This window comes from Arthrobacter sp. 9MFCol3.1 (genome assembly GCF_000620385.1).
Classification (GTDB): domain Bacteria; phylum Actinomycetota; class Actinomycetes; order Actinomycetales; family Micrococcaceae; genus Arthrobacter.
In genome coordinates this window covers 1-57671 of the sequence record NZ_JIBJ01000018.1, presented here as the reverse complement: position 1 = coordinate 57671, position 57671 = coordinate 1, and the positions used below count along the sequence as shown (strand labels likewise).

The window sequence follows — 57671 nt, the reverse complement described above, 5'->3', positions numbered from 1 at the left end:
GCGTTGAGCCACTGCACCTGGGCATCGAGCGTCACCAGGGTGGCCAGCGCGGGGGTGTTGTAGGTCTGGTTCAGCCGGGAATTGTCGATCGCCGTCTGAAGGTCCAGGAAATCAGGGATCCAGCGGCCGCCGGCCTTGATCCGGGCCGCCCGCTCAAGGGCCGCCGGGGAGAACAGGCCCAGCCACAGGCCGCCGTCGGACGCGAAGTTCTTCTGCGGCGCAAAGTAGTACACGTCCGCCTCCGCCACGTCCACGTCCAGCCCGCCCGCGGCCGAGGTCGCGTCCACCAGCACCAGCGAGCCCTCGTCGGCGCCGGCCACGCGCTGGACGGGTGCGGCAACGCCGGTTGAGGTCTCGTTCTGCGGCCACGCGTAGACGTCGACGCCGGCCTCCGCCCGGGCGGTGGGGCGGGTGCCGGGTTCTGCCTTGATGATGGAGGACTCGGCAAGGAAAGGTGCCTTGTTGGTGGCGGAGGCGAACTTTGAGCCGAACTCGCCGAAGGACAGGTGCTGCGCCTTGTTCTCCACGAGCCCGAAGCTGGCAATGTCCCAGAACGCGGTGGATCCGCCGACGCCCAGCACCACTTCATAGCCTTCCGGTGCCCGGAAAAATTCGCTGAGGCCGTTGCGGACCGAGCCGACCAGGTTCTTCACGGGTGCCTGGCGGTGCGAGGTCCCCAACAGCGTCGACGAGGCCGCGGCCAGGGCGTCCATCTGCTCCGGCCGGACTTTCGACGGGCCGGCGCCGAACCGTCCGTCCTTGGGCAGGAGGTTGGCGGGGATCGTGATGCTGGTGTCGCTCACAGTGGCTCCAATTTTCGGCTGGTTCGTAGCGTGGCTGGGAGGTGGCGGGCAGGGATGGCTACCACGGACCCCCCTTTTCATACTGCCTGTCCTATTTTGCCTGACAGCTCCCGGCGATACGGAAAAAGGCCTGTCATAGTCCGGTCATTGAGACACCAGGGGACGGCTGGCCGGCTGGGGCTGAGGCAATAGCTGCAGGCCGATCGAAAGATTATCCGGAGTAATTCAAAATAGGCTAGGCTGGCATGCGAACGTACGGCGGTTCCCGCCAGGGCGCATCCTGCATGCAGCCCGCACGCGGTACGGTGGGAATGACGCTAGGACTGCGCTCGAGGAGCTGAGCTGAATGACGGATCTGATCGATACCACGGAGATGTATCTTCGGACCATTCTGGAACTTGAAGAAGAAAACATCGTTGCCCTCCGCGCCCGCATCGCCGAACGGCTCCGCCACTCCGGCCCCACTGTGTCCCAGACCATCGGCCGGATGGAGCGCGACGGGCTGGTGGTTGTTTCCGGCGACCGGCACCTTGAGCTGACGGAAACCGGACGGAAACGCGCAATCGGCGTCATGCGCAAGCACCGTCTGGCCGAACGCCTCCTCGCGGACGTGATCGGGCTCGACTGGGCCTACGTCCATGAGGAAGCGTGCCGCTGGGAGCATGTCATGAGCGAACGCGTCGAGCGCAGAATCTTCGAGATGCTCAACCACCCGACAGTCTCACCCTACGGAAACCCGATTCCAGGGCTTGCGGATCTTGGCGGCGTGCCCAACGGCGCCCCCGTGGACAGGGCCGTGAACCTGCTGGAGGCCATGGCCGGCTACGGTGTGAGCTCCCGGGTTACGGTCAACCGGCTCGCGGAGCCGATCCAGGTGGAGCCGGAGCTTCTGGCCCAGCTCGACGAGGGCGGAATCAGGCCAGGCGCGCTGGTCTCGCTGGAGCGGGTGGGGGAGTACATCTCGGTCCGCGTCCCCGATATCGAAGGTGCCCTGGAGCTGCCGCCCGAGGTAGCCGCGCACGTCTTTGTAACAGTCGCCTGACCAGCCACTCCGCGCCGGTCATGGGACGACCCATGAGTTGTGCACAATTGCGATTACGGATTTATTACCGGGCGGCTTAATCACCTATAGTTAGTGGCCAGTACCGATACCAAAGCGTTACCTGATCCGAAGCCGAGCCCTGCCAGCGGATCAGTCGCAGAACCACCTCCTGGCAGGGGCGGGGGAACCACTTTCGGCTGCTACTTCGGCAGCCTTGGGGTGAAGTCCGTCAGCGGCAAGCAGCTTCCACCGAAGGATCCCATGGGATCCTCTGTGCCTGGTGCTTGCAACGGCGGACCGGGTCTTTGATCTCTCTGACCCGAATCCGACAGCTAACTCCGCAGGCCATCCAGAGAGGAACCGTTCTTGACCACCCAGACCGCCAGGGGCCGTCGCCGCGCGACCGGTCCCGCTCCGGAGCCGCGGCCCGTCGTGGCTCACACGGCCGAACGCCCGCGTGACGTGCACCGCGATGAACGGCGTCACCGGCGCAGCCCGTTCCGCCAGGTCACGGACTTTGCCGCGGCTAGCGGAGTCGGGCAGAAGGCCGGGATCGCGCTGGCCGCAACTGGTCTGGTTCTCACCGTGACGGTTCCCGTCACGAGCCCGGTGATGGCTTCGAATCCGGGCGGGTCCGGCGCGCTCACCGCTGCCGTGCAGCCGGATGTCACGGCCGCCGCCGCCGCAAAGGTTGATTTCAACCGCACGGCCGTCACCACGAAGGGTGATCCAGACGGGAAGCTCAAGCAGTTGCTGAGCGCCCAGTCTGTGGGCACCATCACCCGCGCGGCATCGGCGGGCACCCTTGGTGCGCCGCTGGACCAGCTGGTCACGGCCTCACCCTTCGGCTACCGCGTCAGCCCCATCACTGGGGGTGCGGGGGAGTTCCACCGCGGCCAGGATTTCGCCGCCCAGTGCGGCACGGCGGTCCACGCGGCCGCCAGCGGCACCGTGACCTTCAACGGTTGGCATCCCTTCGGCGGCGGAAACCGCGTGGTCATCGATCACGGCAACGGCCTGGAGACCACGTACAACCACCTGTCCTCGGCCTCGGTCCAGGTCGGCCAGAAGGTTTCCCGCGGTGACGTCGTCGCCATGAGCGGGACCACCGGCGCCTCCACGGGCTGCCACCTTCACTTTGAAGTGATGGTCAACGGCGACGTCGTTGATCCGCTCGGCTGGCTCTAAACAAGACGATGGGCTGCTCTCAACTCCCCGTGACACGCCGTGATCTGAATGTGACATTGGCTCCGGACTGCTGTAGGGTTTGAAGCACGCCAACTTTTCCGAAGTTGGCGCTCTTGAGTGGATTGCCTAGCTCTGCCACCGCTCAAGGTCCGTTCGCATTACATCGTCTGGCAGGGGCGGGGGAACCAATTTTGGCCTTCGAAAGAAGGCCTTGGGGTTAAGTCGCAAAGCTTCCCAGGAAGCAGCGCGGCCGGGTGACTCCCATCCGAATCCGACAGCTCACCTCGTAGGCATTGGGAGAGGCTACTTTCGTGTCTTCACGCCACAATTCTGCGCGCATGCGCACCGGCGAGGCTCTGTCGAGCCCGCTGGAATCCACATCACGTGCCGCCCTTGCCGGCGCCCGGATTGGATCACGTTCCGCAGGCTCAATCTCTACCGAGCCCGGACAGCATGCAGTTTCCGCTTTTGGCGCGTCTTCGCAGTACACCCTTCGCTAAGTAACCCATTTCGGGGCGATCCGGCGTACCCCCAAGATGCCGGAGCGTCCTCAGTCCGTGCCCGAAAGCGCGCGGTCCAAGGATCACGAAAGAGAGAACTTAATGACTACTCGTGCAAACGTTGCACGGCACCGCGCCGAGGTCACCAAGACCAACTCGCTGGCTGTTATTGCTAAGGCTGTCGGCGACAACGCCGGCGGCGTGGGCCGTCAGGCAGCGGTCATCGCCGCAGCTTCCGGTCTGGTCCTGACCAGCGGAATCGCAGCCAACGCTGCTGAAACCAATGTTCAGCGCGAATCCACCTCCGCTTCGGCCCTGGAAGTCCAGTCCGCAGCTCCGGCCACCATCTCGGCCGCTTCCACCATCGCGATCTCCTACGAGAAGCCCGCCGTGACCACCACGCCGGCTCCCGTCGTCGAGGCTCCCAAGCCCGTCGTGAAGGTCCAGGACGCTACGGCCTCCCGCGCCGGCGGCACCGAGCTTGGCGTCAGCGGCGGCGTCGCTGCCCAGGCTCCGGCCGGCATCGGAAGCGGCGCTGGCGCGACCATCGCCGCCGCTGCCTACGCACAGATCGGCGTGGCGCAGGACTGCACCGCCCTCGCCACCAACGCACTGGCCGCGGCCGGCATCCACTACCACGGCTGGCCGGCAGGTTACCTGTCCCTCGGCCGCACCGTGAGCGCCGGCGAGGCACGCCCGGGCGACCTCGCCTACTACCAGAACGGCGGCGTGGGCATGGCTCACATCGCGGTCTACGTCGGCAACGGCATGGCAGTGCACGGCGGCTGGAACGGCGGCACCACCGCGCTGTACAGCGTAAACGTCGGCTCCGGCCCGGTCTTCATCCGCGTCGGCGCCTAAGCACGAACCCCAGCTTTTCGAAAGACCCCCGCCTGCAGGCGGGGGTCTTTTGCGTTGCCGCGCAGTGAACTTTCCGCGCCGGGGACTGCGCCGGTGAAAAAATATTCGGCGATCCGGCACTTGAGTGTTTACTCTTGTGTTGTCGATCCATAGCCCGACCATGCAGAGGGCAGCCGGCCCTCGTGCCGCTGGCGGGTGCGGCCGTGAAGAGGTATGCGGATGCGCACTCTCGTTCTGAATGCTGGATATGAACCGCTGGCGGTCATCACCTTCCGCCGGGCGCTCGTCCTTGTCCTGACCGGAAAGGCCAGCGTAGTGGCCGAAGGGGACGACCCCGTTGTCGGCCCCCAGGACATTTTGGGCCGCCCGTCCGTGATCCTGCTGAACCGCTACATCCGGCCCAGGTACAACACGATGACTGCGGTGAGCCGCCGCGGCGTGCTGCGCCGGGATGCCCACCGCTGCGCATACTGCGGCAAGGCTGCCCACACCATCGACCACATCCAGCCCAAGTCGCGGGGCGGAGCCGACTCCTGGGAGAACCTGGTGGCGGCCTGCCTGCGGTGCAACAACGCCAAGAGCGACCATACGCCGGCGGAGATGGGCTGGAAGATCGGTTTTGTCCCGGGCCCGCCAAAGGGCGCCATCTGGCAGATCAAGGAACTCGAGAAGCCGACGCCGGCCTGGGATCCATTCCTGCTGCCTGAATCGGCTGCCTGACCCGCCTCCTGGCCTGCTGCCTGATCAGCTGGTGGGATTGATGCCGGCGCACCTCACGGCTTGGTCGGCGGCGGCCGGCGCCGCGCTACGCTGAAGCGATGGAGTTCGATGCCATCATTCTCGCCGGGGGACGGGCCTCCCGCCTCGGCGGCGTGCCCAAATCCGGGCTGATCTTCGACGGCGCCACCCTCCTGGAGCGGTCACTGGGGGCAGCGGGCGCGGCGGCGCGCACCGTCGTCGTCGGCCCCGACCCCGGGGGTCTGCCCGGCGGCGTCCTGACCTGCCGTGAGGACCCGCCCTTCGCGGGGCCGGCCGCAGCCATCGCCGCGGGCCTGGCTGCCCTGGCCGCCGACCGCGCAGGCCGGCGCGCAGCCGCCGCGCCGTTTACCCTGGTTCTGGCGTGCGACATGCCGCGGTCCGCCGACGCGGTCCGCGCGCTGGCCGACGCGCTGGCCGCAGGTACGCCGGAACGGGACGGGCCCGACGGAGTCATGGCAGTCTCGGCCGACGGCCGGAAGCAGCCGCTCGCGGGCTTTTATGGCACGGCCGTGCTACAACGTTCCGTCGCCGACGCCGCATCCCGGAACAGGCTGGAAAACGCGTCGGTCTTCGCCCTTCTTGCTAGGCTGGACGTGCGGGAAGTTCGCGTTCCCCCGGGTTCCACCGACGACGTCGACACCTGGGATGACGCGTCCGCACTAGGGGTATCCGGCAGGATTCCCGACGGCGGTCCGGGCTCCGGCCCGGCTCTGCGCAGCTGAACTCGACCATGGAGGCAAACGGTGAAAAGCCAGGATGAAACGCTGGAAGACTGGTGCCGTGCCCTGCTCCAGGCCCTGGAGCTGGACGACGTTGAGATTGACGTGAATGAGGTCCTCGCACTGGCCGGCGTGGCCGCCCATTCCGTGGTGCGCCCGGCGGCGCCCCTGACCACCTTCATTGCCGGCTTTGCCGCCGGTCTGGCCTCGGGCTCCGGGCAGGCCACGGACTCCGTGTCCATGGAGGCGGCGATGGCCGTGGCCCGCCGGCTCGCCAAGGACTACGCAGCCGCCGAAACTTCCGGGGCATGACGGCTGCGGCCCCGGACGGCAGGGGACCCGCTGCCCCTGGCAGAGATGGCGGTGGAGACGGAGTCAGAAACGGCGGTGGAGACGCAGTCGGCGATGGCGGTGGAGGCGGACCCCGCATCACTGCGGGCGGGGATGCAGTGGGCAAGGACACCACTGACCAGGATGCAGCGGACGAGGACACCGCTGACCGGAATGCAGCGGACCAGGACACCGAGGGCCAGGATGCAGCGGACGAGGACACCTCGGCGGAGCCGCACAGGCACCTGGCCCACACGTGGCAGGAGGCCCGGCAACTCGCGTTCGACTGCGCCGTTCCCATCCCGGCCGCCCCTGTCCCGCTGCGGCAGGCGCTGGGCCGGACCCTCGCGGCGGACGTCGTTGCCCAGCAGGACATGCCCCATTACGCTTCTTCCGCCATGGACGGCTGGGCCGTCAACGGCAGCGGCCCCTGGATCCTGGCCGAACCCGGCCAGCGGCTGGCACCGCATCAGGCCAGCCCGATTGCCACCGGCGGCCTCATCCCGCCCGGGGCCAGAGCGGTATTGCGCAGCGAAAGCGGCATCATCGGTGCCGACGAAGACGGCCTGCCCGTCCTGAAGCTGGGCGGCACCGCGAAACCAGGGGACCCGCGCAACGGCGAGCACATCAGAAGGGCCGGAGAGGAAGCCGCCGCCGGGGACGTCCTGATCATGCGCGGCACCGTCCTGAACCCTGCCCATCTTGCCCTCGCCGCGCTGGCTGGAAGCGATACCCTTCCCGTGCTCGGCAAGGCCGTGGTGCGCCTCGTCTTCACTGGCTCCGAGGTCGTGACGAGCGGGATGCCGGCACCAGGGCAGGTCCGCGACACCTTCGGACCCCAACTGGCCGCCGTGGTGGGAATGCTCGGCGGGATCTGCACCGAAGAAGTGAAAGTCGGCGACACCTACGCCGAATGGCTCGCGGCGCTGGAGGATACCGATCCTGCCGGTGAAAACCTGCCCGCCGACGTCGTGATCACCACCGGCGGCACGGGACGCTCCGGAACGGACCACCTCCGGCGCTCGGTCGCCGAACTCGGCGGCCGCCTGCTGATCGACGGAATCGCCATGCGGCCGGGCCACCCCGCCGTGCTGGCCGAGCTGCCGGACGGCCGTTACATCCTGGGCCTGCCTGGAAACCCGCTCGCGGCCATGATGGCGCTGTCCACGATCGGGGCCCCACTCCTCGCAGCCCTGGGGCACGGCGCGGTCCCCCCGCTGAGCGAGCTGCCCTGCGGCTCGACCATTGACGCCGATCCGGGCCGGACCCGGCTCATGCCCTTCCGGCTGCTCTATGGCATGGCATCGCCGGCGCAGCATACCGGCCCGGGAATGATGCGGGGCCTGGCTGCCGCCGACGGTGTGCTGGTGGTCCCGCCCCATGGCGTACAGCTGGGGGAATTGGTCCCTGCCTTCGCTCTCCCGTGGGGTGCGCCGCTGCCTGACGCTTCGGCAGCGGCCGCCGCGCAGAAGCCCGCGGCGAAACGGACCGCCAGGAAGACCGCGGCCAGCGACGGGCCGGTGGACTGGAGTGCCCTTTTGGGCTGAGTCCTGGCCCGCTGCGCCGGCGTCAGGGCGGGACGCGCCTTCAGAATCAGACACTTACAATGATGGAACCAGCCAAAGATTCAAACAGCCGCAAGATTCAAACAGCGGCACAACATGTTGCTTAGGAGCACCGGATGGGCCGTGTGACACAGCGCCGCAAGGTGCACAAGATCGTCCTGGACGGGTCCCCGCAGGCCCTCGAATTCCCGGTCCGGCACCGGGAGGACGTCCTTGCCGTCGAGGAACCGCTGGAAATCAGGCTCGGCAACATGTCGTTCTCCGTGACCATGCGAACGCCGGGCAATGACTTCGACCTCGTCGCTGGCTTCCTCGTCTCGGAGGGGATCATCTGGGCTCCCGAACAACTGGTCTCGCTCAGGTTCTGCGCCGGCGAAGACGCCGACGGCATGCAGACGTTCAACGTGGTGGAGGCGCAGCTCCGGCCCGACGTCGTACGGCCCGAGACGGGACGCAACGTCTTCACCTCCAGTTCCTGCGGCATCTGCGGGACGGACTCGATCGATGCCGTGCGGAAGTCCTCGCACTACAGCCCGGCACAAGATCCGCTGACCGTCCCCGTGGAAACGCTGGCGGCCCTCCCGGATGCCCTCCGGTCCGCCCAGGAGGTCTTCGAGGTCACCGGCGGCGTGCACGCCGCCGGACTCTTCAGGATCTCCGACGACGGCTCGGCCGAGTTGCTGTGCCTGCGCGAAGACGTGGGCCGGCACAACGCGGTGGACAAGGTGGTGGGCTGGGCGCTCCGCGAAGGCCTGCTCCCGCTCCGGGGCACCGTGTTGCAGGTGTCCGGCAGGGCATCGTTCGAGCTGGTCCAAAAGGCTGCCCTCGCCGGAATCCCGGTCCTCGCCGCGGTCAGTGCCCCCTCCAGCCTGGCCGTCGAGCTCGCCGGGGCCAGCGGGATGACCCTGGCCGGGTTCAGCCGCGGGACCAGCCTGAACGTGTACGCTGGCCAGCAGCGCGTCGCGGTTCCGGCGCCCGCGGCCGGCTAGCGGCAACAGTTGGCCAACAGGTTCTCCGCGGCGTAAGTTTTATCCATCGATTGGAAATCGATCGGACCCCCAGCGCTGAAGAGGATCACATTGCACGACGACCGCCGTCTTACGGAAGTCCGGCTGGACCGCTTTCTGCGTGACCGGGTCGGCCCGGCCGTCTACTCGCGCAGCATGCCGCTGACACTGAGCAGCTGGGATGCGCCGGACGAACCCGTGCCGGTGTTCGAGGCCCTGCGGCAGGAGTTCGCACCCCAAGAACACGGCGCGGCCTGGGGCCGGCCCTGGAGCACCAAGTGGCTCCGGCTCCGGGGTGAAGTGCCGGACGCCTGGGGAACCTCGGCCGGCACCTCGGTGGAGATCCTCGTGGACCTCGGCTTCAGCGGCGACCTCCCGGGCTTCCAGTGCGAAGGCATTGCCTGGCGGTCCGACGGGACCATCATCAAGGCGATCTCGCCACGGAACCAATACATCCCGCTCAAGCTCCTGGGCAGTGGCATGGCCGTCGACTTCTACGTCGAAGCCGCGGCCAACCCCGACTTGTCCCAGAACTGGACATTCGCCGCCACCCCCTACGGCGACAAAGCGACGTCGGGCAGCGAGCCGAAGTACCGCCTCGGCAGGATCGCCATTGCCGAACGCAACCAGGCCGTCTGGGAACTGCAGCAGGACATCCTCACGCTCAGCGGGCTCATGCACGAGCTGCCCATGGACCTGCCGCGCCGCCACGACATCCTGCGGGCGCTCGAACGCATGCTGGACATCATGGACCCCGACGACGTTGCCGGGACCGCGGAGGCCGGACGGGCCGCCCTTGCCGATGTCCTGTCCCGGCCGGCCTATGCCTCGGCGCACCAGCTCGTGGCCACGGGCCACGCCCACATCGATTCGGCCTGGTTGTGGCCGGTCCGGGAAACCATCCGCAAGTGCGCCCGGACGTTCTCCAACGTCGTCGCGCTGATGGACGAGAATCCAGATTTCGTCTTTTCGTGCTCCTCCGCCCAGCAGCTCGCGTGGATGAAGGAGTACTATCCGGAGCTCTTCGGGCGCATCAGGGACAAGGTCCGGGCCGGCAGGTTCGTTCCCGTCGGCGGGATGTGGGTCGAATCCGACTCCAACATGCCCGGCGGCGAGGCCATGGCACGGCAGTTCCTCGAGGGCAAGAGCTTCTTCCTGGCCGAATTCGGCGTCGACTGCCAGGAGGCGTGGCTGCCGGACACCTTCGGGTATTCCGCGGCCCTGCCGCAGATCATCAAGGCCGCAGGCAGCCGCTGGTTCCTGACCCAGAAGATCTCCTGGAACCAGGTCAACAGGATGCCCCACCACACCTTCAACTGGGAGGGAATCGACGGCACCAGGGTGTTCACCCATTTCCCGCCGGTGGACAGCTACAACTCCGACCTCAGCGCCCGAGACCTGGCGCACGCAGAACGGAACTACCGGGACCACGGACGCGGAGGCACGTCGCTGGTTCCGTTCGGGTATGGCGACGGCGGCGGCGGCCCAACCCGCGAGATGCTGGCCGCAGCGCAGCGCACGGCGGACCTGGAAGGATCCCCGAAGGTGCGCATCGGCTCGGCTGCCAGCTTCTTTAGCCAGGCCCAGGCCGAGTATGAGCCCCTGCCGGTCTGGGTGGGGGAGATGTACCTGGAACTGCACCGCGGGACCTACACCAGCCAGGCCAAGACCAAGCTTGGGAACAGGCGCAGCGAGCACCTGCTCCGGGAAGCCGAGCTCTGGAGTGCCACCGCGGCTGTGCGGACCGGGCACAGCTACCCGGCTGCAGAGCTCAAACGCCTGTGGCGGCTGGTCCTGCTGCAGCAGTTTCACGACATCCTGCCGGGGAGCTCCATCGCGTGGGTCCACCAGGACGCCGAACGGAACTACGCCGCCGTCGAACGGGGGCTGGAAGCGATCATCACGAACGCCGCGGCGGCGGCCCTCGGCGCCGGCAGCCGGGAATTCCTGCTCAACGCGGCCCCGCACGAGCGCCTGGGCGTGCCTGCGCTGGCCGCTGCCGAACCGGTCCGGCCCGGGCGGCCGGTAGAGGTCACCGGGGCCGGCGGCGGCTACATCCTGGACAATGGCATCATCCGGGCCGTGGTGGATGCCAACGGACTGCTGGTCTCCCTCGCGGACCGCGCCACCGGACGCGAGGCGATTGCTCCCGGCGAGGCCGGCAACCTCCTGGAGCTGCACCGGGACACGCCCAATGAGTGGGACGCGTGGGACATCGACGCCTTCTACCGCAGGAACGTCGTCCGTCTGATTGAGGCGCGTTCGGTGACACTGGAGCGCGGCCTCCGGGGCGAAAGCCCGGACGCCGTCGTGGTGGTGGAGCGGATGGCCGGGTCCTCTGCCGTGACCCAAAGGATTACGCTCGCGGCGGGTGCAGACTCGCTCGCGATCACCACAGTCGTGGACTGGCAGGAGAGCGAGAAGCTGCTCAAGCTGGGCTTTGCCCTGGATGTCAGGGCGGACCGGTCGGCGGCGGAGACTCAGTTCGGGCACGTGTTCCGCCCCACCCATGTCAACACGTCCTGGGAGGCCGCGAAATTCGAAATCTGCGCCCACCGCTGGATCCACGTCGCCGAACCGGGCTACGGGGTGGCGATCTCCAACGCTTCCAGCTACGGCCACGACGTCACCCGCAACGTCCGGGAGGACGACGGCGGCACCACCACCACAGTGCGGCTCTCACTCCTGCGGGCACCGAAGTTTCCGGATCCCGGCGCGGACCAGGGCAGGCACGAGCTGCACGTCACGGTCCGTCCGGGCGCCACCATTGCGGACGCCGTCGAAGAGGGCTACCGCACCAACCTGGCGCCGCGGGTGGTGCACGGGGCGCACGGGGTGGAACCGCTGGTCACAGTCGTCAACCAGGCCCTTGTCATTGAAGCGGTCAAACTCGCTGAAGACGGCTCCGGAGATGTGATTGTCCGGCTGTACGAAGCGCTGGGGGAGCGGTCCACCGGCGCGGTGAAGGCCAATTTCCCGGTCCGCGGGCTGCACGCCGTGGATCTGTTGGAACGGCCCGTCGACGCCCCGGGAGTGACGGCAGGCCGCGATTCGGCCGAGCTTACCCTGCGGCCCTTCCAGCTGGTCACGCTGAGGTTTGTGCGCTGAAAGACAGGGCCGCCTGACACGCCCTTCCCGCGAGGCATCCGGACGACACTGTCGGGGCATCCGGACGACACTGTCCGGAGCAACCGGAAATACCCTTAAACAGGCTGAGTGGGAGCGGTCCTTCCGGACCGCTACCACTCATCCCCCCAATGGCGCTTGGACGACTGCCTCTGCTTCGCACGGCTGACTTCCGTACACGAAGCGGTTGCCGCTTTCACACATTCATGATTCTTTCACGATCTAATGATTTTGTGAATGCCCTAGGTTTCGTTCTTACGGAATGTTGCGCGAGTGTTACCAGATTTCTTCGCAACAAGCCCCGACGCCCAGAACAGGCCCAGGCCCAGGACGTAGCCCACGACGGCCAGATAGTTGACCGTCTGCTGCGCGAGGAGCCAGTCTTCCGGGGCGAAGGAGGCGGGCACGGTGAACGCGGTGGCGAGGGCGCCGAGGCAGGTCAGGAGGGCCCCCGCACGCACGAGCCGCGGCAATTGGCTCCTGGCGGTGGCCAGCAACGCGGGCAGCAGGGCGAGGGAGATAAAGGCAGGATAGGTGCGGCCGGCCGCGGCGTAGAACGGCGCCAGGACTGCATTGGGCCCGCCCTTGTCCGCGATGCCCAGCAGGCCCGAGGAGGATCCGCGGGTGTCCATGAGGAAGAAGGTCACCGCCACGACGACGGCGCTGAGAGCCAGGGCGCAGCGGCCGGCCGGGCCCGCAATGAAGCGGTAGCAGCGCTCATCCTCCAGGCCCGTCGCCACGCGCAGACCTACCAGCAGGACGGCCGCGAAGACGAGGAACCGCAGGAGGAGGTGGGTGAGGTTCCATCCCCCCAGCGCCCCGTCGATCGCCTCGTAGGGGCCGGTCACGGAGAGCAGGCTGCACAGGGTTGCGAGCACCAGGATCCAGAAAACGGCCCTGTTCCGGCCCCGGATCGCATCCGGAACGCGGAGAAGGAGCACCACGGTGCAAGTGATCAGCGTGCCCCACTGGAGGATTGCAATCATTCCGGGTTCCCCCACGTCGCTTTCCTGCCCATCCCCAAGATGGTCAGGCCATGCCAGCATGCTTCTTCGGCGCCCGCTTCGCAAGTATCTTGGCCAGCCAGATCAGGGACAGTCCCAGGACCAGGCACAGGACCGCCGAGTAGTTGAAGATGAACCTCATGAATCCGAGGGACGAAGGAATGACCGGGGAAAGCAGGCTGAGGCAGATGGCCACGGTGCCCAGGGCCAGCAACGCGGCGCTGGAGCGCACAAGGGCCGGGAGTCCGCTGCGCAGGGTCCGCAGCATGGCCGGAAACAGGGCCGCGGTGATGAATGCCGGGTACAGGCGGCCGGCAGCCCCGTAATACTCCACCAGGGCGGCATTGCGGCCGTCCTTGGCGAACACGGCGACCAGCCCCGCCGAGGAACCGGCCGTGTCCATCATGAGGAAGACCGCCACCACCGCAAGGGAGGCGGCTGCGGCGATCGCGATTCCAATGGGGCCGGTGATGAGCTTCAGGGCGTCGCACGCGCTGAAGCCCCGGGCCAACCGGATTCCCAGAAAGAAGATGCCGCCGAAGATGACGAAGCGCAGCACCAGGTTGGCGAAGTTCATGCCTCCCAGGACCTGGTCCACGGCCAGATAAGGGGCATCGATGCTGAGCAGGATCGCCAGGGTCATGAGCGCCAAGATCCAGAACAGGGACCGGTTTTCACCGCGGAGAACGCTGGGCACACGGACAAGCGTGACGGCGCAGCACAGCGCCAGCGTGGTCCACTGCAGGATCGCGATCATCCGAGGTTCTCCCAAATCTTTTCTGTTTGTGCCTGCTCCTGCTCGTGGCGCCGTAGCGATTTCCCGAGCGCCTGAAGCCGCTCCCCGGCCAGGGAACTAAGTTCACCGTCGGAAAGGGCATCCAAGGCTGCCTGCTTCGCCCCTGGCGTCCAGCCGGCCTCGGCCTCGGTGAGCAGGCCCGTGGCGACGAGCCCGCCCGTGAAGCCTACGCCCGCCGCGCGGGCGGTCGCGACCGCCAGCTCCGGGGAGAGCCGGTTGGCCGTGAGCTGGGCCGAATAATTTTGCGGGGCCACGCCGGTGGCAGCCGAAACCCGGTGACGCAACTCACCGTCGTCAATCGCATCCACCCAGTTCCGGACAGACGTGGCGTGCGGGGCGGGGCTCAACGCCGGAGTCATTGAGCTGCCCTGGTCGCCATAGCCGCCGTAGGCAGGGGAGGACCGGGAAATGACTGCCCGCAACAGGTCCATGGTGGCAACCTGGCTGACGAGTTCGGCCGGCGTGGGCGGCTGCGGCGGGGCGGCCAGCTCCACGTAGTGCTCGAAGGATGCGAGCTCCGCCAGCGGGCTCAAGCCCAGGGCCCGGCTGATGCTGACCAGAGTGGTTTCGGCTACCTTTCCGCGCACCAGCTGCTGCGCGAAGGTGGTGCGCTTGATCCCCGAGATTCTGCAGAGATCGGCCGTGCTCGCGGACGGGGCAACGCGGTGAAGCCAGAGTTGGAACGCCTTTGCGGGTAGTGGCATCTAGGGCTTCCTGCGGAGTCGGCGGGCAGTATGGCTACTGGCATGCGGTCGGGCAGCGGCGATCGGGGCGGGCGGTGACGGGGGCGTCACGGAGGGGGCTGGGATTTTACGTGAGGTGCTAATTCAACTATGCTAAATGGTCGAACCCGCTGGTCCGTACACCCCCCAAGTCCGGACCGGCGGGTTCTTCTATGCCCGGCTGGTTTTGGTCCCGTCGGGACGCGCAGTTACTCCCAGTCGGGACGGTCCGTTTTGGGCCGCAGTGAGAGGATGAAGTAATGACTGCAACCCTTGTTGCCAAGGACCTGTCCGGTGGACACGATCACCGCACACTCTTCTCGAAGCTGTCCCTGACCGTAGCGCCCGGTGACGTCGTCGGCGTGGTCGGCGCCAATGGTGCCGGCAAATCAACCCTGCTGCGGCTGCTGGCCGGCGTCGACGGTCCGCAGGAAGGCACAGTGCGCCTGGCCCCCGCCGACGCCTTTGTCGGCTGGCTGCCGCAGGAGCACGAACGGATTGCCGGCGAAACGGTCGCGGGCTATATCGCCCGGCGCACCGGCTGCGCCCAGGCGACCCTGGAGATGGAATCCACCGCGGAGGCGCTGGGCTCCGGCGCTCCGGGCTCCGACGACGCCTACTCCCTGGCCTTCGACCGTTGGATGGCCTCCGGTGCCGCCGACCTGGAGGACCGCATCCCGTCCGTCCTGGCGGACCTTGGCCTCGATGTGGGCACGGACGCCGGAATGACTGGCCTGTCCGGTGGCCAGGCGGCCCGCGTGGCGCTCGCCGCCCTGCTGCTGAGCCGGTTCGACATCGTGCTCCTGGACGAACCCACCAACGACCTGGACCTCAACGGCCTGGCCAAGCTCGAGGCCTTCGTGCAGGGCCTGCGCGGCGGCGCCGTCCTGGTCTCGCATGACCGCGAGTTCCTGGCGCGCTGCGTCACCACCATCGTGGAACTGGATCTGGCCCAGAACTCGGTGGCGGTGTACGACGGCGGCTACGAGGCCTACCTGGAGGAACGCGCCGTCGCCCGCCGGCACGCCCGGGAACGTTTCGAGGAGTACGCGAACACCAAGGCGGACCTCGTCTCCCGCGCCCGCACCCAGCGCGAGTGGAGCTCCCAGGGTGTCCGCAACGCCATGAAGAAGAACCCGGACAATGACAAGATCCGCCGGGCGGCCAGCACCGAGTCCTCCGAGAAGCAGGGCCAGAAGGTCCGGCAGATGGAGTCCCGCATTGCCCGGCTCGAAGAAGTTGAAGAGCCGCGCAAGGAATGGCAGCTGCAGTTCAGCATCGGAGCGGCACCCCGCTCCAGCGCCGTCGTCGCCACCCTGCGCGACGCCGTCGCGGTGCAGGGCGACTTCACCCTGGGCCCGGTGAATCTTCAGCTGAACGCGGGCGAACGGATCGGGATCACGGGTCCCAACGGCGCCGGCAAGTCCACCCTGCTCCGGCTCCTGCTCGGCGTCCAGCAGCCCGACTCCGGTGACGCCTCCATGGGAGCGTCCGTGGCTGTCGGGGAGATCGACCAGGCGCGCGGCCTCCTGGCCGGCGACATGTTGCTCGCAGACGCCGTCGAGGCCGTCCTGACGGACCAGACCCCGGCTGAGGTGCGCACCCTGCTGGCCAAATTCGGCCTCAAAGCCGATCACACCAACCGGGCCGTGGACTCCCTTTCCCCGGGGGAACGGACCCGGGCCGCCCTGGCGCTGCTGCAGGCCCGCGGCGTGAACCTGCTGGTGCTGGACGAACCCACCAACCACCTTGACCTGCCCGCCATCGAACAGCTCGAGGAAGCCCTCGACAGCTATGACGGCGCGCTGCTGCTGGTCACCCACGACCGCCGGCTGCTGGAAAACGTCCGCCTGGACGTGCGCTGGAACGTCGAGAACGGCGTCGTCACCGAACTGCACGTCGATGCCCCGAAAGGCAACACCACATGAGCATGGACCGGGTCGCCTGGAGCTCCCTCTACAACATCACCCGCGCCTCCAGCGGGTCCAAGCCGTTCTCGAAAGAGACCCTGAAGCGCGTGTTCAGCTTTGCCCGCCCCCACCGCGGCAAGCTGATCGCCTTCGTGCTGCTGTCCATCGTGATGGCCTTCCTGGCTGTCGCCACCCCGGTCCTCGCCGGGCAGGTGGTTGACGAGATCATCGCCCACGCGGAGGCCTCAACCGTGATCTGGCTGGCCGTCCTGATCGCCATTGTCGCGGTGGCGGAGGCGGGCCTGGGCCTCGTGACGCGCTGGCTGTCCTCGACGATCGGCGAAGGAGTGATCGTGGACCTGCGCACGAAAGTCTTCGACCACGTCCAGAAAATGCCGATCGCCTTCTTCACCCGGACCCGGACCGGGGCCCTGGTCAGCCGGCTGAACAATGATGTCATTGGCGCGCAGTCGGCCTTCGCCGGCACGCTCTCCGGCGTGGTCAGCAATGTCGTGGCCCTGGCGCTGACGCTCGCGGTGATGCTGAACAAATCGTGGCTTGTGACGGTGCTCGCCATGATCCTGCTGCCGATCTTCCTGATCCCGGCCCGCCGGATGGGCTCCAAACTGGCCGATCTGCGGCGCGAAGCCGCCGAACACAACGCCACCATGGGCACCCAGATGACCGAGCGCTTCTCCGCGCCCGGTGCCACGCTGGTCAAGCTCTTCGGCCGCCCCGACGAGGAATCCCGCGAGTTCGCCCTCCGGGCCGGCCGCGTCCGGGACATCGGGGTCCGCACCGCCATGCTGCAGTTCACCTTCGTCACGGCGCTGACGCTGGTCTCTGCCTTGGCCCTGGCACTGGTCTACGGCCTGGGCGGCTGGCTCGCGCTTGAGGGGCAGCTGGCCGCGGGCGACGTCGTGGTGCTCGCGCTGCTGCTCACCCGCCTGTACGCGCCGCTCACGGCACTTTCGAGCGCGCGGGTGGAGGTCATGAGCGCCCTGGTCAGCTTCGAGCGCGTCTTTGAGATCCTGGACCTCAAGCCGCTCATCCAGCAGAAGCCGGATGCGGTGGCCTCCCCGCCGGGTCCGCTCTCGGTGGAGTTCGACGACGTCCGCTTCGCCTACCCCTCGGCGGAGAAGGTCTCCTTGGCCTCCCTGGAGGACGTGCTGACCCTGGACACCCGCGGCGGCGAGGAAGTGCTGCACGGCATCAGCTTCCGGGTGGAACCGGGCCAGACGGTGGCCCTCGTCGGCTCCTCCGGAGCGGGCAAGTCCACCATTGCGCAGCTCCTGTCGCGTCTGTACGACGTCGACTCCGGCGCCATCCGCTTCGGCGGCACCACACCCGGCACCGGCGTGGACGTCCGCGACCTCACGTTCGACTCGATGCGCGCGACCCTCGGCATGGTGACGCAGGACGGTCACCTGTTCCACGAGAGCATCGCCTCCAACCTGCGCCTGGCCCGCCCGGAGGCCACCGAAGAGCAGATGTGGGATGCGCTGCGGCGTGCCCGGCTCGAAGACATGATCCGGTCCCTGCCCGATGGGCTGGACACCGTGGTGGGGGAGCGCGGCTACCGGCTCTCCGGCGGCGAGCGGCAACGCCTGACCATCGCCCGCCTGCTGATCGCGCAGCCGCGGGTGGTCATCCTCGACGAAGCCACCGCAGCGCTGGATTCGACCAACGAGGCCGCCGTCCAGGAGGCGCTGGGCGCCGCGCTCGAAGGCCGCACCGCCGTCGTGATCGCCCACCGTCTCTCGACGATCCGTGCGGCGGACGCGATCCTGGTGGTGGAGGACGGCTCGATCGTGGAGCGCGGTACCCACCGGGAGCTCCTGGCCGCCGAGGGCCGCTACGCGGAGCTGTACCGGACGCAGTTCTCTGAGGCCAGCGCGGTCGCCCAGGAGGCCGTGCCCGGCTACTGAGCCGGCGTTGAAGGCCGGTGTCGGAGGCTGGTGTTGGAGGCTGGTGTTGGAGGCTGGTGTTGGAGGCCTCTCGCCGGTACGGTCCTAGCCCGCGGACGGCTTGGCGGACAGGGCCGGCAGCACATGGTCCGTCAGCAGCGGGGCGAGGTCGCCGGGCAGCTCGGCGGACAGGTCCAGCCAGCGGATCTCGGCGATTTCCGCCGACGGCCGGGCGCTCCACACCCCGGGCGCGGTGAAGACCGTGGCCTCGATCTGGGTGGCCGCCTCGTTGGCGGCATCCGCCAGCCAGCAGCCCAGCAGATCCAGCCGGTCCGGGGCCAGCACGATCCCCACTTCTTCCTGGAGCTCGCGCGCCGCCGCCTGGGCCGCCGTTTCGCCGGCCTCGGGTTTGCCGCCGGGGTGCATGAACTTGTCCGTGCCCCGTTTCCGGACGGTCAGGAGGCGCCCGGAGCGATCGAAAACGCAGACCGCGGAGACGACGATGCGCGGGTTCATCCGGCGCGCCCTGCATCGGGCGCGGCATCAGGGGCCGCGTCCGGCGTTACGCCTGGCCTTGGAACCGGAACTGGGCCTGGCCCTGCCCCAGGTCCTGCTCCTGGTGTTGCTTCTGGTTTTGCTTTCAGCCGTCGCAGGACGGACTCCAGCAGCTGGTCCTTGGCGGGGCCGGTGACATCCCAGCGGTAGCCGCATTGGTCCGGTCCGTGGAACGTGTACGTCACGCGGTAGGTGTCTGGGTCGCACCAGTGCTCGTCCTGGTTGGCCTGCCCGGCGAAGCCCATGCGGTGGAAGGGGCGGCCGTCCGGGAAGTACACGTCCAGGACCTCGGGGGTGTCCGCGGGCCGCAGCAGATATTCCCGGCTCGCCGGGCCGGTGAACGGTGCGCCGTCCAGGGGTGCCCAGCGCACGGTGCCTTCTTCACGCCACCACAGGCCGTCGTCGTGGGGGGTGAAGCGTACGACGCCGGTGAAGGTTCCACTGATCCCGGTGCTGCGGTCCAGCAGGGTGCGGTCGACGGACCAGGAACCGCGCAGGTAGGCGCGGAGGTCAAAGTCCGGACCCGTGTCCGGGGTTTCGTCCGGGGCAGGAATGTTCAAGTGCCCTCGATTGGAATCGAACCAACGACACCGGCTTTAGGAGAGCCGTGCTCTATCCACTGAGCTACGAGGGCGGGTATCCGCGGGCGGCCGGGGCCGGTCCGGTCGGACACGGATATAAGCATACAAGGTGAGCGCGCGTACTACGCTCTTGGCATGACTGCAGGAACCGCCGAGCTGTCCGCCGGAGCCCTCTACTACCCCGATGTGGCCGCGACCAGGTTTTACGTCGGGGCCCTGGCGAAGCTGAGCGTGTTGCAGTATTTCGTGGCCGAGGCGGCTGTGATCGGCGCCTGGGCGGGAGCGGAGCCATACAGCCGCCGCACGGGCTACATCAGCGACCTCGGCGCCGTGGCGTGTGGAGAGTTCTCCGGCCGGGACGTCTGCTCGCCGGCGCACCTGCTGATGAACGCGTCGTTTGTGGTCCAAGGCCTTGGCATGATGGTCGGCGCGCTGCTGCTCGGCTCGGCCCTCCTGTGCTGTGCCGCGCGGACCGGAGTGCCCCTCAGACGCGGCCGGGTGCCGGGGCGGGCGCACGGCCGCGCGCGCTGGGGCGCGGGGGTGGTGGCGGCGGTCGCCGCCCGGCTGCTGACCGGCACGGCCGGGGCAGGAACGGTCATCGTGGGGCTGGTGCCCGAGGACGCGGGATCGGCCTGGCACGTGGCCGGTGCCCTGATGTACTTCGCCGCCGGGGCATTGGCGCTCGTGGTCCTCGGTTGGCTTTGGCTCCGGCAGACGCCGCTCGGGTGGTTCATTCTGGGCTGCGGGGTTGTGTCCCTGGCGGCGCTCATTGCGGGCGGGCTGACGGACATGCACGTGCCGGAACCCGGCACCCTGGAGCGGCTCATGGGCTATCCCATCACCGTCGGCGTCGCCGCGGCCGGTCTTGTCATCGCCCAGCGGGTCCAGCACGAACGCACGGTGCGCAAGCAGGCCCGGGCCCGGGCCAGCTGAGGCGGGCCGGCTGAGGCAGGCCGGCTGTGGCTGTCCGGCTGGGGCGGGCCGGCTGGGGCAGGCCCCCAGGGCCGCGCGAGAGGGGCCGGGCCAGAGGGCCCGGGCCCTCTGGCCCGTCGGGGAGGGCCCTTAGGGCGCCGGCGCCGTCGCGCTGGGAGCCGGGGCGGCGGTCGCCGTCGCCTGGGCCATGATCTTCATCAGTTCCTCGTCCCGCAGCTTTGACCACGGCGACTCCGGCGATCCCTGCAGTGCAGCTTCGGGGCTGTCGGTCTGGGTCCACCATTTTGCTTCGAACACCCGGCCTTCGAAGAGCACCCGGGCGCCCTTGCGGTAGACGGTGGCCGGCTGCCAGGCCGGGGCAGTCCCGGCCGGTGCCGTCAACTGCGGCGTCGGCCGGTCAGCGGCCAGGACCGGACCGATAATGCGCCAGGGGGTCGCGGTGCCCTGCAGGACGGGGTTGTCCGGGGTGTCGGCGCGGGTCCACCATTTGGCCTCGTAAACGTTCGAATGCCACACGATCCGCTCCCCGGCGGTGTAGGCCGTGGCCTCGGACCACACCGGGTACGGGCTGGTGGAGGGGTTGTCGCTGACGGCAGGGACGGGCGTCTGCGCCGCCGCGGCAGACGGCGCAGCCGACGGGCTGGCCATGACACCCGCGCCAAGGATCGTGGCGAACGATGAGCTTCCCTGGTCCACGCCGCTGCAGCCATCGGAAACCTTCGTGACGTCCGGGAAATTCTGGCTGCAGGTGCGGTCACGGTTCAGGGACCACATGGAAAGCCGGCCGATGCCGCGGGCACTGGCGTAGGCGCTGAGTTCCTGCGCGTCCTTGAGCGTGAAGATCTCGCCGGCGACGTCGTTCTGGCCGATCATCGGCGTCAGCCCGACCTTGCGCCACACCGTTCCGCTGCCGAGTTCGGTGCCGGCGGCCCGGTACAGGCCGGTCAGTTGCTGATGGGTGGCTTCCGCGGCGGACACAGCGTTCTCGTACATGGACCGGCCCGGCAGCATGCTCCCGCCGTAGTCCATGGTCATGGCGTTCACCCCGGCAAGGTCGACGCCCGCGGTGATCATCTTCTGGACGGCGTCGCTGCCCGCCGCCGTGATGCCGTTGGGGTCCGCCGGCAGTGTCAGCCAGACGCTCAGGGACTTGCCCTCGCGCTGGCGGTCCTGCTGGAGCGCGGCGATGGCCACCGAGCGCCGCTGAAGGGCCGCGGGGTCGGACAGGGCCTCGCCTTCCACGTCGAGGTCGATGCTGTTGACCTGATAGCGGTCGACGACGGTCCGGTAGGCCGACTTGAGCTGGGCGGGATCGGTGCACGCAACGGCCAGCTCCTGGTTGGCCAGCCCGCCGAAGGACACCGCCACGGTGCCGCCGAGCTGCTGAAGCCGGGCCACCCGCCGGTCCAGGTCCAGCGAGGCGGCGGCGTCCGAGAGGGAGTAGGCGGCCCCCCAGGAAGGCGAGCACGGATCCTTGGGGTCAGCCACCACGAAGGACAGCACGACCTTTTCGGCTTCCTTGGACGCCGGGTCCTCGAATGCGTACCGGGGCGTGGCGGTGACATCGACGTATCCCGAGAAAACGGACGGGATGGCCTCGGCCGCCCGGACGTCCTGGAAGTTGCCCCATGCGGCAACGCCGCCGGCGGCGGCCGCCACCACGGCGCCGATGAGTACACCCAGCCGGACCACTGATAGTTTGCGGCCTGGGAATCGTTCGGACACGGGGTCCCCCTTGTGCGTCTTTCGTTGGGCAGCCGGGCACGCGCCGGCAGCCGGCATCAGCTCGTGAAATTTCCGGGGTGTCTGATGTCCGGCAAGCCTCTGACCTTGCATTATCATAAGGGCACTCACCGGAACATTCCGGTGCGGCGTGCGGGTTTTGCCGTAGGCGCGCGCCAATATGCCGACTTTGCAGTCTTATGGGGACTAATGCCAGATCAGCTTGTCTTGCCGCGCTTGGATTCGGAAAGCGCGACCACCGAACAAAAAGGTGCGGTCCGGCGCCGTCAATGGGGGGCAGAGCGGCGTTCCGAACCGCTGTCAATTGTTCATCCGAGACCATCCCGGCGCAAAATAATCCTTGGCCGCCTGGGAATTCTCACGACGCTGGCGGCTTGGGTAACGTACGTCATTTCGACCATTCTGAAAGAGCTCGCTGACAATCCCAATGCGGGTTTCAGGTTTCAGTTTGAGACGGTTTCCTACCTCATTGTCGTAACATTTCTGACGTTTTCCGCCCTCATGTACCTGATGGCCCGGCAGGGCGCCCTGTACCGGTTCCGCGACCATGCCAGGGTGCCGCGCGGCGAGCTGGACCGGCACTTCGCCGAGTACTCCGAGGGCGTCACCGTGCTGGTGCCCTCCTATGCCGAAGAGCCCCAGGTGGTGCGGGCGACGCTGTGGTCCGCGGCGCTGCAGGAGTTCCCGGATCTCAACGTGGTGCTGCTGCTCGATGACCCGCCTCATCCCTCGGACCTGGGTGACCGGGTCCGGCTGGACAAGACCCGAGCGCTGACCGCCGAGATCGCCGCAGAGCTCAGCGTCCCGGCCGCGCGCTTCAACACTGCCCTGGCCGAATTCCGCAGCCGGGAAAAGGCGCACGGGCGCGGTACTGCGGCCGAGGTGGCCCTGCTGATCGCCGAATATGAGGCAGCCGCCGAATGGCTCGAAGCGATGGCTGCTGCCGAAACAGTGGAGGACCACGTTGACGAGTTCTTCGTCGACCTCGTCCTGATGGGCCTGGCCCGCGAGCTGAGGCTCGTGCTCCTGGGACTGAACGCTGCGCTGGCCCAGCAGACCTCGCCGCCGCGCACGCGGATCGAAGAGCTGTACCTCCGGCTGACCTGGATCTTCAACGTCTCCACCGAAACGTTCGAACGCAAAAAGTACGCGAGCCTTTCCCACGAGGCGAACAAGGCCATGAACCTCAACGCCTACATTTCGCTGATGGGCCACACCTGGCAGAAGGAAACCACCGCCGACGGCGTGGTCCTGCGCAAGGTGGGCGCCGGCGTCGTTCCTGACCTGGACGGCGAGATCATGGACGTCCCGGACACGACCTATCTGTTGACGCTCGATGCCGACTCGCTGCTTTTGCGCGACTACTGCCTCCGGCTGGTCTACTTCCTGGAATCGGCCGGCAACGAGCGCGTCGCGGTCACCCAGACACCGTACTCCTCCTTCCGTGGGGCCCCCACCCGCATCGAGCGGGTCGCCGGAGCCACTACTGACCTCCAGCACATCCTCCACCAGGGCATGACCTACTACGGTGCGACCTTCTGGGTGGGCGCCAACGCCGTCATCCGCAAACGCGCCCTGGAGGACATCGTCGAGGTGGAGACCTCCGGCGGTTTCGAGGTCCGGACTTACATCCAGGACCGAACCGTCATCGAAGATACCGAATCCAGCATCGATCTCGGCCAGCACGGCTGGACCCTGGTGAACTATCCGGAACGGCTCAGCTACAGCGCCACACCCCCGGATTTCGGCTCCCTCGTGGTCCAGCGCCGGCGCTGGGCGAACGGCGGCCTGCTGATCCTGCCCAAACTGTGGGTCCAGCTCCGCCAGCACCGGTCCGAGCGCCGCGCGATCCTGTTCCGGGAGGTGCTGTTGCGGGTGAACTACATGGCGTCCATCGCGTGGGCCAGCTTTGGCCTCGTCTTCCTCCTGGCGTACCCCTACGACAGCCGGCTGCTGAGCCCGATCGTGTTCATCGCCGCCCTGCCGTATTTCCTGGCCATGGGCAGCGACCTGCGCGACTGCGGGCACCGCTTCAGTGACATCCTCCGGATCTACGGCTTCAACCTTGTGCTGCTGCCGGTCAACCTGGCGGGCGTGCTGAAATCGCTGCAGCAGGCCGTCACAGGCGACAAGATTCCCTTCGCCCGCACGCCCAAGGTCAAGGACCGCACCGCCGCCCCGGCGATCTACGTCCTGACGCCGTACGCGATCGTCGCCTTCTCGCTGCTGACCGTATGGCGGGACGCGCAAGTGGGGAACTGGGGCAACGTGGCCTTCGCCTCCGTCAACGCCATCCTGGCTGCGGGCGCGATCCGCGCTTACATCGGAGTCTTCAACTCCGCCGTGGATGTCTTCCTCGGGGTGGTTAACTGGCTGTATGTCAGTCCCAGGCCCAAGAAAGAGAAGGAGAGCCCCGTGATAGCCAAGACAGCTGAGGAAGTCGACTGGGAAACGATTCTCTATCACGGCGACCGACGGCTGAACCGTGACCTCCGGGGCTCCGCCGACCGCCGCCGTCGAATTGCGGTCCGATGACACTCGAGGCCCTGGCCGGGCCCGAAGGACGGCTTCCGGAGGGGCTGCCGGACACGGCAGCGGCAGCCGGCGCCCTCCTGGGGGCGGCGGCGGTGGCCGCGGCACGGGCAACCGACGGGGCGCCTGCCGACGGCGGTGCCGCCCGGAGCATCGGCGTGCGGATGATCGACGGCGGAATCATCGAGGTCCAGCTGCCCGCCAACCAGGAGATCGAGGGTCCGGAGGCACGCATCGCCGGTGACATCGTCCGCACGCTCGCCGCGGGTCGGCGGATGCCGGTGCTCCTGGTGATCACCGGCGTCGTCGGTGTCAGCATGGAGGCCCGCCAGGTCTACAGCGGTTCCATAGCGGCGACGGCGTTCGCCCTGGTGGGCGAGAGCCCGGTGGACCGGGTCATTGCCCACTACCTCCTGCGGTCCCGAAGCGAGACGATCCCGGCGCAGTTCTTCACCTCAGAATCCGCGGCCGTCGAGTGGCTAAGGCAGTACACCCGTGAAGAATGAAGCACCGGACCCCAGGCTGCACGCCCTCGTGGAGGGCATCGTGCGGATCGCCGGAGGCGATCTGAGCACCCGGATCCCGCATTCGGGAGCCCGCGACGACGTCGCCGCCGTCATCGCTGGCATCAACCTGATGGCCGATGACCTGCAGACCATTTACCAGGAGCTGGAGGAGCGGGTCGAAAGCCGCACGGCCATGCTGCGCGAGGCGCAGGTGGAGCTCGAACGCATGGCGCTGACCGACCCCCTGACCCAGCTCGCCAACCGGACGGCACTGAACTCGGTCCTGAGCCATGCCCTGGCGGAATCCTCGCGCGGCGAGATGCCGCCGGCCCTCCTGATTCTGGATCTCGATTCCTTCAAGGGCATTAACGACACCCTGGGGCACAGCGCCGGCGACGACGTCCTGCGGGCCATCGCACGCCGGCTCCAGGACGCCGTCCGCGAAACGGATACCGTGGCGCGCCTTGGCGGCGACGAGTTCGCCGTCATGCTGCCGAAGTCCAATCTGGTCCGGGCACGCCGGGTGGCGAACAGGATCCTCAAGGCACTCAGTGAGAGCCTCGACGTCGGGGACCTGAAAGTCACGTGCGGAACGAGCATCGGCCTGCGGATCGCGGAACCCGGCCAGTCCGTCGATGACCTGGTCATGGAGGCCGACACGGCCATGTACGCCGCCAAGGCGCAGCAGCACAGCAGCATCAAAGTCTTCGAGCCGGCCCTCCTGTACGCGCGCCGGCTGCAGAGCGTCATGATTACGGAAATGCGCGAGGCCATCCGGCAGGACCAGCTGACCCTGCACTACCAGCCGGTGGTGGACCTCGCGACCGGCAGGATCGAGGGCGTGGAGGCGCTGGTCCGGTGGAACCACCCGGAGCGCGGTCTGCTCATGCCGGACCAGTTCATTCCCCTGGCCGAGGAAACCGGCATGATCGTGGACCTGGGCCACTGGGTGCTGCGCAACGCCGTGCGCCAATTGCGGAAATGGCAGCAGGACCTGCAGGTGGACAGCACTTTTAACGTCCGCGTCAACATCTCCACCACCGAACTGCAAAACCTCGAGCTGATCGAACATGTGCGGGACATCCTCAGGGAGACCGGCGTGGATGCATCAAACCTGATCGTGGAGCTGACCGAGTCCATGGCGGTCAACGGCGGCGACGTCGACCAGTATTCGCTCAACGGCCTCCGCCGGCTCGGCGTGCAGCTTGAGATCGATGACTTCGGGACCGGCTATTCCTCCATCAGCTACCTGCGGAAGCTGCCGGTGAACGTGGTCAAGATCGACCGCAGCCTGATCAGCGGCCTCGGCGACGACGAGCAGCAGCGGGACTTCGTCGCCGCGGTGCTGCACCTCATCCACGCCTGCGGCCTGAAGGCGCTGGCCGAGGGGATAGAGACGGCGGAACAGGCGGAAGTCTTGCGAGAGATGGGCTGCGGCAGCGGCCAGGGCTATTACTTTGGCAGGCCTGCGCCGGCGGCCGAGATCGTGGCGTTGTTTGCGGGGAATGGAAAGCTGTTGTAGTGCCGGGCCTGGTGGATGTTGGGCTGGTGAACGAAGATTAAACACTGACGGCGGGCGCCGGAATCACTTCCGACACCCGCCGCCTGTCAGTGCAGTCTCCGTTACTTCTTGGTGGAGTCCGGCCACCAGTTCACAGCTTCGACCGAGCCCTGACCTGAATTGCTGCCGCTAGCCGAAATGGCGGATGCGGCAGACAGGCCAGCGGCGGCCAGCGCACCGGCGACGAGGAGTGTTGCAAGGGTCTTCTTCATTAGGACTCCTGATACGTAAGAGGCTGATGTGACTCATGTGACTTGTGGTGCAGATTTAGTATAGGGCCAAACGACACGCCGCTGTATAACGATTCGCTCCGCAACGAATGGTTTCGTGTTATTCGCGCGAAGCTTCGGAAGTCCTGAGGCAATATTGTGCAGGTCTTGCTTGCGCGGTTTGTTCGCTTCCACTCCCGCGGCAACGGATAATTGAGACATGCAACAAAGCTCCGTTTCACCCTCGTACGCCACTGCAGAGCTGCAGGCGCGCGAACACCGGTCCAATCACGAGTTCCGAGAGGCCGCCGGCGCTGCCCAGGCGGCAGCGGAAATCGGGCGGGCGGATGGCGATGGCGCGTCCTGGTGGAACATGACATTGTTTCGTGCCGAGTGCCTGCTTGCCGCGGGTGACTTTGAAGCCAGCGCGGATGTTGCCGGTGCCCTACTTGCGGAACCCGGCGATGCAATGCCGCAACTCCAAGCGCAGGTACATATCCTCCTCGCCAAAGCGCATCAAGGACTCGGGCGCCTAGAACAAGCGGCGGATGAGGCCAGGGCAGCGGCCGATCTCCTGAACGGCGAAGACGACGTCGAGATCGCCGTAAAAGCCCGGCAGGCGCTTATCGCGGCCCTCGCGGACAGCGGGCGACTCGACGAAGCATGGGCCGAAAGCCTCATCATGGCCGACATTATTTCGGGCGAAGTCGATGACCAGTTGGTGGGCAAGGCGTACTGGGTCATTGGAAACGTCGCGTTTCTTTGCAGCAAAGTCGCCGAGGGGCTGCACTATCACGAGCTCGCCGCGGCCACTTTTTCGCCGGCCCGGAACCTCACTGTTTGGGCGAAATTCAACAAAGCCTCCGCAGCCATGCGGCTCGCCGCCGATGTTGCGGACGCGGACACCCTGCGCTGCATTGAACGCGCGGAACTTGCCACGGACGTCATTGGCGGCAGCCCCAATGATTTCTTGTTGCTGAAACTAAACCGAGGCCACTGGAACTACCTTGCAGGCGAATTTGCCGCCGCCGCCGAACTGCTCGAACAGATTTGTGTTGATCTGGACACGCCTTCCCCGCAGATTCTGGGCGAGGCATTCCTGCTTTTGGGCCGATCCCATGCTGCCTTGGGGAACCGAGCCGAAGCCCGGAAGTACCTGATCCAAGCAGCAGACCACTTTGAGAAGGCTGGCGCCCCGCAGCGTGCGGAGCAGGCCCTTGAGTTCCTGAACGAAGTGCCCTGACTTCGCGCTGAAGTGAACATGCCCTCCGCTGGACTTGAGGGCTGGACATAATGGCAAGATGTCCTCCGGCCGGGCCGAACGATGGACATGTGCCGTGCTCGAGACCAGGTGCGAGGGACGACTCCAGTCGCCGCGGCCAAGAATGGACATGTCCCGCGTTCTAAGCCGAGTGTAGGGAAATAGCCCTGCCGCCGCGACCAAGAATGGACATGTCCCCGGTTCTAAGCCGCAGTGGGGAGATAGCCCTGCCGCGGCGACCAAGAATGGACATGTCCCTGGTTTTAAGCCGGGAACAGAGAACTAGCCCCGCCGCGCGGATCAGGACTGGAAATGTCCCGGGGTGAGGGGAGCGGCGGCTGCCTTGCGGCCAAGTATTACGGCGGCGACGCCGGCCACGACGCTCAGCGCCAGAAGCGCCCAGCCGGCCACGGTGAGACCGGAGGCCAGGGCGACCTGACCGCCGTCGAGGGTGTCGGCGGACATCATTTCGTCGATCACCGTGTTGCCCCACAGCCGGACCGCAGCAAAGAGCAGCGGCAGCAACCACAGCGCCCAGCGCAGGGATTTCCGGGCCACGTTGGTTCCGATCAGCAGCAGCCAGGTGAAGCCAAAGATCAGCGGGAAGAGCATGCCGGCCGTCTTGTGGACGTAGTTCAGCTGGCCCCGGGCATCGGCGTCCATGGCCGCGCGCAGTTGCTCCACGAACCCCAGGTCAAAGCCGCCGACCAACGAGTCGGGCATTGACTGGCCGCCCGACAACTGCGTGAGCTGGTTGAGGGTGAGCAGGTGCAGATACCAGAACAGGAACAGGCTGGCCACGACCCCGGCGATGACAATCAGATTGCTGTTGCTCTGTGCCTTCTGCGGTGTCCGGCTGGTGGTCGGATTGATCACCGGAGGGAGATGATGCTGGGGGACCGCCGCGTTGGCGCCGTGCTTTTTGATCCGCTGCGCGGGTGTCTTGGCCATGGCTCCATTATCGCCCGCCCTGCACGCCCCTCCGCGCCGCCGTCAGCCCGCCCCTCCGCGCCGCCGTCAGCCCGGCCGTCCGCGCCGGCTGTTCACTGCCAACGGGCGCCGATAGTCTGGGACGCGTGACCGAACTAGGAAAACACCGGCTCGGCCGGCACAGCACCGCAGAACTCGACCAGTCACTGGATGACTACCAACTGGCCGAGGCCCTGGTCCGCGAGGCCGGCACGTTGGCGCTGCTGATGCGGCAGGCGGGGATTGAGGGCCGGCAGAAGACGTCGGTCTCGGACGTGGTCACGGCCGCCGACCACGCCGCCGAGTCCTACGTCCTGGAACAGCTTCGGCGTTGCCGGCCTAATGACGCCGTCCTGGGCGAGGAGGGCGCCTCCGTGGCGGGCAGCAGCGGCCGGACCTGGGTCATTGACCCCGTCGACGGGACGTTCAACTTCCTGCATGGATCCACGTACTGGTGCTCGGCCATTGCCCTGAAGGATTCCTCCGGTGCAGGGCTCGGCGCCATCTTCCAGCCGGAAGAGGACAAACTGTGGCTGGGCGGGACGTCCCGGGCGGCCACGCTCAACGGCGAAAAACTGGTGACCTTCCTGCCCGCCGCGTCCGGTGGCACCGGACGCGCCGACACGCCGCTGTCCGATCTCGGTGCGGCAACCTACATCCATCCGACGTGGCTGGCCGATCCGATGTGTGCCATGCCCTGGCACGCGGCAGCGACATCGGCCGCCGCGCTGCGCATGTTCGGGTCCGGCTCCTGCGACCTCGGCCGGGTCGCGGACGGAGAGCTCGGCTGCTGGTTCCAGCACAGCTGCCCCGAGTGGGACTGGCTGCCCGGGAAGGCGATCGTAGAGGCGGCCGGCGGCGCGACCGACGTCGTGCGCGTCAACGGACTGGACTGGTTCATCGCGGGAGGCACGACGGCGGTGCAGCAGCTGCGCGCCGCGCTCAGCTCCGGGGGCGTCGGCTAGCTTCCCGCCTGCCGGAACTCCAGGGGGGACATGCCCATTTTTCACGGCGGTGACCGTGGGACATGCCCATTCTTGGCGGCTAGGACTGGGCTCAAGGGGAGTATGTCCATTGGCCACGGGTGGCGGAGGGCATGCTCGTTCCGCTGGGCCGTGTCCGTGGGACATCCTCCTTCTTCAGAACCAACCTCGGCGGTATTCAAAACGAACCGGGTCTTCTCCAGGGCAGCTGACCGTAGGACATGCTCATTCTTCGCGGCCGGGACTGGGCATAAGGGGAGTATGTCCATTGGCCACGGGTGGCGGAGGGCATGCTCGTTCCGCGCGGCCGTGTCCGTGGGACATGCTCTTTCTTCAGAACAACCTCGGCGGTCTTCAGAACAACCCCGGTCTTCTCCAGGGCAGCTTCCGCGGGGCATGCTCATTCTTCGCGGCCAGGACTGGGCACAAGGGGAGTATGTCCATTGGCCACGGGTGGCGGAGGGCATGCTCGTTCCGCTGGGCCGTGTCCGCGGAGCATGCCCATTCTTCAGAACAACCCAGGTTCTTCAGAACAACCCGGGCCTTCTCCAGGGCAGCTTCCGCGGGGCATGTCCATTCTTCGCGGCCAGGACTGGTCATAAGGGGATCATGTCCACTGGGCGCGGGCAGAGGAGGGCATGTCCCGGCGGGCGGACACGGCTGTCAGCGCCACCGCCTAGACTTAGATACACCATGGATATGTTGTTTGACCCTTATGCCGACGGACCCTTCCAAGCTGCCTCCAAGGCGGCGGCAGGCACTAAAGCGCGGGCCGGGTCCGGCCTGGCGGGCCTGGATTCAGGGCCGGATTTCGCCCCGCATGGTGGCCCGCATGGCGGCCCGCACGGCGGAAGCGCGCACGGCGACGGGCCCGACGGCGGCTGGGACCGCCCGCAGCTTCCGAACGCCGGCGAACTCCTCGAGGGGCTGAACCCCCAGCAGGAAGAAGCAGTCAAGCACGCCGGCAGCGCCCTGCTGATTGTGGCCGGCGCCGGCTCGGGCAAAACCCGTGTGCTCAGTAACCGGATCGCCTACCTGATTGCCACGAGGCGGGCGCACCACGGCGAGATCCTGGCCATCACCTTCACCAACAAGGCCGCGGCCGAAATGCGGGAACGGATCGAGGTGCTGGTCGGCGGCCGGGCCAAGACCATGTGGATCTCCACCTTCCACTCGTCCTGCGTCCGGATCCTGCGCCGCGAGGCCAAGAACGTCGGGCTGAACTCCAACTTCTCGATCTACGACTCCGCCGACTCGCTGCGCCTGATCACCCTGGTCGCCAAGAACCTGGACCTCGACCCCAAGCGCTTCGCGCCCAAGGCCATCCAGCACAAGATTTCCGCGCTCAAGAACGAGCTGATCGACGCCGACAGCTACTCCTCCAGTGCCAACTACAACGATCCCTTCGAGCAGGCCGTCGCCGAGGTCTTCAAGGGCTACACCCAGCGGCTGCGCCAGGCCAACGCCATGGACTTCGATGACCTGATCGCCGAGACCGTCTACATGTTCCGGGCCTTCCCGGCGCTCGCCGACTCCTACCGGCGCCGCTTCCGGCACGTCCTCGTGGACGAGTACCAGGACACCAACCACGCCCAGTACGCCCTGGTGCGCGAGATCGTCGGCGAAGGTCCCGAGGCCGCCGAGCTCACCGTCGTCGGCGATTCAGACCAGTCCATCTACGCCTTCCGCGGCGCGGACATCCGCAACATCGTGGAGTTCGAGAAGGACTACCCGGACGCCCGCACCATCAAGCTCGAGCAGAACTACCGGTCCACCCAGACGATCCTCAGCGCCGCCAACTCGGTGATCTCCCGCAACCCCAACCGGCCGGAGAAACGGCTCTGGACGGCCGAGGGCGACGGCGAGAAGATCGTCGGCTACGTCGGCGAGAACGAACACGACGAGGCCCAGTTCATCGCGAAGGAAATCGACCGGCTCCAGGACGAGGGCGATCTGCGCCCCGGCGACGTCGCCATTTTCTACCGCACCAACGCCCAGTCCCGCTCGATCGAGGACGTCCTGGTCCGCGTGGGGCTGCCCTACAAGGTGGTCGGCGGCACCCGCTTCTACGAGCGCAAGGAGATCAAGGACGCCCTCGCCTACTTGCGCGTCCTGGTCAACCCGGACGACGACGTCAACCTCCGACGCATCCTCAACGAACCCAAGCGCGGGATCGGTGACCGTGCCGAGGGTGCCGTCGCCGCCCTCGCCGAGCGTGAGCGCACCTCGTTCATGGCCGCCGCGAGGCGCGCCGACGAGGCCCCGGGCATGGCGACCCGGTCGGTCAACGCCGTGCTGGGCTTCGTGAAACTCCTCGACGACCTCGCCGAGGTCGCTTCCGGCTCCGGCGCCGCCGCGGCCCTCGAAGCCGTGCTCGAACAGACCGGCTACCTTGCCGGGCTGCGGTCCAGCACCGACCCGCAGGACGAGTCCAGGGTGGAGAACCTCGCCGAACTGGTCGCCGTCGTCCGGGAATACGAACGGGACAACCCCGAAGGCTCGCTCGGCGCCTTCCTGGAGCAGGTCTCCCTCGTCGCCGACGCCGACCAGATCCCGGACGCCCCGGGCGGTGACGCCCAAGACGCAGCCGCCGCCGTCGCCGAAGCCAAGCGGCTCGGCGTCGTCACCCTCATGACGCTGCACACCGCCAAGGGCCTGGAATTCCCGGTGGTGTTCCTTACCGGCATGGAACACGGGCTGTTCCCGCACCAGCGTTCCGCCACCGATCCCAAGGAACTGGCCGAGGAACGCCGGCTGGCCTATGTGGGCCTGACCCGGGCCCGCAAGCGGCTGTACCTGACCCGCTCCGAAGTCCGCAGCATGTGGGGCCAGAGCCAGTACAACCCCGCGAGCCAGTTCATCGAGGAGATCCCGGCCGAGCTCGTCGAGTGGAAGCGCGAAGGCGCCAGCCGCCAGGGCGGAGGCTGGGGGAGCGGTGCCGGGATCGGGTCCAGCCGCTATGGCGGATCGTTCTGGGGTGCAGGCACCGCCCGCGGCGCCGCGGCCAGCCCGTCCGCCGGGTTCAACGCCGACGTTCCCGCCGCCGTGGCCAAGAACAGGGTCCAGCCGCAGAAGGAAGTCGTCGCCGTCAGTGTCGGGGACAAGGTCAACCACACCAGCTTCGGGAACGGGACCGTCCTGGCGGTGGAAGGTGCCGGGGACAAGACAGTCGCCAAGGTCAAGTTCGACGTCGGCGAGAAGCGGCTGCTGCTGCGCTATGCGCCGCTGACCAAGCTGGACGCCTAGCTGACCGCACAGCTGGACGTTCGGCCGAAGACCTGGCGGGAGCCGGGAGCGGAACCCGGAGACCGGTCCGCCGGCACCCCACGCTGCCGGATGCACGGGCGTTCGCCGTACGTTACGAACGCGCGTCTGGTACGGCCGCGCCGGCCTTCGGAGCGCCGTCGAACACCCCAAAAACCCCGTAATCTAGCGGTTTTTCTACGCTCCATAGAATAGTGTCCTTACTCACATAACCGGTACTCTGGAACGGGCTGGTCCGATCGAAGGACTAGAGTTCCCAAAGGAGCATTGCGCCGTGTGGCTCGTTTCCAAGCTTGTCGCAGGGTGCGTTTATTCCGCAGCCCGGTAACCGCGAGTACGTGGGGTCCGGCTGTACAGAAACTACTTCGACGTAGAAGGACACTAAACCGTGGACCTGTTTGAATATCAGGCGCGCGATATGTTCGAGGCGCACGGTGTACCCGTGCTTGCTGGCATCGTGGCGCACACCCCTGAAGAAGCAAAGGCAGCTGCCGAGAAAATCGGCGGCGTAACTGTCGTAAAGGCGCAGGTCAAGGCCGGAGGCCGCGGCAAGGCCGGCGGCGTCAAGGTCGCGAAGACCGCTGACGAAGCGTTTGAACACTCCACCAACATCCTCGGGATGGACATCAAGGGCCACACCGTCCACCGGGTGATGATCGCCCAGGGCGCAGACATCGCCGAGGAATACTACTTCTCCGTCCTTCTGGATCGGGCCAACCGCAACTACCTGGCCATGTGCTCGGTTGAAGGCGGCATGGAAATCGAGCAGCTCGCCGTTGAGCGCCCCGAAGCCCTGGCCAAGATCTCGATCGACCCGGCCGTGGGCATCGACCAGGCCAAGGCCGACGAAATCGTCGCCGCTGCAGGCTTCGCCGAGGAACTGCGTGGCAAGGTCGCCAGCGTAATCCTGAAGCTCTGGGACGTTTTCAAGAAGGAAGACGCCACCCTCGTGGAGGTCAACCCGCTGGTCCTGACCGGCGCCGGCGACATCGTTGCCCTCGACGGCAAGGTCTCCCTCGACGAGAACGCCGACTTCCGCCACCCCAAGCACGCTCACCTTGAAGACAAGGACGCTGCTGACCCGCTCGAGGCCAAGGCCAAGGCGCAGGACCTCAACTACGTCAAGCTGGACGGCGAAGTCGGCATCATCGGTAACGGTGCCGGCTTGGTCATGTCCACCCTCGACGTCGTTGCCTACGCCGGCGAGAACCACGGCAACGTCAAGCCCGCCAACTTCCTGGACATCGGCGGCGGAGCCTCCGCCGAGGTCATGGCAGCGGGCCTCGACGTCATCCTGGGCGACCCGCAGGTCAAGTCCGTCTTCGTCAACGTCTTCGGCGGCATCACCGCCTGTGACGCCGTCGCCAAGGGCATCGTTGGTGCACTGGCCGAGCTGGGCCACTCCGCGAACAAGCCGCTGGTCGTCCGCCTCGACGGCAACAACGTTGAGGAAGGCCGCCGCATCCTGGCCGAGGCCAACCACCCGCTGGTTACCCTGGCCGCCACCATGGACGAGGGCGCCGACAAGGCTGCCGAGCTCGCCAACTCGAAGTAAGCACCGGGAAGTAAGGCGACTCAATCATGTCTATTTATCTGAACAAGGACTCCAAGGTCATCGTCCAGGGCATCACCGGCGGCGAAGGCACCAAGCACACCGCCCTGATGCTCAAGGCCGGCACCAACGTTGTTGGCGGCGTCAACGCCCGCAAGGCCGGCACCACGGTCCTGCACGGTGACACCGAGATCACCGTTTTCGGCACCGTCAAGGAAGCCATGGCCGAGACTGGCGCTGACGTTTCCATCGTCTTCGTGCCGCCGGCCTTCACCAAGGACGCCGTCGTTGAAGCCATCGAGGCCGGCATCGGCCTGGTTGTCGTCATCACCGAAGGCGTGCCGGTCCAGGACTCCGCTGAGTTCTGGGCACTGGCCCAGTCCAAGGTTGACGCCAACGGCAAGCAGGTCACCCGCATCATCGGACCGAACTGCCCCGGCATCATCACCCCGGGTGAGGCCCTCGTCGGCATCACCCCGGCCAACATCACGGGCAAGGGCCCCATCGGCCTCGTCTCCAAGTCGGGCACCCTGACTTACCAGATGATGTACGAACTGCGCGACCTTGGCTTCTCCACCGCCATCGGCATCGGTGGCGACCCGGTCATCGGCACCACGCACATCGACGCCCTCGAAGCCTTCGAGGCCGACCCGGAGACCAAGGCGATCGTCATGATCGGCGAAATCGGTGGCGACGCCGAAGAGCGTGCCGCGGACTACATCAAGGCCCACGTCACGAAGCCGGTTGTCGGCTACGTGGCCGGCTTCACCGCTCCGGAAGGCAAGACCATGGGCCACGCAGGCGCCATCGTCTCGGGTTCCGCGGGCACCGCCCAGGCCAAGAAGGAAGCCCTCGAGGCTGCCGGTGTCAAGGTCGGCAAGACGCCGTCCGAGACCGCCAAGCTCCTGCGCGAAGTCTTCGCGACCCTCTAGGTCCGAGGCGCCACAGCACCACAGCAACGCGGGGTCACTTACGGCCCATTCCACTCGGTGGGATGGGCGCGGAGTGACCCCGCGTTGTTTGTTTAAGGCTGCGTCCTAGACCTTGGCCCCGCTGATGACTTCCTCGAGCCGCTCGTAGGCTTCGATCATGCCGCCCTCCATTCCGGACTGCGCCATGCCGTCGCGAGCCTCCATGCTGGGGTAGACCGCCCGGGCGCGGAGGCGGCAACGGCCGCCGCCGAGATCCTCGAAGGTCAGGAACTCAATGCTCACCACATCCGGGTAGCCGTCGAATTCGAAGGTTTGGATGGCGAAGTCGTTCTCGCGGACAGTGTGGAAGACGCCGCTGAAGACATACGCGCTGCCGTCCGGTGCGGTATGGGTGTAGCGGTAGCTGCCGCCGGTCCGGAAGTCGTAGTGGTCAATGGTCATGGTCATCCGCCGCGGACCGAGCCACTGGGCGACGAGCTCGGGGTCCTTGTGCGCCCGGAAGACCTCGGCAACGGGAAAGTCGAAGTCGCGCTCAAAGTCGATGAAGGGCAGCCCTTCGGGGACTGTCAGTTTCAGTGCGTTGCTCATGATGCATCCTTTGCCTGTGTGCCGCCCTGGGCGGCGCGGATTTCAAGCACGGCGTCAAGGCTGCGGAATTGCCCCTCGCGGACCAGCCGGTACTGGTCGATCCAGGCAGTGAGCGCTTCCAGCCGTGCAGGGTTCAGGTGCACGGGCCGGCGCTGGGCGTCACGGGTGCGCGTGACAAGTTGCGCCTGCTCGAGGACCTGGATGTGTTTCGAGACCGCCTGCTTGGTGATCGCGAAGGGCTCCGCCAGTTCGTTGACGGTGGCCGGGCCCCGGCTGAGCCGGGCAATGATGCGGCGGCGGACCGGATCGGCGAGGGCCAGGAAGGCCGCGTCGAGCTCACCGTCGTCGCTGGAATCCATGGCGTGTGGCCTCCTCGTCGCTCGGCTAATCAATCCATAGATTGATCAACCTTTTGATTGTTTAAGGATAGGACGGGACCCGCGGCAAGGCAAGGACGGTAGCGCTCCCGTGGCGGAAGGGGGCACCGCGCCGCGGTGAACTCTCGGCGAACGTCCGGCCAATGGGGCGCAAAAAACGATTTTTGGCCGGCCGGGCGTGGAGATACTGGAAGGCATGACTACCTTTTCTCGTCGTCAAGTATTGCGTTCAGCGGGGGTCGCCGCCGTTGCCGGGGCCATGGCCGCCAGCACCTCCGAGAACGCATTTTCAGCCTCCCCAATCGGCCTCTTTGGCCACGGGATCGCCTCAGGAGATCCCATGCCGGGCAGCGTGCTGCTGTGGACCCGCGTCACGCCCACCCCGGAATCGCTCCCCGGCAGCGGTGCCGGTCCGGACGTTTCCGTCCGCTGGGAAATATCCGCCGATCAAGCGTTTACGAAAGTAGCTGCCAGCGGTACTGCCTCCACCGGCCCGGCCCGCGACCATACCGTCAAGGTCGTTGCAGGCAGGCTGTTGCCCGCCACGAACTACTGGTATCGGTTCACCCTGGGGCAGGAGACCTCACCCGTGGGCCGCACGCGAACCGCGCCGGCCGCGGGGGCAGCGGTGGACCGGCTGACATTCGGGGTGGTTTCCTGCGCGAACTGGCAGGCTGGATATTTCTCCTCCTACCGCCATCTGGCCGCGCGCGGCGACCTCGACGCCGTCCTCCACCTGGGTGACTACCTCTACGAATACGCCCCCGGCGACTACCAGGCCCGCGACGTCGTGGTCCGGCCGCACGAGCCGGCCCTCGAGATGACCCGCCTGGAGCACTACCGCCGACGCCACGCCCAGTACAAGACCGATCCGGACCTCCAGGCCCTGCACGCTGCCGCCCCGTTTATCGTTACCTGGGACGACCACGAATCGGCCAACGACGCCTGGCAGGGCGGCGCCGAAAACCACACTCCGGGCGTCGAAGGCGCCTGGAGCGAGCGCTTCGCCGCCGCGCACCAGGCCTACGCCGAGTGGATGCCCGTCCGCTACGAGCCCGGTGGCCAAATCTACCGCCGCCTGGAGTTCGGCTCGCTGGCTAGCCTGGCCATGCTTGACCTGCGCTCCTACCGTGACCAGCAGGCGGCCAGCGGCGCGGACTCCTCAATCAGCAGCCCCGCCCGCACCATCACCGGCACCGCCCAGATGGACTGGCTGCTGGGCAACCTTAAGTCCGATGGTCCGCAATGGAAGCTCGTCGGCAACCCCGTCATGATTGCCCCGGTCCGGGTTCCCTCGACCCTGAGCACCGCTGAATTGGCTGGTGTGCAGAAGCTGATGGGCGGGACAAGCATCAATGGCGTGCCCTACAACGTGGACCAGTGGGACGGTTACGAGGCCGACCGCAACCGCGTGGTCCGCCACCTGCGCGACAACGCCGTCAAGGACACGGTGTTCCTCACCGGCGACATCCATTCCGGCTGGGCCTGCGACATCCCCGCGGATCCGGCCAGCTACCCGGCCACCGGCGATTCCGTGGCTGCGGAACTGGTCTGCACCTCCGTCACGAGCGACAACCTCGATGACATCCTCAACGTTCCGCCCCGGACCGGATCCGTCGGCGTTGAGAACGCCATCAAGGCAGCCAACCCGCACGTGAAGTATCTGGACTTCGACTCGCACGGCTTCTCAGTCCTCGAGGTGACGCCCGCCGGCGTCCGGATGGACTGGTACGTCCTCGCGGAGCGAACGGACCCGGGGTCCCAGGCCACGCGATCCACGTCATTCCAGGTGCAGTCCACCTCCGGCAAAGTCACCCGGATGCAAGGAGGCCTTCAGTGAGTCGCTCAGCCATTAACCGCCTGACACCGGGCCGCCGGCAGTTCCTGCAACTCGCCGCCGCCGGCGGTGCCGCCGTCGTCCTTTCCGCAGCGCCGGGCACCACCTGGGCCGCCCCTGCCGCAGTCCGGACCAGGAGCTACGTACTCGTGGTGGACGGCTGCCGCCCGGACGAGATCACACCCGCCCTGACGCCGAGGCTCGCCGCTCTGCGGGCCGCCGGGTGCAATTTCCCGGCGGCACGCTCCCTGCCGGTCATGGAGACCATACCCAACCACGTCATGATGATGACCGGGGTCCGCCCGGACCGCTCGGGAGTTCCGGCCAACGCCATCTTCGACCGGGCCGAAGGCGTGGTCCGAGACCTCGACCGCTCTACCGACCTGCACTTCCCGACACTCTTGGAGCGGCTGCAGGAACGCGGGCTTACCACAGGGTCGGTGCTCAGCAAGAAGTACCTGTACGGCGTCTTCGGTGCCCGGGCCAGCTACCGCTGGGAACCCCAGCCAGTGCTTCCGGTAACCGGACACGCGCCGGACGCCGCCACAATGGACGCCCTTCTGGCGATGGTGAGCGGGCCCGACCCCGACTTCGTTTTCACTAACTTGGGTGACATTGACCGCGTCGGCCACTCTGACCTTTCGGGAACCACGCTGCGGGCAGCACGTGAAACTGCCCTCGCGGACACCGACGTACAGGTGGGGCGCTTTATTGACCACCTCAAGAGCGCCGGCAAGTGGGACTCCAGCGTAGTGATGGTGCTGGCCGACCACTCGATGGACTGGTCGGTCCCGAGCAATGTCATTTCCATCGACCTGATCCTCCAGTCCCGTCCGGAACTGCAGTCCAACGTCAAAATCGCCCAGAACGGCGGGGCGGACCTGCTCTATTGGACCGGCGCCGACGCCGACCGCGCGGCCGGACTGGCCGCCGTCGAACAGTTGGTCGGCGCCCATGAGGGGGTGTTCTCGGTGAACAGGCCGGGGGAGCTGCGCCTGGGGGCCGAAGCCGGCGACCTGGTGGCCTACTGCCGCGCGGGCTGGCGTTTCTCCGACCCCTACGTTGCCTCTAACCCCATCCCGGGCAACCACGGACACCCGGCCACGGAGCCGATTCCGTTCTTCGTCTCCGGAGGCAGTCCGCTGGTGGCGAAGAGTGTTGTGTCCTCCGAGGCCGCCAGGACAGTGGACGTCGCGCCGACCATCGGCGGAATTTACGGGCTGAAACCGCCCGCCGGCGGCTACGACGGCACGGCCCGGAGTTCTGCCTTTACCGGCTAGTCCGGCCTGCCGCTCCGGCAGGCGCAATACCCCAGCGCGGGGTCACCTCGCGCCCGTCCCGAACCCCGGGATGGGCGCCAGATGACCCCGCGCTGCTGTGTCCATGCGGAAAATCCTTGCACCGTTTCAATTAAGTTTGTTAGTATGTCAGGACAAACTACTGAAGGAGATGCGAGTGCCTCTCGTGCGAATCGACGTCAATCAGGGCCGCACCCCGGAGCAGCTCCGCGGGCTCAGTCGGGGAATCCATGCCGCCATCGTGGCCGAATACGGCATCCCGGAGCGGGACTACTTCCACGTGCTGACCGAGCATCCCGCGGGGCAGATTGTCGCCCAGGATGCCGGGCTCGGCTTCGAGCGGACGCCGGACGTGGTGATGATCCAGATTTTCACCCAGGCCGGGCGCAGCCAGCCCGCCAAGCAGTCCCTGTTTGCCGCCATCGCGGACAAGCTGGCCGCCGCGGGGGTCGCCGGCGAGGACGTCTTTATCGGATATGTCGAGAACACGGCGGGGGACTGGTCCTTCGGTTTCGGCCAGGCCCAGTACGTAACGGGTGAGCTCGGCATTCCCGCCAAGTAACTACCGGGGTGGTGCCGGCGCTGGCGCCGCAGCGGCACCGCGCGGGGCGGCATTTGGTGCTCCTGTGTCATGTTGTAAATATGTCAGTACAAACCTTTGACAGTACATGGATTCTGAGGCAAAGTAGTGGTTGTGGCCCGGCTCACGCCGGCCCCCTAAGCACCGAAGCTCAGGCTGCGCAAAGGTACCGAGTTCACACCAGAAAGGTCCGCGATCACCGTGACCCACGAACTGCTCACGATCGGGCGCATCAGCGTTGATATCTACCCGAATGACATCGGGGTGGATCTGGAGGATGTCACGTCCTTCGGAAAGTACCTTGGCGGATCACCGTCCAACGTGGCGGTCGCCGCTGCCCGCCACGGCCGCCGCACCGCCGTCATCACCCGCACCGGCGACGACGCCTTCGGCAAATACCTGCACCGCGAACTGCGCAAGTTCAACGTGGACGACTCCTTCGTCACCCCGGTCAAGGAATGGCCCACCGCGGTCACGTTCTGCGCGATCAAACCGCCCGAAGACTTTCCGCTCTACTTCTACGGACGGTTCCCCACGGCCCCGGATCTGCAGATCAAGGCCGAGGAGTTGGACCTGGACGCCATCAGGGACGCGGGCATCTTCTGGTCCACCGTCACCGGTCTCTGCCAGGAGCCCAGCCGCGCCGCGCACCTCAAGGCCCACGAGGCGCGGCCCCACACCGGGCTGAAGCCCGGCCAGTTCACCATCCTGGACCTCGACTACCGGCCGATGTTCTGGGCCTCCGAGGAGGAAGCCCGGGAGCAGGTCGCCAAGATCCTGCCGCACGTCACCGTGGCGATCGGCAATGACAAGGAATGCGCCGTCGCCGTCGGCGAGGGCACCCCGGACGAACAGGCGGACCGGCTGCTTGCCGCCGGCGTCGAAATCGCCGTCGTGAAGCTGGGCCCGGAAGGGGTCATGGCCAAGACCCGCACCGAGCGTGTGGTCTCCGCCCCGGTGCCCGTGGAAACCGTCAACGGCCTCGGTGCCGGCGACTCGTTCGGCGGGGCCTTCTGCCACGGCCTGCTCTCGGGCTGGCCGCTCGCCCAGGTCCTCGACTTCGCCAACGCCGCCGGCGCCCTCGTCGCGTCCCGCCTGTCCTGCGCGGACGCGATGCCGACGCCGGACGAAGTCATGGGCCTGCTCGCCGAGCGCGGCCGCCTGCTGCCGGGTACCTACGCCACCGAAGGAGCAGCACTGTGAGTGCAAACCCAGCCGTCGCCGCCCGTGCGGTGAACGATGATCCCCGCCGCTACGAGCACCTGAGCATCATCCGGCTCGAAGATCCGGAAGCGATCGCCCGCGCCGCCAAGGCACGGCGCCGCCACCCCGGCGTCCGGGCCCACCGGCAGAACTTCATTGTGGCCGCCGACCACCCGGCCCGCGGCGCGCTCGCCGTCGGGAATGATCCCGTGGCCATGGCCGACCGCCGCCAGCTCCTGGACCGCCTGCAGATCGCGCTGGCCAACCCGGACGTCGACGGCGTCCTCGCCTCGCCGGACATCATGGACGATCTGCTCCTGCTCGGCGCGCTCGAGGGCAAGCTGCTCTTCGGCTCCATGAACCGCGGCGGCCTCTCCGGCCTGGTGAACGAATTCGATGACCGCTTCACCGGCCACACCGCGGCAGCGCTCGAGGCCCTGGGCGCCGACGGCGGAAAGATGCTCACCCGCATCTGCCTTGGTGACCCGGACACGGTGGTGACCCTCGAAGCAACCGCGCGGGCGATCGATTCCCTTGCCGAGCGCAGGCTGATCGCCATGGTGGAACCGTTCCTCTCCGTCCGCGAGAACGGCAAGGTCCGCAACGACCTCTCCACCAACGCCGTCATCAAGTCAGTCGCCATCGCCGAAGGCCTCGGTGCGAGCAGCGCCTACACCTGGATGAAGCTGCCCGTCGTGGCCGAGATGGAACGCGTCATGGCGTCCACCACCATGCCCACCGTGCTCCTCGGCGGAGACCCGGACGCCGGCCAGGACGAGGTGTTCGCCAGCTGGCAGGCCGCACTGGCCCTGCCGGGCGTCCAGGGCCTCACCGTCGGCCGGACCCTGCTCTACCCGCAGGACGGCGACGTCGCCGGCGCCGTGGCGACCGCCGCGTCGCTGCTGCACCATTCCGCCTCAGAATCCACCCGCACCACAGAAGTATCGGAGTAGCTTCCCATGGGAATGAGCACTGCATCAGGAACACGCAGAATGACCGTCGCCCAGGCCGTCGTCGAATACCTGTCCAAGCAGTACACCGTCGATTCGATCGGCGGCCAGGACTTCCGGGAGCGCCTGATTCCGGGCACGTTCGGCATCTTTGGCCACGGCAACGTTGCCGGCGTCGGCCAGGCACTGAAGCAGTACCAGCAGCTCGATCCGACGATCATGCCGTACTACCAGGGCCGCAACGAACAGGCCCAGGCGCACCAGGCCGTCGGCTATGCCCGGCACACCCGGCGCCGCCAGACCTTCGCGATCAGCACTTCGATCGGCCCGGGTTCCTCGAACCTGCTCACCGGCGCGGCGCTGGCGACCACCAACCGGCTCCCCGTGCTGCTGCTGCCCAGTGACACGTTCGCGACCCGGGCCGCCGACCCGGTGCTGCAGCAGCTCGAACGCCCGGAAGCCTACGACATCACCGTCAACGACGCTTTCCGGCCGCTGTCGAAGTTCTTCGACCGGGTCTCCCGGCCCGAGCAGCTGTTTTCCGCGTTCCACCACGGCCTGCGGGTTCTGACGGACCCGGCCGAGACCGGCGCGGTCACGATCTCGCTGCCCCAGGACGTCCAGGCCGAGGCCTTGGACGTGCCCGAGGAGTTCCTCGCCGAGCGCGAGTGGCGGATCCGCCGTCCCGACGCCGACGACGAGGACATCCGCCGCGCCGCCGAGGCGATCCGCGCTGCCAAGCGCCCGCTGATCATCGCCGGCGGCGGCGTCCTCTACGCCTACGCCAACGAGGAACTCGCGAAGTTCGTTGAGCTCACCGGCATCCCGGTGGGCAACACCCAGGCCGGCGTCGGCGTGCTGCCGTGGGACCACAAGTTCTCGCTCGGCGCGATCGGCTCCACCGGCACGACGGCGGCCAACGCCATCGCCGCCGAGGCGGACCTCATCATCGGCATCGGCACCCGCTACGAGGACTTCACCACCGCGTCCCGGACCGCGTTCCAGAACCCGGGCGTGAAGTTCATCAACATCAACGTCGCCGCCATCGACGCCTACAAGCACGGCACTTCGCTGCCGATCGTGGCGGACGCCCGCAAGGCCCTGGTCAAGCTGAACCAGGCCCTCGGCGGCTACCGGATCGGCGCGGACCTCGAGCAGCAGATCGCGAACGAAAAGACCCGCTGGAACGCCACGGTGGACGCGGCCTTCGACACGCGCTTCACCCCGCTGCCGGCGCAGAACGAGATCATCGGTGCCACGAGCCGCGCCATGGACGCCCAGGACGTCGTCATCTGCGCCGCCGGGTCCCTGCCCGGTGACCTGCACAAGATGTGGCGCGTCCGGGATCCCTTCGGCTACCACGTCGAATACGCCTACTCCTGCATGGGCTACGAAATCCCCGGCGGCCTCGGCGTCAAGCGGGCCGCCCTTGCCGAAGCCGCGAAGGGCGGGGCGCAGCGCGACGTCGTCGTGATGGTGGGGGACGGCTCCTACCTGATGATGCACACCGAACTCGTCACCGCCGTCGCCGAGCGGATCAAGCTGATCGTGGTCCTGATCCAGAACCACGGCTACGCCTCGATCGGCTCGCTCTCCGAGTCCCTCGGCTCGCAGCGCTTCGGCACCCAGTACCGGGCCTTGGACGAGGAACACCACAGCTTCGACGACGGCGACCGGCTCCCGGTCGACCTGGCCCTGAACGCCGAAAGCCTCGGCGTGAAGGTGATCCGGATCGAACCCGGGGAGAAGGTCATCGCCGAGCTCGAGCAGGCCATCCGCGACGCCAAGGCTGCCCCCGAACGCGGCGGCCCGATCGTCATCCACGTCGAGTCCGACCCGCTGCTGGATGCCCCCAGCTCCGAGTCGTGGTGGGACGTTCCGGTCTCCCAGGTCTCCGAACTCGACTCCACGAAGCTGGCCTTCCAGACCTACGCCGACCACAAGAGCCGCCAGCGCAAGCTGCTCGGCTGACCCCCTTCATCACCAGCTCACGAACAAGCCACAGACCAAGGAAGTCCATCACCATGTCAACGACGACCGTCTCGACCATTAGCCACTTCATCAACGGCGCCGAAACCGCAGGCGTCGGCACCCGCACCCAGCCCGTCTACAACCCCGCCACCGGCGCCGTCTCCGCAGAGCTGCGGCTGGCCAACCGGGAGGACCTGGACGCCACCGTCGCCGCCGCCCGCGCCGCCGCCGACACCTGGGGCGACATTTCCCTGGCCAAGCGCACCGCCGTGCTGTTCAAGTTCCGCGAACTCGTCGCCTCCCACATCGACGAGCTCGCCGAGCTGATCACCGCCGAACACGGCAAGGTCCTCTCCGACGCGAAGGGCGAGATCGGCCGGGGCCTCGAGGTCATCGAGTTCGCCTGCGGCATCCCGCAGCTGCTCAAGGGCGATTACTCGGACCAGGTCTCCACCGGCATTGACGTGTTCTCCTTCCGCGAGCCCCTCGGCGTCGTCGCCGGCATCACCCCGTTCAACTTCCCGGTCATGGTGCCGCTGTGGATGGCCCCGATGGCAATCGCCACCGGCAACGCCTTTATCCTCAAGCCCTCCGAGCGCGACCCCTCCGCCTCGATGCTGCTCGCCAAGCTGTGGAAGCAGGCCGGGCTGCCCGACGGCGTCTTCCAGGTCCTGCACGGCGACAAGGAAACGGTCGACGGACTCCTGACCCACCCGGACGTGGACGGCATCTCCTTCGTCGGTTCCACCCCGATCGCCCGGTACGTCCACGAGACCGCCACCGCACACGGCAAGCGCGTCCAGGCCCTGGGCGGCGCGAAGAACCACGCGATCATCCTGCCCGACGCCGACCTCGACAACGCCGCCGACCACCTCGCCGCCGCCGCCTTCGGCTCCGCCGGGGAACGCTGCATGGCCATCTCCGTCGCCGTCGCAGTCGGCGACGCCGCCGACCTGCTGGTCAAAAAGGTCGAGGAGCGCGCCCTGGCCGTCAAGGTCAACAACGGCACCGTGCCCGACGCCGAAATGGGCCCGGTCATCACGCCGGCGTCGAAGGAACGCATCGTGAAGATCGTCACCGAGGCCGAAACGGCCGGCGCCGCGATGGTGGTGGACGGCCGCGACCTCGTGGTTCCCGGCCATGAGGACGGCTTCTGGGTCGGCCCCACCGTCCTGGACCACGTCAAGACCGAAATGACCGCCTACACCGAGGAAATCTTCGGCCCCGTCCTGGTTGTGGTCCGGGTGGAGGACCTGGAGGAGGGCATCGCCCTGATCAACTCCAACCCCTACGGCAACGGCACAGCCATCTTCACCTCTTCCGGCGCCGCAGCCCGGAAGTTCCAGCGCAGCGTCACGGTGGGCATGATCGGCATCAACGTGCCGCTGCCCGTGCCGGTGGCGTACCACTCCTTCGGCGGCTGGAAGGCCTCGCTGTTCGGCGACAAGCACATCTACGGACCCGAAGGCGTCTCCTTCTACACCCGCGGCAAGGTGGTCACCTCGCGCTGGCCCGAACCCACACACGCCTCCGGAGCCTCCTACAACTTCCCGTCCAACTAGGGCCCACCCACCGGCACTCAACAACCACGATCGACTGCTCCGCAACCGCCGTTTTGAGCGTCCAAAACGGCACCTGCGGAGCAATCGATGAGAAGGAATGGAAATGACAGAGAACAAGCTGATCATCGGCACCGCGCCGGACTCGTGGGGCGTCTGGTTCCCGGATGACCCGCAGCAGACCCCGTGGGAACGCTTCCTGGATGAGGTGGCCGAATCCGGCTACAAGTGGATCGAGCTCGGGCCCTACGGCTACCTCCCCACCGACCCGGCACGCCTCGCCGAAGAGCTCAAACAGCGCGACCTGCAGATCTCGGCCGGCACCGTGTTCACCGCCTTTCACCGCGGCTTGGACCAGTGGGAAACCGCGTGGGAACCGGCCCGCAAGGTTGCCGAACTCACTGCCGCGATGGGCGGGGAACACATCGTGGTCATCCCGGCCATGTGGCGAGACGACGTCACCGGCGAGGCCGTGGAAAGCGGCACGCTCACCGAAAAGGCCTGGAACGACCTCTTCACGGGCCACAACCGGCTGGGCAAGACGCTGCTGGAGGACTTCGGCCTGAAGCAGCAGTTCCACTCGCACGCCGACTCCCATGTCGGCGCCCAGGCGGACATCGAGACCCTCCTCGCCGCCACGGATGCCCAGTACCTCAACCTCTGCCTGGACACCGGTCACGCCGAATACTGCGGCGCCTCCAGCCTCGACCTGATCAAGAACTACCCGGACCGGATCGGCTACCTGCATCTGAAGCAGATCAACCCGGACATCCTCAAAAAGGTCAACGAGGAAAACATGACCTGGGCGGCCGCCAACCTGGCCGGCGTCATGACCGAACCGCCGAACGGCCTGCCGGACCTGCGCGCCGTCATCGACGCCGTGGAGGCGCTCAACCGGCCGATCTTTGGCATTGTGGAACAGGACATGTACCCGGTGGCCTTCGACGTCCCGATGCCGATCGCCAAGCGCACCCGGAACTACCTGCTCTCCTGCGGCTCCCGCACCGCCGTCAACTAGAACTGAGGACACGACCATGACTAAGACCCTCCGCGTAGCTGTCATCGGCGCCGGCCGTATGGGCGCAGACCACATCCAGCGGCTCAACACCCGCATCCACGGCGCCGAAGTGGCCGCCGTCGTCGACGTTGACCTTGCCCGCGCCCAGGCCGCCATCGAGGGCATCCCCGGCGCCGTCGCCCTCGCCGACGCCGAGGAAGCCCTCGACAACGGCGACGTGAACGCCGTGCTGATCGCCACGCCCGGCTTCCTGCACGAGGACATCCTGCTCAAGGCGATCGCCAAGGACATCCCGATCCTCTGCGAGAAGCCGCTCACCCCGGATGCCGAATCCTCCTGGAAGATCGTCGAAGCCGAAGAAAAGCTCGGCCACAAGCGCATCCAGGTCGGCTTCATGCGCCGCTTCGACGCCGAGTACGCCGCCCTGGGCAAGATCATCCGCGACTCCGAACTCGGCGAGCTGCTCATGCTCCACCACCAGCACCGGAACCCCACCACCCCGCCGGGCTTCACCAACGAGATGCTGATCAACGACTCCGTGGTCCACGAGTTCGACGCCATCCGCTACTTCACCGGCGAGGAAATCACCTCGGTCCAGGTCCGCCTCGGTAAGGCCACGCGGAACGCCCCGGCTGGGCAGCACGACCCGCAGCACGTCCTGATCGAGACCGAGTCCGGCGTCCTGGCCGACGTCGAGATCTACGTCAACGCCAAGTTCGGCTACGAAGTGGCCACCCAGGCCTCCTTCGAGGACGGCATCGTTAGCATCGGCGGGGACAAGGGCCCCTACACCCGCAGCAACGGCCACTGGGGCGGCAACGTCACCCCCGGCTTCGAGGAGCGTTTCGGGGCAGCGTACGACGTCGAAATCCAGTCATGGGTGGACGCGGCCCTGCGCGGTGAGATCGGCGGCCCCACCGCCTGGGACGGGTACGCCACGGCCGCCTGCTGCGAGGCCGGCGTCGAGGCGCAGAAGAACGGCGAAACGGTCGCCGTGAAGCTCAACGCCAAGCCCGCCCTCTACCGCTAGGAACCCTGCCGGCCGGCGCCCCCTCTTGACAAGTTCGGGGCGCCGGCCGCCTGCACGCCCACCAGATCCACAATGGAGTGTTCAACGTGAAAATCGCCCTTGACCCCACGCCGTTCCACCACAGCCACGGACTTTTGGAGTTCCCGCGCGTGGTGGCCGACCTCGGCTACAAGTACATGCAGATGACCCCGCACGCCGATTTCATCCCGTTCTTCAATCACCCGAAGGCCGACGACGCACTGGTGGGCCAGCTAAAGGCGGCCTGCAAAGATGCGGGAATCGAGATCGCCTCGGTGCTGCCCGTGCTGCGCTGGTCCGGGCCGGATGAGGACGCCCGCGAGGCCGCCGTCCGCTACTGGAAGCGCGCCATCCAGATCACCGTGGACCTGGGCGTGGGCACCATGAACACCGAATTCAGCGGCCGGCCGGAGAAGGCCGAGGAATCCGAACGGGCCTTCTACCGCTCCATGGAGGAGCTGCTCCCCATCATCGAGCGGGAAGGGATCGATCTGCTGATCGATCCGCACCCGGACGACTTCGTTGAGGAGGGCCTGGCCGCGATCCGGGTGATCCGCGGGCTGAACTCGAAGAACGTGGGCCTGGTTTATGTGGCCTCGCACAGCTTCCACATGAAGAACGCCCCGCTGGAGATCATGCGGGCCGCGGGGGACAAGCTGCGCCTGGTCCACGTCGCCGACACTATGGACCACCACGCCTCACACGGCCTGCGCTACATCACCAACCCGCCCGGCAACCCCGTCCGCGTGCACCAGCACCTGAAGATCGGCGACGGCGACGTCAACTGGGACGAGTTCTTCGGCGGCCTGAAGGAAATCGGCTTCCTGGACCGCGACGACACGGTGATGGTCTCCAGCGTCTTCGCCGAGGACGACAATGCCGCGGAGGTCTCCCGCTACCAGCTGAAGACCATGACGCAGCGCATCGAGAAGGCGAGCCTATGACGAAGCCTGACGGCACACTGACCGGCTCAGCTCTGGCTTCGGCCGACGCCCCTGCCGACTCCACGGCCCAGGAAGCCGCGGCCGGGGAAACCGCGGCCCGAACCGCCGGCGCCTCGAATCCCAAGGGTTTCATGCGGCGCGTGGCGTTCTTCTCCACGTTTGGCGGCCTCCTCTTCGGCTATGACACCGGCGTCATCAACGGCGCCCTGCCGTTCATGCAGCGGGACCTCGGCCTCACCCCGCTGACCGAGGGGCTCGTGACCTCCACCCTGCTCTTCGGCGCGGCGTTCGGCGCCATCTCGGCAGGCCGGCTCTCGGACCGATTCGGCCGGCGCAGGACCATCATGGGGCTCGCGCTGATCTTTGCGGTGGCCACCATCGCCTGCTCCGTCTCGCCGAGCACCGAGATGCTCATAGCCTCCCGCACCCTGCTGGGCCTCGCCGTCGGCGGGGCATCGGTGATCGTTCCGGTCTACCTCGCGGAGATGTCCCCGGCAGCCCAGCGCGGACGAATCGTGACGCAGAACGAGCTCATGATTGTCACGGGACAGTTCCTGGCCTTCACGTTTAACGCCGTGCTGGGCAACGCCTTCCCGGAGGCCTCCCACGTCTGGCGGTGGATGCTCGTCATTGCCACGCTGCCGGCCGTCGTCCTGTGGTTCGGCATGCTGCTGCTTCCTGAAAGCCCACGCTGGCTGGCGTCGGCCGGCCGCTTCGGTGAAGTCCTTGAGGTGCTGCGCCGGACACGCGCCACGGAGGACATATCCACCGAGTTCGACGAAGTCCGGCAGGCCGCGCGGGAAGACTACCAATCCAAGCTCGGCACCTTCCGCGACCTCACGGTTCCGTGGATCCGCCGCATCTTCGTCGTCGGACTCGGCATGGCCGTGATCAACCAGATCAGCGGCGTCAACGCCATCATGTACTACGGCACGTCCATCCTCTCCAGCTCGGGCTTCGGGGACCAGGGCGCCCTCATTGCCAACGTCGTCAACGGTGTCACCTCGGTGGTCGCCGTCGTCGTCGGGATGTCCCTCATGTCGCGGCTGCCGCGCAAGTCCATGTTGATCGCCGGCCTGACCGGCACGGCGGTGTCCCTGCTGGCCATCGGCGTCATCTCCATGCTCATCCCGGAGGGCACCCTCCGCGGCTATCTCGTTTTGCTGTTCATGGTGACGTTCCTGGCCTCGATGCAGTCCTGCATTGGCACGGTGACGTGGCTGACGATGGCCGAAATTTTCCCGCTGCACGTCCGCGGCATCGGCATGGGCATCTGTGTCTTCGTGCTCTGGATGATCAACTTCCTGATCGGGTTCTTCTTCCCGCAGATGGTGTCCTGGATTGGCGTCTCGGTGACGTTCTTCATCTTCGTCGCGATCCAGCTGGCAGCCATCGTCTGGGTGAAGCGCGTGGTTCCGGAGACCCAGGGAAAGAGCCTGGAGGACCTGGAACACTTCTTCAAACAGGCGGCCGTCAAGCAGCCTGTCAACGCTTAGTCTTTCCATCACAAAGCCCCGCCCGAGACGTCATCGGGCGGGGCTTTCGTGCGTTAGCGCTTGACCGGTGTGGCCTCAGACTCCGGCGTGCAGCCGGGGGAGGGCGTCAACCAGCGGTGCCAGTTCGGGGACTTCCTGGGCCTCGGCCAGCGCCCGCTCCAGCGTGGCGTCGTGAACCGGCCGGGTCTGCTCGAGCAGTGCGATGCCGCTGGGCGTGAGCTCGGTGTAGATCCCGCGGCGGTCATCCGCGCAGAGGATCCGGGTCAGCAACCCGCGGTCCTCGAGCCGGTTGACCAGGCGCGTGGTGGCGCTGGCGCTCAGCGCCGTGGCGCGGGCCAGCTGCTGCATCCGCATGTGCCAGCCGTCCTGTCGGCTCAGCGCATCCAGCACGGTGTACTCCACGACGGAGAGCTGGGCCTCGGCCTGCAGGGAACGCTCCAGCTCGGCTTCGATCAGCCCGTGCAGGGCCGCCAGGGTCCGCCAGCCTTGCGCCCGGACCTCGACGGCGTCGTCCTTGATGCCCATCAGGTGTTTCCCTTCAACTCGCGTGCCCGGCGGGGTGGTGACGGGCACATCAAATAATAGTTGCTTGCGCGCTGTATCTGCTTGTGCAACAATAAATAACGCGTCTGCAACTACTAGCTTACGCGCCATACCCCATCCCGTACAGCTTTGTAAGGAGCACCTCCATGCCTGTTGGCCTGATAGCCCTCGCCCTCGGCGGGTTCGGCATCGGACTCACCGAGTTCGTCATCATGGGCCTGCTGCCGCAAGTGGCCGCAGACTTCCACGTCACCGAGGCCACCGCGGGCTGGCTCATCTCCGGCTACGCGCTCGCCGTCGTGGTCGGGGCGCTGGGCCTCACCGCGGCCGTGACGCGCTTTGAACGCAAGCCCGTGCTGGCCGTGCTGATGGTGCTCTTCATTGCCGGCAATCTCGTCTCGGCGCTCGCGCCGGATTACTCGGTCATGATGATCGGCCGCATCATTGCCGCCCTGTCGCACGGCGCGTTCTTCGGCATCGGCGCCGTGGTGGCCGCCAGCATGGTGGCGCCCAACAAGAAAGCCGGCGCGATCGCGATCATGTTCACCGGCCTGACGGCGGCAAATGTTCTGGGCGTCCCGTTCGGCACCATGCTGGGCCAGGCCGCGGGCTGGCGCTCCACATTCTGGGCCATCACGGTGATCGGTGTCCTCGCCCTGGCCGGCATTCTGGCCCTTGTGCCGAAGACGGGATCAGGCGAATCTGACGGTGGTTCTGCCTCTGGCTCTGCCGCTGGCTCTGCCTCTGGCGGGCTGCGCGGCGAGCTCCGTGCCTTCCGGTCCGGGCAGGTCTGGCTCTCCATCCTCGTGACCATCCTCGGCTACGGCGGCATGTTCGGCGCCTTCACCTACATCGCCTTCACCCTCACCGAGGTCACCGGTTTCTCCGCCACCACGGTCCCGTGGCTGCTGATCCTCTTCGGCGTCGGGCTCTTCATCGGCAATACCCTCGGCGGCAAGGCTGCGGACAAGAATGTGGACCGCACCCTGGTGGTGGTCCTCGCCATCCTGGTGCTGGTGCTCGTGCTCTTTGCCCTGACCGCGGGCAACCAGCCGGTGACCATCGCCTCCATGGTGCTGCTGGGCGGCTTCGGCTTCGCCACCGTTCCGGGGCTGCAGATGCGCGTCATGAAGTACGCCAGCAGCGCTCCCACCCTGGCCTCCGGCGCCAACATCGGCGCCTTCAACGTCGGCAACGCCCTGGGGGCGTGGATGGGCGGCGTCACGATCACCGCAGGCCTGGGCTACACCTCGCCGATCTGGGCCGGTGCCGGGATCACCCTGCTGGGCCTGGCGGTGATGGCGTTCGCCGCAGCTGCTGCGAAGAAGCACGACGGCGGCCGGCCGGGAACCGGCGGATCAACCGTTCCCGCCGTCGCCGCGGCGGAAACGAGCACGGACCTTCCCGCCACCGAGGCCGCAGCCGTTGCCCGCTAACCGTCCGACCACAACAACAACAGGAGACACCATGAACTCAATCCCGGATATCGTCCTCAACAACGGGGTGCGGATGCCCCAGCTCGGCTTCGGCGTCTTTCAAATTCCCGACGCCGAGACCACCGAGGCGGTAGCGGCGGCACTCGCGGCCGGCTACCGGAGCATCGACACGGCTGCCATCTACGGTAACGAGGCCGGAACCGGCCGCGCGCTCGCCGAATCCGGGATCGCCCGGGAGGACCTTTTCATCACCTCTAAGCTCTGGATCGACGACCTCGGCTACGAGCCGGCCCTCGCCGCCTTCGACGCGAGCCTGGACAAACTGGGTCTCGATTACCTGGATCTTTATCTGATCCACTGGCCCGCGCCGGCGTCGGACCGGTACGCCGACTCCTGGCTGGCACTTGAGAAACTCCTTGCCGACGGCCGGGTCAGGGCGATCGGCGTCTCCAATTTCGAGCCGGGGCACCTGCAGCGGCTCATCGACCTGGGCGGAACGGTGCCGGCCGTCAACCAGGTGGAGCTGCATCCGGCCCTGCAGCAGCACGCCGTGACGGTGTTCAACGAGGCGCAGGGCATTGCGACGGAGGCCTGGAGCCCGCTGGCCCAGGGAGCCCTGCTGGCGGATCCGGCCATCAGGGAGATCGCCGCCCGGCATGGCAGAACCCCGGCGCAGATCATTCTGCGCTGGCACCTGCAGCAGGGAAGGATTGTCATCCCGAAGTCAGTGACGCCGGCCAGGATTCGGGAGAACCTGGATGTGTTCGACTTTGACCTGGGCGAGGCCGAGCTGGCAGCCGTGAACGTCCTTGAGCGGAACGGGCGCACCGGACCAGACCCGGCCACGTTTAATGGCTAACTGTCCGGACCTGTTCGGCCCAGGAGACCTGCGGCAGCCGGCCTAGCGGCCGAACGGCAGCCGCGGGTCCAGGTCCTGGCCCTCCCAGGTCTGGCGGATCCAGCCATGGTGCGGGTCGTCGCTGATGAGCCAGTCGCGGACGGGGCCCGGGCCGGCCATGACGTTGAGGTAGTACAAGTCGTAACCGGGGGCAGCCATGGCGGGCCCGTGCCAGCCGTACGGCACCAGGACGACGTCGCCGGTCCGGACCTCGGCCGCAACATCGATGGGCCGCTCGTCGGAGGCATAGACGCGCTGGTAGCCGATGGCGTCGTCGGCGCCCGGGCGTTGCGGGGCCCCGGGCGCCACGCGGGTTTCGAAGTAGTAGATCTCCTCGAGGTTGGTCTCGCCGTCTTTCTCCTCGTCGTGCTTGTGCGGGGGATAGGAGGACCAGTTGCCGGCCGGGGTGAGGACCTCGCAGACGATGAACCGGTCCGCCTCCAGCGCGGCGGGGGTGCCGAAGTTGTGGACCTGGCGGGAGCAGTTGCCCGCCCCGCGCAGTTCCACCGGCGTTTCGGCGGCCGTGATGAGGCGGGTCGGGTAGGCGGCCTTGGCCGGGGCGGTGGCGACTGCCACGCGTCCGCCGGCGGCCGAGGTGATGGCCACCGCCTTGCCGGCTCCCGTGTACAGCACGTCGCTGGGGCCGCTGAAGACGCTGTCCCGGCCGGCCAGGGGATAGTCCTGCCCGTCCACGGTCGCCACGAACGAGCCGTTGAGCGGGATTACGATGCGTTCCTCCGCCGCAGCGTCCAGTACCACGCCGCCGCCGGCCGCCAGCGTGGCAACCTTCAGCCCGGTATGTGCCCACCCGTCCACCTCCAGCCCGGAATCGGACGTCCCAATGGAAATGTCCCACTTGCCTTCGGCGGCGGTGCCGAGCGGATAGACCCAGTTGGCCATGGAAGCTGCCCTTTCGTTGTCGCGCCGGAGAGGCGCGCGTGTGTGCGTTGTTGGAGCCGGTGGCGCTCGTTGGTGAGCGCTCGTCGGTGGACGCCTTGCGCGAGGCGCCTAGTTCTGGACGCCCGCTGATGCCGTGGTGTGAGCGCCTATCGTTGAACCAGCGTCATCTCAAAGCTGTAGGAATCTGCCCGGTAGACGTGGTGGCCGGTTTCCACCATGCGCCCGGTGTCATCCACGGCTGTGCGCTCCATGGTGACGAGCGCGGAGCCCGGGGTGGTTTCGAGCAGCGGTGCCTGGTAGTCGTTGGCGATCATGGCGCCGATCCGCTGTGAGGCGAGGCGGAAGTTCACGCCGCCGTTGCGCAGGATGCCGTAGAGGCCCTGTGACGCAAGGCTTGCCTCGTCAAGGGCGGTGATGTCGTCGCGCACCCAGTTCTCCATCAGGGCCAGCGGTTTGCCGCCCACTTTCCGGAGCCTGGTGAAGTGGTAGACCTTGGCGCCGGCGGGAAGCTGGAGCGCCTTCCGGATCGAGGCGTCCGCCTCCTCATGCGAGAAGCTCAGCACATCGGTGGTGGGCTTGCTGCCGTTGTTGCTCAAGTCGTCATAGAGGCTGGAGAGTTCCAGCGGTCGGCGGACCTGGCTGGACACCACCTGGGTGCCCACGCCGCGCTTGCGGACAAGGAGGCCGGAGCGGACCAGCTCATCCATGGCCTTGCGCATGGTGGGACGGGACAGGTTGAGCTGGGCGGCCAGGTCGATCTCATTTTCCAGCCGGCTGCCGGGTTCCAGCAGCCCGGTGTGGATGGCGGCCTCGATGCCCTGCACCACTTGGTGGTACAGGGGTATCGGTGACGAGCGGTCGATCTGCAGATTCAGTTGATTCGCCACTGGGCGTGCTCCCTTGTGCTCCGCGGTGGCCGAGGTGCCGGTCTTTCCGCGTATGTCAGGCGCATGTTCGCTTGATAGGACATACTGCCTTTTTCTGATGGTAGCAGGGCTGCCGAAGGGAGCCAAGGGGTGTCGGCGGGGGCCGCGGGGATGGGAGTCGGGCTGACCGCTTTGCGCAGGTGAAGCCCGCGAATTCGGTCATTTTATCGCGTAGCGCTACGTCAAAACATCCTAATGTCAGGACAAACTATTGACAACTGTGATTGGAGTCACCATGATCGGTTGTAGATGGCTCATGGACCGACGCGATGAAGCGGCCGGCGTGGCCCGGAATCAAAGGAGATTGATCGTGACCAAGTTCTCGTGGCGGAAGGCGACCCTCGTGGCTGCCGTTGTACCCATGCTGGCCCTGAGCGCGTGTTCCAGCACCGGCGGCAAGCCCGCAGACTCAGGCAATGCGGCTGGCGGAGGCCAAGTCGCCTCGACGCCCCGGATTAAGGTCGCCTTGATCACGCACGCTCCAGCCGGTGACACCTTCTGGGACACCGTCCGCAAGGGTGCCGAAGAAGCGGCGGCTAAGGACAATGTTGAACTCCTGTACACCGGCGATCCGGAGGCCGGCCGGCAGGCACAGCTGATCCAGCAGGCCATCGACCAGAAGGTGGATGGCATCGCTGTCACCCTGGCCACTCCGGACGCGCTGAAGGACTCGCTGAAGAAGGCCACTGACGCGGGCATCCCGATTGTCAGCCTGAACGCCGGCGAATCGGTCTCTTCCCAGCTCGGAGCCTTCACCCACTTCGGCTCCAACGAGCAGCTCGCCGGTCAAGCCGTGGGCACAAGGCTCGCGGCCGAGGGTTACAAGCACCCGGTCTGCGTCATCCAGGCACAGGGCCACGTAGGCCTGGAAGCCCGGTGTGCCGGTGTGAAGGCCAAGGTGCCCGGAACAGAGATCCTTTACGTCAACGGTGCGGACATGACGTCGGTCGAGTCGACGGCGACCGCAAAGCTGCAGGCATCCAAGGATGCTGATGTCATCATCGGGCTGGGCGCTCCCATCACCCTGACCCTTCTGAAGTCCGTGGCGACAGCCGGAAGTTCGGCCAAGGTTGCCAGCTTCGACCTGAATAAGGAACTAGCCCAGAAAATCGACGATGGCAGCGTGCTTTTCACCGTGGACCAGCAGCCATGGCTGCAGGGCTACGGAGCCGTTGACGCCATCTGGCAGAACAAGCGCGGCGGATTCAAGATCGGCGGCGGCCAGCCCGTCCTGACGGGACCGGCGATCGTCGACAAGTCCAATGCGGCTGACGTTCTGAAGTTCGCCGAGCAGGGTATCCGCTAACAGTCCGCTGGCCGGGCCGGCCCTGGCCGGCCCGGCAGCTAGGAGAATCATCATGACCGTCACCCAGACCAAGACAGAGTCAGCGGCGCCCGATGAGCGCGTCGCCAAGCGCAGTCCGTTCCAGAAGTTGCTCGGACGTCCCGAGGTCGGTGCCCTGGTGGGCGCGATCGTCCTCTTCATTTTCTTCGCGTTGGTGTCCCCGACCTTCACCCAGCCCGGTGCGCTGGCGACCATCCTGTACGGCTCCTCCACGATCGGGATCATGGCCGTGGGGGTGTCGTTGCTGATGATCGGCGGGGAGTTCGACCTCTCCACCGGCGTCGCCGTGATCACCTCGGCGCTGACCGCGTCGCTGTTCAGCTGGTACTTCACCACGAACGTCTGGGTCGGCGTCGGCCTGGCCCTGGTGGTGTCCTTGTCCGTCGGGTTCATCAACGGCTGGATCCTGATCAAGACCAAGCTGCCGTCCTTCATCGTGACCCTCGCGACGTTCCTGATGCTGACCGGCCTGAACCTGGGCCTGACCCGGCTGATCGGCGGCTCGGTCTCCTCACCCTCGATCTCGAACATGGACGGCTTCGCCTCGGCCCGGGCGGTCTTCGCGTCCTCGGTGACCATCGGCAACGTCGACATCAAGATCACCGTGTTCTACTGGTTCGCGCTCGTCGCGGTCGCGACCTGGGTGCTGATGCGGACCCGGGTGGGGAACTGGATCTTCGCGGTCGGCGGGGACGCGAACGCGGCCCGCGCCGTGGGCGTGCCGGTCAAGGCCACCAAGATCGGCCTGTTCATGGCCGTGGGGTTCTGCGCCTGGATCCTGGGCATGCACAACCTCTTCGCCTTCGACACCGTGCAGTCCGGTGAGGGCGTGGGCAACGAGTTCCTCTACATCATCGCCGCGGTGATCGGCGGCTGCCTCCTCACCGGCGGCTACGGCTCGGCGATCGGCGGCGCGATCGGCGCGTTCATCTTC

General features: G+C 67.0%; 49 protein-coding genes, 1 tRNA gene and 2 riboswitches (1 of these 52 running past the window's edge). Of the genes, 35 read left to right on the top strand and 15 right to left on the bottom strand.

The window, feature by feature from the left end:
• On the bottom strand, positions 1–803 hold the 5' portion of the coding sequence (gene serC / locus C560_RS0115635) for a phosphoserine transaminase (protein WP_026538902.1). 328 nt of this gene lie to the left of the window's left edge; only the first 803 of its 1131 coding nucleotides appear in the window; its start codon is at positions 801–803; its stop codon lies off the left edge, out of view.
• Positions 804–1149: 346 nt separating this feature from the next.
• Here serC and C560_RS0115630 point away from each other — a divergent pair, with 346 nt between their 5' ends.
• The 9 genes from C560_RS0115630 (at position 1150) to C560_RS0115590 (ending at position 11882) form a co-directional block, all read left to right on the top strand.
• On the top strand, positions 1150–1845 hold the full coding sequence (locus C560_RS0115630; RefSeq protein ID WP_018776007.1) for a metal-dependent transcriptional regulator: 696 nt from the start codon (positions 1150–1152) through the stop codon (positions 1843–1845).
• Positions 1846–1995: 150 nt separating this feature from the next.
• Positions 1996–2207, top strand: a riboswitch (cyclic di-AMP (ydaO/yuaA leader).
• Positions 2208–2211: 4 nt separating this feature from the next.
• Complete coding sequence (locus C560_RS0115625) at positions 2212–3033, top strand: M23 family metallopeptidase (RefSeq protein ID WP_018776008.1); 822 nt, start codon at positions 2212–2214, stop codon at positions 3031–3033.
• A gap of 137 nt (positions 3034–3170) precedes the next feature.
• A riboswitch (cyclic di-AMP (ydaO/yuaA leader) is annotated at positions 3171–3340 on the top strand.
• 295 nt (positions 3341–3635) lie between these two features.
• Positions 3636–4394 carry an NlpC/P60 family protein gene (locus tag C560_RS0115620; protein ID WP_018776009.1) on the top strand — a complete coding sequence of 253 codons (759 nt, stop codon included), beginning with the start codon at positions 3636–3638 and terminating at the stop codon, positions 4392–4394.
• 219 nt (positions 4395–4613) lie between these two features.
• A complete protein-coding gene (locus C560_RS0115615) occupies positions 4614–5114 on the top strand; it encodes an HNH endonuclease (protein WP_026266867.1) in 501 nt (166 codons plus the stop codon).
• 98 nt (positions 5115–5212) lie between these two features.
• Entirely contained in the window at positions 5213–5875 is a 663-nt protein-coding gene (gene mobA, locus C560_RS0115610; protein ID WP_026538901.1) for a molybdenum cofactor guanylyltransferase, read from the top strand.
• A gap of 21 nt (positions 5876–5896) precedes the next feature.
• Positions 5897–6184: a DUF6457 domain-containing protein gene (locus tag C560_RS0115605; protein WP_018776011.1), complete on the top strand. Its 288-nt coding sequence runs from the start codon at positions 5897–5899 to the stop codon at positions 6182–6184.
• Entirely contained in the window at positions 6181–7749 is a 1569-nt protein-coding gene (locus C560_RS0115600; protein WP_026538900.1) for a molybdopterin molybdotransferase MoeA, read from the top strand. The genes C560_RS0115605 and C560_RS0115600 overlap by 4 nt, the downstream gene beginning before the upstream one ends.
• A 134-nt stretch (positions 7750–7883) precedes the next feature.
• Positions 7884–8756 carry a formate dehydrogenase accessory sulfurtransferase FdhD gene (gene fdhD, locus C560_RS0115595; RefSeq protein WP_026538899.1) on the top strand — a complete coding sequence of 291 codons (873 nt, stop codon included), beginning with the start codon at positions 7884–7886 and terminating at the stop codon, positions 8754–8756.
• Between the two features lie 90 nt (positions 8757–8846).
• Positions 8847–11882 (top strand): alpha-mannosidase, encoded by a 3036-nt coding sequence (locus C560_RS0115590; protein ID WP_026538898.1) that lies wholly within the window; start codon positions 8847–8849, stop codon positions 11880–11882.
• A gap of 260 nt (positions 11883–12142) precedes the next feature.
• On the opposite strand, the gene C560_RS0115585 is transcribed toward C560_RS0115590, so the two are convergent.
• The 3 genes from C560_RS0115585 to C560_RS0115575 are packed head-to-tail and all read right to left on the bottom strand — an operon-like array spanning position 12143 to position 14404.
• A complete protein-coding gene (locus tag C560_RS0115585; RefSeq protein ID WP_026538897.1) occupies positions 12143–12886 on the bottom strand; it encodes a hypothetical protein in 744 nt (247 codons plus the stop codon).
• A gap of 43 nt (positions 12887–12929) precedes the next feature.
• Positions 12930–13661, bottom strand: coding sequence for a hypothetical protein (locus tag C560_RS0115580; protein ID WP_026538896.1), 732 nt, complete (start codon positions 13659–13661; stop codon positions 12930–12932).
• A complete protein-coding gene (locus C560_RS0115575; RefSeq protein WP_026538895.1) occupies positions 13658–14404 on the bottom strand; it encodes a hypothetical protein in 747 nt (248 codons plus the stop codon). The genes C560_RS0115580 and C560_RS0115575 overlap by 4 nt, the downstream gene beginning before the upstream one ends.
• 278 nt (positions 14405–14682) lie before the next feature.
• Between C560_RS0115575 and C560_RS0115570 the strand changes: the two genes are divergently transcribed.
• Positions 14683–16350 (top strand): ABC-F family ATP-binding cassette domain-containing protein, encoded by a 1668-nt coding sequence (locus C560_RS0115570; RefSeq protein ID WP_026538894.1) that lies wholly within the window; start codon positions 14683–14685, stop codon positions 16348–16350.
• Positions 16347–18260, top strand: coding sequence for an ABC transporter ATP-binding protein (locus C560_RS0115565; RefSeq protein WP_018776019.1), 1914 nt, complete (start codon positions 16347–16349; stop codon positions 18258–18260). Before C560_RS0115570 ends, C560_RS0115565 begins: the two co-directional genes overlap by 4 nt.
• Positions 18261–18344: 84 nt before the next feature.
• Here the strand turns inward: C560_RS0115565 and C560_RS0115560 are convergent, their stop codons facing one another.
• From C560_RS0115560 to C560_RS0115550, 3 genes are all read right to left on the bottom strand, one after another.
• Complete coding sequence (locus C560_RS0115560) at positions 18345–18755, bottom strand: NUDIX hydrolase (RefSeq protein ID WP_018776020.1); 411 nt, start codon at positions 18753–18755, stop codon at positions 18345–18347.
• Positions 18752–19354: a DUF6314 family protein gene (locus tag C560_RS0115555; RefSeq protein WP_026538893.1), complete on the bottom strand. Its 603-nt coding sequence runs from the start codon at positions 19352–19354 to the stop codon at positions 18752–18754. Before C560_RS0115555 ends, C560_RS0115560 begins: the two co-directional genes overlap by 4 nt.
• Before the next feature lies 1 nt (position 19355).
• Positions 19356–19428: transfer RNA gene (locus C560_RS0115550), tRNA-Arg, on the bottom strand.
• Between the two features lie 82 nt (positions 19429–19510).
• On the opposite strand from C560_RS0115550, the gene C560_RS0115545 reads away from it, so the two are divergent.
• Entirely contained in the window at positions 19511–20308 is a 798-nt protein-coding gene (locus tag C560_RS0115545; RefSeq protein WP_026538892.1) for a membrane protein, read from the top strand.
• Positions 20309–20437: 129 nt separating this feature from the next.
• On the opposite strand, the gene C560_RS22110 is transcribed toward C560_RS0115545, so the two are convergent.
• The gene (locus C560_RS22110) at positions 20438–22033 is read right to left on the bottom strand and encodes a chitinase (protein WP_051533229.1); all 1596 of its coding nucleotides are present in this window, start codon (positions 22031–22033) and stop codon (positions 20438–20440) included.
• Positions 22034–22552: 519 nt separating this feature from the next.
• Here C560_RS22110 and C560_RS0115535 point away from each other — a divergent pair.
• From C560_RS0115535 to C560_RS0115525, 3 genes are read left to right on the top strand one after another with little or no spacing between them, the layout of a single operon-like run.
• Positions 22553–24586 (top strand): glycosyltransferase family 2 protein, encoded by a 2034-nt coding sequence (locus tag C560_RS0115535; RefSeq protein ID WP_155855808.1) that lies wholly within the window; start codon positions 22553–22555, stop codon positions 24584–24586.
• Positions 24583–25089: a DUF7793 family protein gene (locus C560_RS22720; protein WP_051533228.1), complete on the top strand. Its 507-nt coding sequence runs from the start codon at positions 24583–24585 to the stop codon at positions 25087–25089. The genes C560_RS0115535 and C560_RS22720 overlap by 4 nt, the downstream gene beginning before the upstream one ends.
• Positions 25079–26611 (top strand): putative bifunctional diguanylate cyclase/phosphodiesterase, encoded by a 1533-nt coding sequence (locus C560_RS0115525; RefSeq protein ID WP_026538890.1) that lies wholly within the window; start codon positions 25079–25081, stop codon positions 26609–26611. The genes C560_RS22720 and C560_RS0115525 overlap by 11 nt, the downstream gene beginning before the upstream one ends.
• A gap of 101 nt (positions 26612–26712) precedes the next feature.
• Here the strand turns inward: C560_RS0115525 and C560_RS23410 are convergent, their stop codons facing one another.
• Positions 26713–26862: a hypothetical protein gene (locus C560_RS23410; RefSeq protein WP_155855807.1), complete on the bottom strand. Its 150-nt coding sequence runs from the start codon at positions 26860–26862 to the stop codon at positions 26713–26715.
• Positions 26863–27079: 217 nt separating this feature from the next.
• Here C560_RS23410 and C560_RS22100 point away from each other — a divergent pair, with 217 nt between their 5' ends.
• Positions 27080–28102, top strand: coding sequence for a tetratricopeptide repeat protein (locus C560_RS22100; protein ID WP_051533227.1), 1023 nt, complete (start codon positions 27080–27082; stop codon positions 28100–28102).
• Between the two features lie 318 nt (positions 28103–28420).
• On the opposite strand, the gene C560_RS0115510 is transcribed toward C560_RS22100, so the two are convergent.
• Positions 28421–29071 (bottom strand): hypothetical protein, encoded by a 651-nt coding sequence (locus C560_RS0115510; protein WP_026538889.1) that lies wholly within the window; start codon positions 29069–29071, stop codon positions 28421–28423.
• 125 nt (positions 29072–29196) lie between these two features.
• Here C560_RS0115510 and C560_RS0115505 point away from each other — a divergent pair, with 125 nt between their 5' ends.
• The 4 genes from C560_RS0115505 (at position 29197) to sucD (ending at position 35820) form a co-directional block, all read left to right on the top strand.
• Positions 29197–30054 carry an inositol monophosphatase family protein gene (locus C560_RS0115505; RefSeq protein WP_026538888.1) on the top strand — a complete coding sequence of 286 codons (858 nt, stop codon included), beginning with the start codon at positions 29197–29199 and terminating at the stop codon, positions 30052–30054.
• Positions 30055–30765: 711 nt separating this feature from the next.
• Positions 30766–33318: a DNA helicase PcrA gene (pcrA, locus tag C560_RS0115500; RefSeq protein ID WP_043423253.1), complete on the top strand. Its 2553-nt coding sequence runs from the start codon at positions 30766–30768 to the stop codon at positions 33316–33318.
• Positions 33319–33724: 406 nt separating this feature from the next.
• Complete coding sequence (sucC, locus tag C560_RS0115495) at positions 33725–34891, top strand: ADP-forming succinate--CoA ligase subunit beta (protein WP_026538886.1); 1167 nt, start codon at positions 33725–33727, stop codon at positions 34889–34891.
• A 26-nt stretch (positions 34892–34917) separates the two neighbouring features.
• Complete coding sequence (sucD, locus tag C560_RS0115490; protein WP_018776033.1) at positions 34918–35820, top strand: succinate--CoA ligase subunit alpha; 903 nt, start codon at positions 34918–34920, stop codon at positions 35818–35820.
• A gap of 105 nt (positions 35821–35925) precedes the next feature.
• On the opposite strand, the gene C560_RS0115485 is transcribed toward sucD, so the two are convergent.
• Entirely contained in the window at positions 35926–36408 is a 483-nt protein-coding gene (locus C560_RS0115485; protein WP_026538885.1) for an SRPBCC family protein, read from the bottom strand.
• Positions 36405–36767 carry an ArsR/SmtB family transcription factor gene (locus C560_RS0115480; RefSeq protein ID WP_043423252.1) on the bottom strand — a complete coding sequence of 121 codons (363 nt, stop codon included), beginning with the start codon at positions 36765–36767 and terminating at the stop codon, positions 36405–36407. The genes C560_RS0115485 and C560_RS0115480 overlap by 4 nt, the downstream gene beginning before the upstream one ends.
• Positions 36768–36981: 214 nt before the next feature.
• On the opposite strand from C560_RS0115480, the gene C560_RS0115475 reads away from it, so the two are divergent.
• The 11 genes from C560_RS0115475 (at position 36982) to C560_RS0115425 (ending at position 50689) form a co-directional block, all read left to right on the top strand.
• The gene (locus tag C560_RS0115475; RefSeq protein WP_026538883.1) at positions 36982–38625 is read left to right on the top strand and encodes an alkaline phosphatase D family protein; all 1644 of its coding nucleotides are present in this window, start codon (positions 36982–36984) and stop codon (positions 38623–38625) included.
• Positions 38622–39902, top strand: coding sequence for an alkaline phosphatase family protein (locus C560_RS0115470; protein ID WP_026538882.1), 1281 nt, complete (start codon positions 38622–38624; stop codon positions 39900–39902). The genes C560_RS0115475 and C560_RS0115470 overlap by 4 nt, the downstream gene beginning before the upstream one ends.
• A 175-nt stretch (positions 39903–40077) precedes the next feature.
• Positions 40078–40482, top strand: a complete 405-nt coding sequence (locus tag C560_RS0115465) for a tautomerase family protein (protein WP_026538881.1) — start codon at positions 40078–40080, stop codon at positions 40480–40482.
• Positions 40483–40701: 219 nt separating this feature from the next.
• Complete coding sequence (gene iolC, locus C560_RS0115460; protein WP_026538880.1) at positions 40702–41703, top strand: 5-dehydro-2-deoxygluconokinase; 1002 nt, start codon at positions 40702–40704, stop codon at positions 41701–41703.
• Entirely contained in the window at positions 41700–42656 is a 957-nt protein-coding gene (locus C560_RS0115455) for a Cgl0159 family (beta/alpha)8-fold protein (protein ID WP_026538879.1), read from the top strand. The genes iolC and C560_RS0115455 overlap by 4 nt, the downstream gene beginning before the upstream one ends.
• A gap of 39 nt (positions 42657–42695) precedes the next feature.
• The gene (gene iolD, locus C560_RS0115450) at positions 42696–44624 is read left to right on the top strand and encodes a 3D-(3,5/4)-trihydroxycyclohexane-1,2-dione acylhydrolase (decyclizing) (protein WP_026538878.1); all 1929 of its coding nucleotides are present in this window, start codon (positions 42696–42698) and stop codon (positions 44622–44624) included.
• A 53-nt stretch (positions 44625–44677) separates the two neighbouring features.
• A complete protein-coding gene (locus C560_RS0115445) occupies positions 44678–46186 on the top strand; it encodes a CoA-acylating methylmalonate-semialdehyde dehydrogenase (RefSeq protein ID WP_197026174.1) in 1509 nt (502 codons plus the stop codon).
• Between the two features lie 103 nt (positions 46187–46289).
• Positions 46290–47201 carry a sugar phosphate isomerase/epimerase family protein gene (locus C560_RS0115440; protein WP_026538876.1) on the top strand — a complete coding sequence of 304 codons (912 nt, stop codon included), beginning with the start codon at positions 46290–46292 and terminating at the stop codon, positions 47199–47201.
• 16 nt (positions 47202–47217) lie between these two features.
• On the top strand, positions 47218–48231 hold the full coding sequence (locus tag C560_RS0115435) for a Gfo/Idh/MocA family protein (protein ID WP_026538875.1): 1014 nt from the start codon (positions 47218–47220) through the stop codon (positions 48229–48231).
• A gap of 86 nt (positions 48232–48317) precedes the next feature.
• Complete coding sequence (locus C560_RS0115430) at positions 48318–49193, top strand: sugar phosphate isomerase/epimerase family protein (protein ID WP_026538874.1); 876 nt, start codon at positions 48318–48320, stop codon at positions 49191–49193.
• Positions 49190–50689 carry a sugar porter family MFS transporter gene (locus tag C560_RS0115425; RefSeq protein ID WP_026538873.1) on the top strand — a complete coding sequence of 500 codons (1500 nt, stop codon included), beginning with the start codon at positions 49190–49192 and terminating at the stop codon, positions 50687–50689. The genes C560_RS0115430 and C560_RS0115425 overlap by 4 nt, the downstream gene beginning before the upstream one ends.
• A 75-nt stretch (positions 50690–50764) precedes the next feature.
• Here C560_RS0115425 and C560_RS0115420 read toward each other — a convergent pair whose 3' ends face one another.
• Entirely contained in the window at positions 50765–51214 is a 450-nt protein-coding gene (locus C560_RS0115420) for a MarR family winged helix-turn-helix transcriptional regulator (RefSeq protein ID WP_018776047.1), read from the bottom strand.
• A 164-nt stretch (positions 51215–51378) separates the two neighbouring features.
• Here C560_RS0115420 and C560_RS0115415 point away from each other — a divergent pair, with 164 nt between their 5' ends.
• Both C560_RS0115415 and C560_RS0115410 read left to right on the top strand, forming a co-directional pair.
• Positions 51379–52668, top strand: a complete 1290-nt coding sequence (locus tag C560_RS0115415; protein WP_026538872.1) for an MFS transporter — start codon at positions 51379–51381, stop codon at positions 52666–52668.
• 31 nt (positions 52669–52699) lie between these two features.
• Positions 52700–53527, top strand: coding sequence for an aldo/keto reductase (locus C560_RS0115410; protein ID WP_026538871.1), 828 nt, complete (start codon positions 52700–52702; stop codon positions 53525–53527).
• A 42-nt stretch (positions 53528–53569) separates the two neighbouring features.
• On the opposite strand, the gene iolB is transcribed toward C560_RS0115410, so the two are convergent.
• On the bottom strand, positions 53570–54466 hold the full coding sequence (iolB, locus tag C560_RS0115405) for a 5-deoxy-glucuronate isomerase (protein ID WP_026538870.1): 897 nt from the start codon (positions 54464–54466) through the stop codon (positions 53570–53572).
• A 146-nt stretch (positions 54467–54612) separates the two neighbouring features.
• Complete coding sequence (locus C560_RS0115400; RefSeq protein ID WP_026538869.1) at positions 54613–55353, bottom strand: GntR family transcriptional regulator; 741 nt, start codon at positions 55351–55353, stop codon at positions 54613–54615.
• Between the two features lie 349 nt (positions 55354–55702).
• On the opposite strand from C560_RS0115400, the gene C560_RS0115395 reads away from it, so the two are divergent.
• Both C560_RS0115395 and C560_RS0115390 read left to right on the top strand, forming a co-directional pair.
• Complete coding sequence (locus C560_RS0115395; RefSeq protein WP_026538868.1) at positions 55703–56698, top strand: substrate-binding domain-containing protein; 996 nt, start codon at positions 55703–55705, stop codon at positions 56696–56698.
• 52 nt (positions 56699–56750) lie between these two features.
• On the top strand, positions 56751–57671 hold a 921-nt coding region (locus C560_RS0115390; RefSeq protein ID WP_026538867.1), incomplete at its 3' end, for an ABC transporter permease.

What these genes read in the sequence shown, in the direction of transcription:
- C560_RS0115630 (WP_018776007.1), top strand. Translation starts at nt 1,150, where the DNA reads ATGACGGATCTGATCGATACCACGGAGATGTATCTTCGGACCATTCTG.
- C560_RS0115620 (WP_018776009.1), top strand. Translation starts at nt 3,636, where the DNA reads ATGACTACTCGTGCAAACGTTGCACGGCACCGCGCCGAGGTCACCAAG.
- C560_RS0115615 (WP_026266867.1), top strand. Translation starts at nt 4,614, where the DNA reads ATGCGCACTCTCGTTCTGAATGCTGGATATGAACCGCTGGCGGTCATC.
- mobA (WP_026538901.1), top strand. Translation starts at nt 5,213, where the DNA reads ATGGAGTTCGATGCCATCATTCTCGCCGGGGGACGGGCCTCCCGCCTC.
- C560_RS0115600 (WP_026538900.1), top strand. Translation starts at nt 6,181, where the DNA reads ATGACGGCTGCGGCCCCGGACGGCAGGGGACCCGCTGCCCCTGGCAGA.
- fdhD (WP_026538899.1), top strand. Translation starts at nt 7,884, where the DNA reads ATGGGCCGTGTGACACAGCGCCGCAAGGTGCACAAGATCGTCCTGGAC.
- C560_RS0115585 (WP_026538897.1), bottom strand. Translation starts at nt 12,886, where the DNA reads ATGATTGCAATCCTCCAGTGGGGCACGCTGATCACTTGCACCGTGGTG.
- C560_RS0115580 (WP_026538896.1), bottom strand. Translation starts at nt 13,661, where the DNA reads ATGATCGCGATCCTGCAGTGGACCACGCTGGCGCTGTGCTGCGCCGTC.
- C560_RS0115575 (WP_026538895.1), bottom strand. Translation starts at nt 14,404, where the DNA reads ATGCCACTACCCGCAAAGGCGTTCCAACTCTGGCTTCACCGCGTTGCC.
- C560_RS0115570 (WP_026538894.1), top strand. Translation starts at nt 14,683, where the DNA reads ATGACTGCAACCCTTGTTGCCAAGGACCTGTCCGGTGGACACGATCAC.
- C560_RS0115565 (WP_018776019.1), top strand. Translation starts at nt 16,347, where the DNA reads ATGAGCATGGACCGGGTCGCCTGGAGCTCCCTCTACAACATCACCCGC.
- C560_RS0115560 (WP_018776020.1), bottom strand. Translation starts at nt 18,755, where the DNA reads ATGAACCCGCGCATCGTCGTCTCCGCGGTCTGCGTTTTCGATCGCTCC.
- C560_RS0115545 (WP_026538892.1), top strand. Translation starts at nt 19,511, where the DNA reads ATGACTGCAGGAACCGCCGAGCTGTCCGCCGGAGCCCTCTACTACCCC.
- C560_RS0115535 (WP_155855808.1), top strand. Translation starts at nt 22,553, where the DNA reads ATGTACCTGATGGCCCGGCAGGGCGCCCTGTACCGGTTCCGCGACCAT.
- C560_RS22720 (WP_051533228.1), top strand. Translation starts at nt 24,583, where the DNA reads ATGACACTCGAGGCCCTGGCCGGGCCCGAAGGACGGCTTCCGGAGGGG.
- C560_RS23410 (WP_155855807.1), bottom strand. Translation starts at nt 26,862, where the DNA reads ATGAAGAAGACCCTTGCAACACTCCTCGTCGCCGGTGCGCTGGCCGCC.
- C560_RS22100 (WP_051533227.1), top strand. Translation starts at nt 27,080, where the DNA reads ATGCAACAAAGCTCCGTTTCACCCTCGTACGCCACTGCAGAGCTGCAG.
- C560_RS0115510 (WP_026538889.1), bottom strand. Translation starts at nt 29,071, where the DNA reads ATGGCCAAGACACCCGCGCAGCGGATCAAAAAGCACGGCGCCAACGCG.
- pcrA (WP_043423253.1), top strand. Translation starts at nt 30,766, where the DNA reads ATGGATATGTTGTTTGACCCTTATGCCGACGGACCCTTCCAAGCTGCC.
- sucD (WP_018776033.1), top strand. Translation starts at nt 34,918, where the DNA reads ATGTCTATTTATCTGAACAAGGACTCCAAGGTCATCGTCCAGGGCATC.
- C560_RS0115485 (WP_026538885.1), bottom strand. Translation starts at nt 36,408, where the DNA reads ATGAGCAACGCACTGAAACTGACAGTCCCCGAAGGGCTGCCCTTCATC.
- C560_RS0115480 (WP_043423252.1), bottom strand. Translation starts at nt 36,767, where the DNA reads ATGGATTCCAGCGACGACGGTGAGCTCGACGCGGCCTTCCTGGCCCTC.
- C560_RS0115475 (WP_026538883.1), top strand. Translation starts at nt 36,982, where the DNA reads ATGACTACCTTTTCTCGTCGTCAAGTATTGCGTTCAGCGGGGGTCGCC.
- iolD (WP_026538878.1), top strand. Translation starts at nt 42,696, where the DNA reads ATGACCGTCGCCCAGGCCGTCGTCGAATACCTGTCCAAGCAGTACACC.
- C560_RS0115445 (WP_197026174.1), top strand. Translation starts at nt 44,678, where the DNA reads ATGTCAACGACGACCGTCTCGACCATTAGCCACTTCATCAACGGCGCC.
- C560_RS0115440 (WP_026538876.1), top strand. Translation starts at nt 46,290, where the DNA reads ATGACAGAGAACAAGCTGATCATCGGCACCGCGCCGGACTCGTGGGGC.
- C560_RS0115435 (WP_026538875.1), top strand. Translation starts at nt 47,218, where the DNA reads ATGACTAAGACCCTCCGCGTAGCTGTCATCGGCGCCGGCCGTATGGGC.
- C560_RS0115425 (WP_026538873.1), top strand. Translation starts at nt 49,190, where the DNA reads ATGACGAAGCCTGACGGCACACTGACCGGCTCAGCTCTGGCTTCGGCC.
- C560_RS0115420 (WP_018776047.1), bottom strand. Translation starts at nt 51,214, where the DNA reads ATGGGCATCAAGGACGACGCCGTCGAGGTCCGGGCGCAAGGCTGGCGG.
- C560_RS0115415 (WP_026538872.1), top strand. Translation starts at nt 51,379, where the DNA reads ATGCCTGTTGGCCTGATAGCCCTCGCCCTCGGCGGGTTCGGCATCGGA.
- C560_RS0115410 (WP_026538871.1), top strand. Translation starts at nt 52,700, where the DNA reads ATGAACTCAATCCCGGATATCGTCCTCAACAACGGGGTGCGGATGCCC.
- iolB (WP_026538870.1), bottom strand. Translation starts at nt 54,466, where the DNA reads ATGGCCAACTGGGTCTATCCGCTCGGCACCGCCGCCGAAGGCAAGTGG.